The sequence below is a fragment of the Microvirga flavescens genome (genome assembly GCF_003290125.1).
In the GTDB taxonomy this organism is placed as follows: domain Bacteria; phylum Pseudomonadota; class Alphaproteobacteria; order Rhizobiales; family Beijerinckiaceae; genus Microvirga; species Microvirga flavescens.
In genome coordinates this window covers 228,293-284,917 of the sequence record NZ_QMKH01000005.1, presented here as the reverse complement: position 1 = coordinate 284,917, position 56,625 = coordinate 228,293, and the positions used below count along the sequence as shown (strand labels likewise).

The 56,625-nt window shown below is 63.6% G+C and carries 52 protein-coding genes and 1 other RNA gene (2 of these 53 only partly in view); 34 read left to right on the top strand and 19 right to left on the bottom strand.

From position 1 onward, the window contains the following. Nucleotides 1–71, bottom strand: the 5' portion of a protein-coding gene (locus tag DQW91_RS12130; RefSeq protein ID WP_112663884.1) for a sulfite exporter TauE/SafE family protein. It extends 688 nt beyond the left edge of the window; only the first 71 of its 759 coding nucleotides appear in the window; the start codon lies at nucleotides 69–71; the stop codon falls past the left edge of the window. Between the two features lie 204 nt (nucleotides 72–275). Here DQW91_RS12130 and DQW91_RS12125 point away from each other — a divergent pair, with 204 nt between their 5' ends. Together DQW91_RS12125 and DQW91_RS12120 are read left to right on the top strand one after the other, a co-directional pair. Next, the gene (locus DQW91_RS12125) at nucleotides 276–2,189 is read left to right on the top strand and encodes a propionyl-CoA synthetase (protein ID WP_112663883.1); all 1,914 of its coding nucleotides are present in this window, start codon (nucleotides 276–278) and stop codon (nucleotides 2,187–2,189) included. Nucleotides 2,190–2,206: 17 nt separating this feature from the next. Continuing rightward, a complete protein-coding gene (locus DQW91_RS12120; protein WP_112663882.1) occupies nucleotides 2,207–2,419 on the top strand; it encodes a hypothetical protein in 213 nt (70 codons plus the stop codon). A gap of 69 nt (nucleotides 2,420–2,488) precedes the next feature. Here DQW91_RS12120 and DQW91_RS12115 read toward each other — a convergent pair whose 3' ends face one another. Then, entirely contained in the window at nucleotides 2,489–3,211 is a 723-nt protein-coding gene (locus DQW91_RS12115; RefSeq protein ID WP_112663881.1) for a DUF1013 domain-containing protein, read from the bottom strand. Between the two features lie 195 nt (nucleotides 3,212–3,406). After that, a complete protein-coding gene (locus DQW91_RS12110; RefSeq protein WP_112663880.1) occupies nucleotides 3,407–4,405 on the bottom strand; it encodes an NAD(P)H-quinone oxidoreductase in 999 nt (332 codons plus the stop codon). A gap of 104 nt (nucleotides 4,406–4,509) precedes the next feature. On the opposite strand from DQW91_RS12110, the gene DQW91_RS12105 reads away from it, so the two are divergent. After that, nucleotides 4,510–4,716, top strand: coding sequence for a DUF1192 domain-containing protein (locus tag DQW91_RS12105; protein WP_112663879.1), 207 nt, complete (start codon nucleotides 4,510–4,512; stop codon nucleotides 4,714–4,716). A 299-nt stretch (nucleotides 4,717–5,015) separates the two neighbouring features. Further along, on the top strand, nucleotides 5,016–5,546 hold the full coding sequence (rcdA, locus tag DQW91_RS12100; protein ID WP_112663878.1) for a protease adaptor protein RcdA: 531 nt from the start codon (nucleotides 5,016–5,018) through the stop codon (nucleotides 5,544–5,546). Between the two features lie 77 nt (nucleotides 5,547–5,623). Here the strand turns inward: rcdA and rpmE are convergent, their stop codons facing one another. Next, entirely contained in the window at nucleotides 5,624–5,866 is a 243-nt protein-coding gene (gene rpmE, locus DQW91_RS12095) for a 50S ribosomal protein L31 (protein ID WP_112663877.1), read from the bottom strand. A 265-nt stretch (nucleotides 5,867–6,131) separates the two neighbouring features. On the opposite strand from rpmE, the gene DQW91_RS12090 reads away from it, so the two are divergent. Further along, nucleotides 6,132–7,925, top strand: a complete 1,794-nt coding sequence (locus DQW91_RS12090) for an ABC transporter transmembrane domain-containing protein (RefSeq protein ID WP_112663876.1) — start codon at nucleotides 6,132–6,134, stop codon at nucleotides 7,923–7,925. Between the two features lie 189 nt (nucleotides 7,926–8,114). Here DQW91_RS12090 and DQW91_RS12085 read toward each other — a convergent pair whose 3' ends face one another. The 9 genes from DQW91_RS12085 to tkt all read right to left on the bottom strand — a co-directional run bounded on the left by DQW91_RS12085 (nucleotide 8,115) and on the right by tkt (nucleotide 18,302). Then, on the bottom strand, nucleotides 8,115–9,143 hold the full coding sequence (locus tag DQW91_RS12085) for a peptidoglycan -binding protein (RefSeq protein WP_112663875.1): 1,029 nt from the start codon (nucleotides 9,141–9,143) through the stop codon (nucleotides 8,115–8,117). Continuing rightward, nucleotides 9,143–10,105: a flagellar motor protein MotA gene (locus tag DQW91_RS12080; protein WP_112663874.1), complete on the bottom strand. Its 963-nt coding sequence runs from the start codon at nucleotides 10,103–10,105 to the stop codon at nucleotides 9,143–9,145. Before DQW91_RS12080 ends, DQW91_RS12085 begins: the two co-directional genes overlap by 1 nt. 219 nt (nucleotides 10,106–10,324) lie before the next feature. Then, nucleotides 10,325–11,122: an inositol monophosphatase family protein gene (locus DQW91_RS12075; protein WP_112663873.1), complete on the bottom strand. Its 798-nt coding sequence runs from the start codon at nucleotides 11,120–11,122 to the stop codon at nucleotides 10,325–10,327. 126 nt (nucleotides 11,123–11,248) lie between these two features. Further along, the gene (locus tag DQW91_RS12070) at nucleotides 11,249–12,154 is read right to left on the bottom strand and encodes a tetratricopeptide repeat protein (protein WP_245411005.1); all 906 of its coding nucleotides are present in this window, start codon (nucleotides 12,152–12,154) and stop codon (nucleotides 11,249–11,251) included. Continuing rightward, entirely contained in the window at nucleotides 12,151–12,798 is a 648-nt protein-coding gene (locus DQW91_RS12065) for a thiamine phosphate synthase (protein WP_112663872.1), read from the bottom strand. Before DQW91_RS12065 ends, DQW91_RS12070 begins: the two co-directional genes overlap by 4 nt. 111 nt (nucleotides 12,799–12,909) lie before the next feature. After that, on the bottom strand, nucleotides 12,910–13,998 hold the full coding sequence (fba, locus tag DQW91_RS12060; RefSeq protein WP_112663871.1) for a class II fructose-bisphosphate aldolase: 1,089 nt from the start codon (nucleotides 13,996–13,998) through the stop codon (nucleotides 12,910–12,912). Nucleotides 13,999–14,046: 48 nt separating this feature from the next. Next, nucleotides 14,047–15,237 (bottom strand): phosphoglycerate kinase, encoded by a 1,191-nt coding sequence (locus tag DQW91_RS12055; RefSeq protein ID WP_112663870.1) that lies wholly within the window; start codon nucleotides 15,235–15,237, stop codon nucleotides 14,047–14,049. Nucleotides 15,238–15,249: 12 nt separating this feature from the next. Then, nucleotides 15,250–16,257, bottom strand: a complete 1,008-nt coding sequence (gap, locus tag DQW91_RS12050) for a type I glyceraldehyde-3-phosphate dehydrogenase (protein WP_112663869.1) — start codon at nucleotides 16,255–16,257, stop codon at nucleotides 15,250–15,252. A gap of 44 nt (nucleotides 16,258–16,301) precedes the next feature. Then, a complete protein-coding gene (gene tkt, locus DQW91_RS12045; RefSeq protein WP_112663868.1) occupies nucleotides 16,302–18,302 on the bottom strand; it encodes a transketolase in 2,001 nt (666 codons plus the stop codon). Nucleotides 18,303–18,492: 190 nt separating this feature from the next. Here tkt and DQW91_RS12040 point away from each other — a divergent pair, with 190 nt between their 5' ends. From DQW91_RS12040 to ybgC, 11 genes are all read left to right on the top strand, one after another. Then, on the top strand, nucleotides 18,493–18,786 hold the full coding sequence (locus DQW91_RS12040; RefSeq protein WP_112663867.1) for a DUF4164 domain-containing protein: 294 nt from the start codon (nucleotides 18,493–18,495) through the stop codon (nucleotides 18,784–18,786). Beyond that, complete coding sequence (locus tag DQW91_RS12035) at nucleotides 18,786–19,154, top strand: cell division protein ZapA (RefSeq protein WP_112663866.1); 369 nt, start codon at nucleotides 18,786–18,788, stop codon at nucleotides 19,152–19,154. The genes DQW91_RS12040 and DQW91_RS12035 overlap by 1 nt, the downstream gene beginning before the upstream one ends. A 72-nt stretch (nucleotides 19,155–19,226) precedes the next feature. Further along, a non-coding RNA gene (gene ssrS / locus DQW91_RS12030) (6S RNA) lies at nucleotides 19,227–19,381 on the top strand. Nucleotides 19,382–19,391: 10 nt separating this feature from the next. Next, nucleotides 19,392–19,985, top strand: a complete 594-nt coding sequence (locus tag DQW91_RS12025; protein ID WP_112663865.1) for a 5-formyltetrahydrofolate cyclo-ligase — start codon at nucleotides 19,392–19,394, stop codon at nucleotides 19,983–19,985. A gap of 15 nt (nucleotides 19,986–20,000) precedes the next feature. Continuing rightward, nucleotides 20,001–20,822, top strand: a complete 822-nt coding sequence (locus tag DQW91_RS12020; RefSeq protein ID WP_112663864.1) for a TIGR00282 family metallophosphoesterase — start codon at nucleotides 20,001–20,003, stop codon at nucleotides 20,820–20,822. A gap of 76 nt (nucleotides 20,823–20,898) precedes the next feature. Further along, nucleotides 20,899–21,567 carry an exopolysaccharide biosynthesis protein gene (locus DQW91_RS12015; RefSeq protein ID WP_112663863.1) on the top strand — a complete coding sequence of 223 codons (669 nt, stop codon included), beginning with the start codon at nucleotides 20,899–20,901 and terminating at the stop codon, nucleotides 21,565–21,567. A 123-nt stretch (nucleotides 21,568–21,690) separates the two neighbouring features. Further along, nucleotides 21,691–22,437 (top strand): YebC/PmpR family DNA-binding transcriptional regulator, encoded by a 747-nt coding sequence (locus DQW91_RS12010; protein ID WP_112663862.1) that lies wholly within the window; start codon nucleotides 21,691–21,693, stop codon nucleotides 22,435–22,437. Between the two features lie 2 nt (nucleotides 22,438–22,439). Then, nucleotides 22,440–22,943 carry a crossover junction endodeoxyribonuclease RuvC gene (gene ruvC, locus DQW91_RS12005; protein WP_112663861.1) on the top strand — a complete coding sequence of 168 codons (504 nt, stop codon included), beginning with the start codon at nucleotides 22,440–22,442 and terminating at the stop codon, nucleotides 22,941–22,943. 138 nt (nucleotides 22,944–23,081) lie between these two features. Then, a complete protein-coding gene (ruvA, locus tag DQW91_RS12000; RefSeq protein WP_112663860.1) occupies nucleotides 23,082–23,699 on the top strand; it encodes a Holliday junction branch migration protein RuvA in 618 nt (205 codons plus the stop codon). Between the two features lie 463 nt (nucleotides 23,700–24,162). After that, on the top strand, nucleotides 24,163–25,236 hold the full coding sequence (ruvB, locus tag DQW91_RS11990; RefSeq protein ID WP_112663858.1) for a Holliday junction branch migration DNA helicase RuvB: 1,074 nt from the start codon (nucleotides 24,163–24,165) through the stop codon (nucleotides 25,234–25,236). Nucleotides 25,237–25,644: 408 nt separating this feature from the next. Further along, on the top strand, nucleotides 25,645–26,091 hold the full coding sequence (gene ybgC / locus DQW91_RS11980; RefSeq protein ID WP_198411854.1) for a tol-pal system-associated acyl-CoA thioesterase: 447 nt from the start codon (nucleotides 25,645–25,647) through the stop codon (nucleotides 26,089–26,091). Between the two features lie 35 nt (nucleotides 26,092–26,126). On the opposite strand, the gene DQW91_RS11975 is transcribed toward ybgC, so the two are convergent. Continuing rightward, nucleotides 26,127–26,501, bottom strand: a complete 375-nt coding sequence (locus tag DQW91_RS11975; protein WP_112663856.1) for a nuclear transport factor 2 family protein — start codon at nucleotides 26,499–26,501, stop codon at nucleotides 26,127–26,129. A gap of 352 nt (nucleotides 26,502–26,853) precedes the next feature. Between DQW91_RS11975 and tolQ the strand changes: the two genes are divergently transcribed. The 4 genes from tolQ to tolB are packed head-to-tail and all read left to right on the top strand — an operon-like array spanning nucleotide 26,854 to nucleotide 30,499. Next, the gene (gene tolQ / locus DQW91_RS11970) at nucleotides 26,854–27,573 is read left to right on the top strand and encodes a protein TolQ (RefSeq protein WP_112663937.1); all 720 of its coding nucleotides are present in this window, start codon (nucleotides 26,854–26,856) and stop codon (nucleotides 27,571–27,573) included. A gap of 12 nt (nucleotides 27,574–27,585) precedes the next feature. Further along, nucleotides 27,586–28,032 (top strand): ExbD/TolR family protein, encoded by a 447-nt coding sequence (locus DQW91_RS11965; RefSeq protein ID WP_198411853.1) that lies wholly within the window; start codon nucleotides 27,586–27,588, stop codon nucleotides 28,030–28,032. Nucleotides 28,033–28,053: 21 nt separating this feature from the next. After that, the gene (gene tolA, locus DQW91_RS11960; protein ID WP_342633214.1) at nucleotides 28,054–29,130 is read left to right on the top strand and encodes a cell envelope integrity protein TolA; all 1,077 of its coding nucleotides are present in this window, start codon (nucleotides 28,054–28,056) and stop codon (nucleotides 29,128–29,130) included. Between the two features lie 37 nt (nucleotides 29,131–29,167). Beyond that, the gene (tolB, locus tag DQW91_RS11955) at nucleotides 29,168–30,499 is read left to right on the top strand and encodes a Tol-Pal system beta propeller repeat protein TolB (protein ID WP_112663935.1); all 1,332 of its coding nucleotides are present in this window, start codon (nucleotides 29,168–29,170) and stop codon (nucleotides 30,497–30,499) included. Between the two features lie 50 nt (nucleotides 30,500–30,549). On the opposite strand, the gene DQW91_RS11950 is transcribed toward tolB, so the two are convergent. Both DQW91_RS11950 and DQW91_RS11945 read right to left on the bottom strand, forming a co-directional pair. Then, nucleotides 30,550–31,140: an HdeD family acid-resistance protein gene (locus DQW91_RS11950; protein ID WP_112663934.1), complete on the bottom strand. Its 591-nt coding sequence runs from the start codon at nucleotides 31,138–31,140 to the stop codon at nucleotides 30,550–30,552. Nucleotides 31,141–31,221: 81 nt separating this feature from the next. Next, nucleotides 31,222–32,721, bottom strand: coding sequence for a phospholipase D-like domain-containing protein (locus DQW91_RS11945; protein ID WP_112663854.1), 1,500 nt, complete (start codon nucleotides 32,719–32,721; stop codon nucleotides 31,222–31,224). A 295-nt stretch (nucleotides 32,722–33,016) separates the two neighbouring features. On the opposite strand from DQW91_RS11945, the gene pal reads away from it, so the two are divergent. From pal to DQW91_RS16625, 7 genes are all read left to right on the top strand, one after another. Continuing rightward, complete coding sequence (gene pal, locus DQW91_RS11940; protein ID WP_425373395.1) at nucleotides 33,017–33,517, top strand: peptidoglycan-associated lipoprotein Pal; 501 nt, start codon at nucleotides 33,017–33,019, stop codon at nucleotides 33,515–33,517. Between the two features lie 110 nt (nucleotides 33,518–33,627). Beyond that, nucleotides 33,628–34,614: a tol-pal system protein YbgF gene (ybgF, locus tag DQW91_RS11935; protein WP_112663853.1), complete on the top strand. Its 987-nt coding sequence runs from the start codon at nucleotides 33,628–33,630 to the stop codon at nucleotides 34,612–34,614. Between the two features lie 19 nt (nucleotides 34,615–34,633). After that, nucleotides 34,634–35,650 carry a tRNA lysidine(34) synthetase TilS gene (gene tilS, locus DQW91_RS11930; RefSeq protein ID WP_112663852.1) on the top strand — a complete coding sequence of 339 codons (1,017 nt, stop codon included), beginning with the start codon at nucleotides 34,634–34,636 and terminating at the stop codon, nucleotides 35,648–35,650. Between the two features lie 167 nt (nucleotides 35,651–35,817). Next, a complete protein-coding gene (ftsH, locus tag DQW91_RS11925) occupies nucleotides 35,818–37,737 on the top strand; it encodes an ATP-dependent zinc metalloprotease FtsH (protein WP_112663851.1) in 1,920 nt (639 codons plus the stop codon). A 227-nt stretch (nucleotides 37,738–37,964) separates the two neighbouring features. Further along, nucleotides 37,965–39,305 carry a phosphoglucosamine mutase gene (glmM, locus tag DQW91_RS11920; protein ID WP_112663932.1) on the top strand — a complete coding sequence of 447 codons (1,341 nt, stop codon included), beginning with the start codon at nucleotides 37,965–37,967 and terminating at the stop codon, nucleotides 39,303–39,305. Between the two features lie 155 nt (nucleotides 39,306–39,460). After that, on the top strand, nucleotides 39,461–40,237 hold the full coding sequence (locus tag DQW91_RS11915; protein WP_112663850.1) for an outer membrane protein: 777 nt from the start codon (nucleotides 39,461–39,463) through the stop codon (nucleotides 40,235–40,237). A gap of 16 nt (nucleotides 40,238–40,253) precedes the next feature. Then, nucleotides 40,254–40,757: a hypothetical protein gene (locus DQW91_RS16625; RefSeq protein ID WP_157961432.1), complete on the top strand. Its 504-nt coding sequence runs from the start codon at nucleotides 40,254–40,256 to the stop codon at nucleotides 40,755–40,757. A gap of 13 nt (nucleotides 40,758–40,770) precedes the next feature. Here the strand turns inward: DQW91_RS16625 and DQW91_RS11905 are convergent, their stop codons facing one another. Together DQW91_RS11905 and DQW91_RS11900 are read right to left on the bottom strand one after the other, a co-directional pair. Continuing rightward, nucleotides 40,771–43,911, bottom strand: a complete 3,141-nt coding sequence (locus DQW91_RS11905; RefSeq protein ID WP_112663848.1) for an efflux RND transporter permease subunit — start codon at nucleotides 43,909–43,911, stop codon at nucleotides 40,771–40,773. Between the two features lie 109 nt (nucleotides 43,912–44,020). Beyond that, nucleotides 44,021–45,253: an efflux RND transporter periplasmic adaptor subunit gene (locus DQW91_RS11900; RefSeq protein WP_112663847.1), complete on the bottom strand. Its 1,233-nt coding sequence runs from the start codon at nucleotides 45,251–45,253 to the stop codon at nucleotides 44,021–44,023. A 215-nt stretch (nucleotides 45,254–45,468) separates the two neighbouring features. On the opposite strand from DQW91_RS11900, the gene DQW91_RS11895 reads away from it, so the two are divergent. Both DQW91_RS11895 and serA read left to right on the top strand, forming a co-directional pair. Beyond that, nucleotides 45,469–46,641 carry a phosphoserine transaminase gene (locus DQW91_RS11895; protein WP_112663931.1) on the top strand — a complete coding sequence of 391 codons (1,173 nt, stop codon included), beginning with the start codon at nucleotides 45,469–45,471 and terminating at the stop codon, nucleotides 46,639–46,641. Nucleotides 46,642–46,819: 178 nt separating this feature from the next. Then, complete coding sequence (gene serA / locus DQW91_RS11890; RefSeq protein WP_112663846.1) at nucleotides 46,820–48,412, top strand: phosphoglycerate dehydrogenase; 1,593 nt, start codon at nucleotides 46,820–46,822, stop codon at nucleotides 48,410–48,412. A gap of 70 nt (nucleotides 48,413–48,482) precedes the next feature. Here serA and DQW91_RS11885 read toward each other — a convergent pair whose 3' ends face one another. Next, nucleotides 48,483–49,388 (bottom strand): DMT family transporter, encoded by a 906-nt coding sequence (locus DQW91_RS11885; RefSeq protein WP_112663845.1) that lies wholly within the window; start codon nucleotides 49,386–49,388, stop codon nucleotides 48,483–48,485. Nucleotides 49,389–49,543: 155 nt separating this feature from the next. Here DQW91_RS11885 and DQW91_RS11880 point away from each other — a divergent pair, with 155 nt between their 5' ends. From DQW91_RS11880 to DQW91_RS11860, 5 genes are all read left to right on the top strand, one after another. Further along, nucleotides 49,544–50,332 (top strand): type 1 glutamine amidotransferase, encoded by a 789-nt coding sequence (locus tag DQW91_RS11880; RefSeq protein WP_245411004.1) that lies wholly within the window; start codon nucleotides 49,544–49,546, stop codon nucleotides 50,330–50,332. Between the two features lie 201 nt (nucleotides 50,333–50,533). Continuing rightward, complete coding sequence (locus DQW91_RS17230) at nucleotides 50,534–52,426, top strand: calcium-binding protein (protein ID WP_112663843.1); 1,893 nt, start codon at nucleotides 50,534–50,536, stop codon at nucleotides 52,424–52,426. 356 nt (nucleotides 52,427–52,782) lie between these two features. Further along, entirely contained in the window at nucleotides 52,783–54,738 is a 1,956-nt protein-coding gene (locus DQW91_RS11870) for a calcium-binding protein (protein ID WP_112663842.1), read from the top strand. A gap of 211 nt (nucleotides 54,739–54,949) precedes the next feature. Then, a complete protein-coding gene (locus DQW91_RS11865; protein ID WP_112663841.1) occupies nucleotides 54,950–56,242 on the top strand; it encodes an adenylosuccinate synthase in 1,293 nt (430 codons plus the stop codon). 34 nt (nucleotides 56,243–56,276) lie between these two features. After that, nucleotides 56,277–56,625, top strand: the 5' portion of a protein-coding gene (locus tag DQW91_RS11860; protein WP_112663840.1) for a histidine kinase. It continues 809 nt past the right edge of the window; the window shows 349 of its 1,158 coding nt (coding positions 1–349); the start codon lies at nucleotides 56,277–56,279; the stop codon falls past the right edge of the window.

The window sequence follows — 56,625 nt, the reverse complement described above, 5'->3', positions numbered from 1 at the left end:
CCGCCCTTTGCCATGCCCATCAGAACGACGGCCGGCACGGCGGCGGCATAAAAGAGAGGGTCGGTAATCATCAAAGCACTCGCCGAAAGTCGCGCTGACCGCAGCGCGCCCGCCTGCTACCACAACGGAACAGACCTGTCCCATGCGGCTTGAAGGCTAGAGCATGATCAGAACAAGCGGACACCAGTTGTTCGCCCGGATCATGCGGCAAATAAAGGAGGCTGGAGTCTGATCGTGTTTCAACGAGACATGATCGGACTCTAAAGGGTAACGCCATGACAAACACCCGCAGTCGCTACCATGACGTCTATGAAGGCTGGAAGCGCGATCCGGAAGGATTCTGGCGCGAGGCGGCCAAAGAGATCGATTGGTACAAGCCCGCCGACAGGATCTTCGATCCGCAGGCGGGGGCTTATGGCCGCTGGTTCGTGGGTGCCGAGTGCAACACCTGCTACAACGCCGTCGACCGGCATGTCGCAACGCGCGGCGATCAGGCCGCCATCATTTACGACAGTCCGGTCGCGAATGCGCAGCGCCGTATTTCCTACGCGCAGTTGCAGGACGAAGTGGCGACGCTCGCCGCCGTTTTGCAGGACATGGGCGTGAAGAAAGGCGACCGTGTCATCGTCTACATGCCGATGATCCCCGAGGCGGTCTTCGCCATGCTCGCCTGCGCGCGCCTTGGCGCGATCCACTCCGTGGTGTTCGGTGGTTTTGCCGCGAAGGAGCTTGCGACCCGCATCGACGATGCAAAGCCCAAGGCCATCCTCTCCGCATCCTGTGGCATCGAGGGCGCGAAGATCGTGGCCTACAAGCCGCTTCTCGATGAGGCGATCGAGCTTTCCGCCTCGAAGCCAGAAACCTGCCTCGTCTATCAGCGCCCGCAACTCGAGGGCTCGCTGCTTGCCGGACGCGATCGCGATTGGGCGCAGGAAACGACAAAGGCGAAAGTGGCGGGCAGGAAGGCCGAGTGCGTTTCCGTCGCCGCGACCGATCCGCTTTACGTGCTCTACACCTCCGGCACCACCGGCAAGCCGAAGGGCGTGGTGCGCGACAACGGCGGCTACATGGTCGCGCTCAAATGGACCATGAGCAACTTCTACGGCGTGAAGCCCGGCGAAGTGTTCTGGGCGGCGTCCGACGTCGGCTGGGTGGTGGGCCATTCCTACATCGTCTATGCGCCGCTGCTCCACGGCTGCGCGGCGGTTCTCTATGAGGGCAAGCCGGTCGGCACACCGGATGCAGGCGCTTTCTGGCGCGTGATCGCCGAGCACAAGGTCGTGACGTTGTTCACTGCGCCCACCGCCTTCCGCGCGATCAAGAAGGAAGATCCGCAGGCCGAACTTCTCAAGAAATACGACGTGTCGTCCTTACGCGCGTTTTTCCTCGCGGGCGAGCGCGCCGATCCCGACACGGTGCAATGGGCCGAGGACATCCTCAAGCTGCCGGTGATCGACCATTGGTGGCAGACGGAAACCGGCTGGCCTGTCGCGGGCAACCCGATGGGCCTCGGCGCGCTTCCCGTCAAACACGGCTCGCCCACGGTGGCGATGCCGGGCTATGTCCTCGACGTTCTGGACGAGGGCGGAAAATCCGTCGGCGCGGGGACGATGGGCACCATCGTCATCAAGCTGCCGCTGCCTCCCGGCTGCCTGCCGACGTTGTGGCAGGCGGACGAGCGGTTCAAGGAATCCTATCTCGCCACCTATCCCGGTTACTACAACACGTCCGATGCCGGGTTCATCGACAGCGACGGCTATGTGTGGGTGATGGGCCGCACGGACGACATCATCAACGTGGCCGGCCATCGCCTCTCCACCGGCGGCATGGAGGAGGTGCTGGCCTCCCACCCGTGCGTTGCCGAATGCGCTGTGATCGGCGTGAAGGATGAGTTGAAGGGCGAGGTGCCCTGCGGTTTCGTGGTGCTGAAATCCGGCGTCCAGCAGACGCCCGACGTGATCGAAAAACAACTCGTCGGCCTCGTGCGCGAGAAGATCGGCCCCGTGGCGGCCTTCAAGATCGCCATCACCGTCGGGCGCCTGCCGAAGACCCGCTCCGGCAAGATCCTGCGCGGCACCATGAAGAAGATCGCGGACGGCGATAGCTGGACCATGCCCGCCACCATCGACGATCCCGGCATTCTGGAGGAGATTGGTGAGATCCTGAAGAGCCGGGGTCTGGTGAACTGAGAGAGGCGCAGGGAAGAATGACGAAGCCGTCGAAGGAGGATCCTCAAGCGCGGTTCGAGACGCTTCTGGCGCAAGTTCTCACGTCGGATGAGGAGGCCCGGCAGCATGCCGCCTTAAAGAACGCGCGCGGTTCCGCGCGGTGCGAGGCCGTCGATGCAAAGGCCACGTTCGAGAAGAACCGAGAAAGGCCGCTCAAGGCCCGCAAGCGTGAATCCAAGCGGCAGGATTGAGTTCGGTAACGGATAACAAAAAAGGCCCGGAGTGATCCGGGCCTTTTGTCGTTTTGGAAACGGCTCGACTTACTCGTCGTCCTCGTCATCCGAACGCTTGAGCTGCTTGAGCTTGGCGAAGACCGAATGCACGTCGATCTTTTCCTCTTCCGCCGGCTTCGGCTTGCTCATGTCGGCGAAAGGCTCGTGCGTCTCTTCCGGCGCGGTCGAAACTTCGGCGGGGAGAAGCGTTCCGCCGGCCTCGTGCGGCTCGACCTGCGGACGGTCCTTGGCGGCGCGCTGCACTTCGAAATCGAGATCGATCTGCGAGCACAGGCCAAGCGTCACCGGGTCCATCGGCGAGAGCGTCGCGGAATTCCAGTGAGTGCGGTCGCGAACCTGCTGAATGGTGGACTTGGTGGTGCCCACGAGCCGCATGATCTGCGCATCCTTCAATTCGGGATGGTTGCGCACGAGCCAGAGAATGGCGTTCGGGCGGTCATGGCGGCGGGAAACGGGGGTGTAGCGCGGGCCTTTGCGGGTGCGCTTCATCTCCGGCAGCTTCACCTTGGTCTCGGCCATGCGCAGGCGGTAATCGGGATTGGCCTGCGCCTTCTCGATTTCATCGCGGGTGAGCTGGTTCGTGGTGATCGGGTCGAGGCCCTTGATCCCGGTCGCGACTTCGCCATCGGCAATGCCCTTCACCTCGAGCGGGTGGAGCTTGCAGAAATCGGCGATCTGCTCGAACGACAGCGAGGTGTTCTCGACGAGCCAAACGGCCGTCGCCTTCGGCATCAGCGGTCCCTGGGACATAAGCTACCTCCTTCAAGCCGGGCGCTCTTCAAGGGCGCCGCACGGCAAAACTCTCTTGCGCTCCGTCCCGGCCGGGGCCGAAGCATCTCTGCTCACGATGTGAGGGAAACAGGGCTAATATACGTAAAGCGCGGCGCGGTTGCAAATTTTAAGCGCTCCCCGCCCCGAAGATCCCGCTTTTGTCGGGGTTTCCCCTCACACCGTCAGCACGATCTTGCCCACATGCTGGCCGCCATCCATGCGGGCATGGGCTTCGCGCACGTTCTCGAGCGGGAAGGACGAGTCCATCACCGGGCGGCAGCGGCCCTCGCCGAGAAGCGGCCAGACATGCGCCTCCAGCGCCTCGGCGATGGCCGCCTTTTCCGCGACGGGGCGGGAGCGCAGGGTCGAGCCTGTATGGGTCAGACGCTTGAGCATCAGGCGGCGGAAATCGACCTCCACCTTGCTCCCCTGCAGAAAGGCGATCTGCACGATGCGCCCGTCCTGCGCCGCCGCCTCGTAATTGCGGGGGATGTAGTCGCCCCCGACCATGTCGAGAATGACGTCCGCGCCCCGGCCCTCCGTCGCCTCCTTGACGGCTTTGACGAAGTCCGCCTCGCGGTAGTTGATCGCCAGATCCGCCCCGAGCCGGGTGCAGGCATCGCACTTGGCCGCGCTCCCGGCCGTCGCGATGACCTTCGCGCCGAAGGCCTTGGCGAGCTGGATCGCCGTGGTGCCGATGCCCGACGTGCCGCCGTGGACGAGGAAAGTCTCGCCCGGCTGCAGGCGTCCCCGCTCGAAAACATTCGACCAGACGGTGAAATAGGTTTCCGGGATCGCCGCCGCTTCCGTCATGGAAAGCCCGTCCGGAATGGGCAGTGCGTTCGAGGCGTGGGCGAGCGCATATTCCGCATAGCCGCCGCCCGGAACGAGTGCCATCACCGGCGCGCCGGGAAAGAAGCGCGGCAGGTTCGGCCCCGCCGCCACGACAACGCCTGCGACTTCAAGGCCAAGAATATCCGATGCGCCGGGCGGGGGCGGGTAGCCGCCTTGCCGCTGGATCACGTCCGGGCGGTTCACGCCGGCGGCCTCGACGCGGATCAGGATCTCCCTCTCTTTCGGCTCGGGGACCGGGCGCTCGACGATGGTGAGCACCTCGGGGCCGCCGCTGCCTTTCGCGATGACGCCGCGCATGGTGGTGGGGATCATGGTCATGTTCAAAATCCTCCGAAGGTCCGCATCGGGACTGCCCCCTCGATCGCCGTTGGCAAGCGGGACCTCTCGCACTAACCTTTAATGCGGTTGAGGAGGAGGATGCCATGGTTTTCGATCCCTTTGCCGACGAGCCTCGTCGGAAGGTCAACGCTTTCGAGTTGGGTCAGGACCTCTCGATGCTCTCCCTCGAGGAGATCGACGAGCGCGTCGCCGCGCTCGAACAGGAAATCCACCGGCTGAAGGAGGCACGCAACGGCAAGGAGAAATCCCGCGCGGCGGCCAGCGCCTTCTTCAATCTCGGCTCGGGCTGAAACGGCCGAGTTTTCCAGAAATCAAAGGCATTAACCAAATTTTAACGCTTACAATTGATAGTTGTCTCATCCAGCAGCGCTGGATGTCGAGTGGCTTCTACCCACTCTTTGTTTTGACGCATCCCTGTTTTTGACTTCGAGCCACCGTGAGGTGGCTCAATTTTTGTGCGCCTGCGCTCGGCTTAACCTTAAGAAAGGGTTAGCGAAGCGCGCGCCGAAAAGCCGCTCTATAGTCCCTCCCAACATCAGCCCGCCCGGCCCGACCGAAGGCGGGTTTCAGACGATTGTGGAGACAGGCGTTGAGCGACCTCGACGTTATCAAGCTTGAGACCGATCCGGTTCCGTTCGGCCGCACCTTCGTGCAGTCGGATGCGTTCAAGGCCCTTTTTCAGGAGGGCATGGAGCTTGTCGAAGAGACGGCGGCCTATCTCGACGGGCCAGGGCGTGAGGAATCGCGCCATCTGCAGCGCCAGGTGACTGTGGCCTATGCCAGCGAGAGCATGCGCCTGACGACGCGGCTGATGCAGATCGCTTCCTGGCTTCTCGTGCAGCGGGCCGTCGGCGAGGGGGAGATCTCCGCCGATCAGGCCCGGCTCGAGAAGAACCGCGTCCGGCTCAACTCCCAAGCTTCCGTCGCCACGATCGATGACTACGAGGCGCTGCCGCGCCGCCTGCGCGATCTGATCGGCCTGGCGACGCGGCTTCATGCCCGCATCATGCATCTCGAACAGTTGATCTCGGAATCCGAAGCGCAGACCGCGCCCCCGAAGGAGAACCCCGTCGCCGCCCAGCAGCGGATGCTCCTGCAGGCGTTTGGCGCCGAGGCCTGAAGGTCCAAAAGAGCGACAGGACAAAAGAAAAGCCCCGCCGAAGCGGGGCTTTCTTGTTTCTGCCGGTGGCGAAGAACTTACTTCGCGCCGCCGATGCCCAGGTTGCCGAACTTCGAGTTGAAGCGCGACAGACGGCCGCCACGGTCGAGCAGCTGCTGCTGGCCGCCGGTCCAGGCCGGGTGGGTGTTCGGGTCGATGTCGAGGTTGAGCGTGTCGCCCTCTTTGCCGTAGGTCGACCGGGTCGTGAACTCGGTGCCGTTGGTCATGACCACCTTGATGAAGTGGTAGTCGGGATGTTCGAGTTCGCTGTTGCGTGCCATTGCCATATCCTCTCGCGGCCTGCCTTTTAGCGGCGGCCCGCAGCCCATTGATCGAGCGTGAACCTTGAATAACGCGCGCCTATAGCGCACTTGCACCCTTGAAACAAGCCGGGTTGAAGATGCTAGGGTCTGATTGTGTCTCTTTGAAACATAATCAGACTCCAGATCCCTTTATTGCCGCATGATGCGGGCGAGCAACCGGTTTCCACTTGCTCTGATCATGCTCTAAAGCTCCGGCGTCGCATAATCCGAGTCTTGAAGAAGAATGGCCGAGCAAAACACCGGACCCCGCGCCAAGGCGCCCTTGAGCGCGCTGAAGCCCCTGATTCCCTACGCTCTGGCCTATAAAGGCCGGATTGTCGCAGCGCTTGCCGCGCTCACCGTGGCTTCCGGCGCGACTCTCGTCATTCCCAATGCCGCGCGCCGGATCATCGATTTCGGCTTCTCGGAGACGGGAAGGGCCTTCATCGATGCCTATTTCGGCGTGATGTTCGTCGTCATCGGCGTTCTCGCCCTTGCCAGCGCGTTTCGCTATTACTGTGTCATCACGCTCGGCGAGCGGGTGGTGGCGGATCTCAGGGCCGCCGTATTTCGACACCTGACAAGCCTCGATCCGGCCTTTTTCGATCAATCCAAGAGCGGCGAACTCGTCTCGCGCCTCACCGCCGACACCACCCAGGTCAAGGCGGCCTTCGGGGTCAGCATCTCGATTGCGCTCCGCAACATCTTCCTGTTCATCGGCGCTGCCGTGATGATGGTGAAGACGAGCCCCAAGCTGTCCGGCCTCGTTCTCTTCGCCATTCCGGTGATCGTGCTCCCTCTCATCATGTCGGGCCGCGCGGTTCGCAAGCGCTCGCGGGCGGCACAGGACAGGCTGGCGGATGCTTCCGCCTATGCCGCCGAGGCGGTCGGCGCGGTGCGCACCATGCAGGCCTTCGGCATGGAAGGGGCGACAGCCTCCCATTTCGCAGGCGCGGCGGAGGAGGCCTTCGAGGCGGCGCGCCTTTCCACCACCATGCGCGCCTACCTGACCGGGGGCGGAATCTTCCTGGTTTCGGCCAGCGTCATCGGCGTGCTCTGGTATGGGGCGCAGGACGTGCTCGCCGGCACCATGACCGCCGGCACCCTTTCGCAGTTCCTGCTCTACGCGGTTTTCGTCGCCAGCTCCCTCGGCCAGCTCTCGGAGGTCTATGGCGAACTGGCGCAGGCCGCCGGGGCGGCCGAGAGGCTTGGCGAAATCCTTGCCGCGAAACCCGCCATTGCCGCGCCTGAAAACCCGAAGCCCCTGCCGAAGCCCCCGCTCGGTACGATCACCTTCGAGAATGTGAGCTTTTCCTATCCGACACGCCCCGAGCTGCGGGCGCTCTCGGATCTCAGCCTCAACGTCGCCCCCGGCGAACGGGTGGCGCTCGTTGGCTCTTCCGGGGCCGGCAAGAGCACGGTTTTCCAGCTTCTCCTGCGCTTCTACGATCCGGAGGCGGGCCGCATTCTGGTGGATGGGGTGCCGGTGTCGGAGATCGATCCCGCCGCGTTGCGCCAGCGCCTTGCCCTGGTGCCGCAGGAGCCGACGATCTTCGCGACGACCGTTCTTGAGAACATCCGCTATGGCCGCCCCGAGGCGAGCGAGGAGGAGGTGCGCCATGCCGCGACGCTTGCCTCCGCCGACGGGTTCATCAGCGCCATGCCGGAAGGCTATCGCACGGTCATCGGCGAGCGCGGCGTCACGCTCTCCGGCGGGCAGCGCCAGCGGATCGCCATCGCCCGCGCCATCCTGAAAGATGCGCCGATCCTTCTTCTCGATGAGGCGACCTCGGCCCTCGATGCGGAAAGCGAGCGCAAGGTGCAGGAGGCCTTCGACCGTCTCATGGAAGGCCGCACCACCCTCGTCATCGCCCACCGTTTGGCAACGATCCGCTCCGCGGACCGGATTCTGGTGATGGATCAGGGGCGGATCGTGGAGGAGGGGACCCACGACACCCTCTTCGCCAACGGCGGCCTCTATGCGCGCCTCGCGCGGCTCCAGTTCACCGATGCGGAAGGGCGCGTGGCGGCGGAGTAAGCGGCCACAGCCGGTCCAGCATCGCCGATGCGGAAGGGGGCGCGGTAAAATACCTGCCCCACAGCCTCATCCTGAGGAGGCGCATAAGCGCCGTCTCGAAGGGCGAGGCGTCTCCATTGCGCGCTGGACCCTCCTTCGAGACGCGGCTTCGCCGCTCCTCAGGATGAGGTTGGAGGCAGGGGATCGGGCTCAGCGCTCGGTCAGCTTCAATTCGATGCGGCGGTTCTTGGCGTAGGCCTCTTCCGTCGTGCCGAGATCGATGGGCTGGAACTCGCCGAAGCCGGCGGCAACGAGATGCTGGGGCGAGACGCCGCGCGCGACGAAGGCTTGCACCACGGCGATGGCACGCGCTGCGGACAGCGCCCAGTTCGAGGGGAATTGCGGGGTCGCGATGGGGCGTGCATCGGTGTGGCCATCGACACGGATGACCCACGGAATATCCGGCGGAATCTGCTTTTCCAATTCCACGAGGGCCGAGGCGATACGGTCGATCTCACCTTCGGCTTCCGGCCGCAGCGTGGCCTGACCCGCCGGGAAGAGAACCTCCGACTGGAAGACGAAGCGGTCGCCGACGATGCGAACGTCCTGCCGGGTGCCGAGGATCTGGCGCAGGCGGCCGAAGAAATCGGAACGGAAGCGCGCAAGTTCCTGCACCCGCTGCGCCAGCGCGACATTCAGGCGGCTGCCGAGATCGGCGATGCGGGCCTGGCTGTCCTTGTCGCGGGCTTCGGAGGCCTCAAGCGCCTCTTCCAACGCGGCGAGCTGGCGGCGCATGGCGGCGATCTGCTGGTTCAAGAGTTCGACCTGGCTCAGCGCCCGGCCCTTTTCCTGACGCTCGGATTCAAGGGCACTGTTCAACTGGTCGGCGCGCCCCTGCGAGGCCGTGCCGCTGTCGATCACGCCTTGCAGGCGCGCGCGCTCGGATTCCATCTGGCGCAAGGTCGTCTGCAGGCTGTTGACGTTTTCCTCTGCGCTGCGGCGGTTCGAGCGCTCCAGCGCCAGAAGGTCGGTGAGGTCGGAGATCTGGCGGTTCAGCCGATCGAGCACCGTATCCCGGTTCGACAATTCGCGGCTGAGGAAGAACTGCCCGAGCATGAAGATCGAGATCAGGAACACGATGGACAGGAGCAGCGTGGACAAAGCATCCACGAAGCCCGGCCAGTAATTGATCTCGCTATGGCGGCCCCGACGCCGGCCGCCGCCGCTCACCCCTGCCATCAGGGCAGCCTTTCACGGGTCAGGCGATCCAGGATCTGCTTCAGGTCCTTCTCGCGGGCCGCCTGGGCCTCGACCCAGTCGCGGATCATCTGCTGCTCGGCGCGCATGTGCTGGACAAGGCCCTGAACACCCTCGGCGAGATTGGCCATCGCCTGGGTCGAAGCCCTGCCGCCCGCGCCGTCATTGACGGCGGCGGTCAGGCGGTTGAGCGCGATCGCGAGTTCGTGGCTCGATTGCGGGCGGGCCGTCTGGTCGAGACCCGTATCCATCGTGGAGGCGGCGAGCCAATCCTCGAGCTCGGTATAGAAGCGGCTTTGCGCCTGCCCCGCCTGAAGATCGAGGAAGCCGAGAACGAGCGAACCGGCAAGGCCGAACAGCGAGGCGGAGAAGGACAGGCCCATGCCCTGCAGCGGGCCGGCGAGGGAAGTCTTCAATTCGTCGAAAAGAACTGTCGCGTCCTGCCCGGTTTTCAGCGAGCCGATGATCTGGCCGACCGAACCCACGGTCTCGATCAGGCCCCAGAACGTGCCGAGAAGGCCGAGGAAGATCAGGAGGCCGGCGAGATAGCGCACGATCTCGCGGCTCTCATCGAGGCGCGCGCCGACGGAGTCGAGCAGCGAGCGGGTCGCGGTGACGGAAAGGATCGAGCGGCTGGTGCGGTTGCTGATGAGCGCCGCCATCGGCGCGAGCAGCGTCGGCGATTCAGGCAGGGCGAGCCCTTCCTCGGCGCGGCTCAACGTGTTGACCCACCGCACCTCCGGAAAAAGCCGCCAGACCTGCCGGATGGCGAGCAGGATGCCGATGATCATGACGCTCACGATCACCGCGTTGAGACCCGGGTTCGCGAGAAAGGCCGCCCAGATCTGCTTGTAGAGAATGAAGGCGATGAACCCGGCGAGGATCAGGAAGACCGCCATGCGGATCAGGTAGATGCGTGGCGGTGTAAGGGGTTGGGATTCCATCTCCGGCGCACTCGTCCTCTGGAGCGGCTGTGCGGCGAAAAGCCGTCGCACTCGCTCGCTCTCTTTGTTTTAGGCGCGCTTTGCCGAAAACCGAATGACGGTTTTCAAAAAAGCACCCAAACGGGCTGGGATACAGTGTGACCGCGCCGTTGCGACGGATCAAGCCGTGGCCGCGCGTTTCCACGCGCTAGCGAACAGGATTATCGCGGGGCCGCTGGTTTAGGCGGCCCGCGCCTTTTTCAGAAGCCTGAGCAGTTCGCGGTGCAGGGTTTCGTTGCCGCAGGCAATGGTGCCCGTGGCGATGGGGTCGCTGCCGCCATCCACGTCGGAGATGAAGCCACCGGCCTCCCGCAGGATCACAATGCCCGCCGCGATGTCCCAGGAATTCAGGCCGCGCTCCCAATAGATGTCGAGGCGTCCGCAGGCCACATAGGCGAGATCGAGCGCCGCCGCGCCCCAGCGGCGCGAGCCGCCCACATGGGCCATGACGCTCGCCGCCTCGCGCAGGAACAGCGCGTGGTCGCCCTTGCCGATATGGGGCAGGCCGCAGCCGACCACGGCATCGTCCATGGCGTTACGGGCGGCAACGCGGATGCGGCGGTTGTTGAGGAACGCGCCCTTGCCCTTTTCCGCGATGAACAGCTCATCCTTGGCCGGATCGTAGATCACGCCGGCGACGATCTGCCCGTCGCGCTCGAGGCCGACGGAGATGGCAAAATGCGGCAGGCCGTGGAGGAAGTTCGTGGTGCCGTCGAGGGGATCGATATGCCAGCGATGGCTGGGGTCGGAGCCTTCGACGACGCCGCTCTCCTCCATCACGAAGCCGTAGCCGGGGCGGGCCTTCTCAAGCGCCTCGCGCAGCACGTTCTCCGCCTTCTTGTCCGCCGCCGAAACGAAATCGCCGGGCCCCTTGCGGGACACCTGCAGGTTCTCGACCTCGCCGAAATCGCGCTTGAGGGAGCGGGATGCCTTCATCACGGCATCGGTCATCACGGTCATCAAGGGCGAGCGGATCATCGGGCGGTCCTGAAAAATTTGGCGAAGAGAAAGAGCTTTTGCGTGATGACCACGCGGGGCGGGGAACGTCAAGCGTCACGTCATGCGCGCCGCGCCGTTCCTCCCCGCATGGGGTGGGCTTTGCCCCTAGAACAGGCTCGACCGTTCGGCCGCGAGCTTCGCGGCTTTCGCGCGGTCTTCGGGGGAAAGATCCTTGAGGGCGCCGTCGAGCCAGGAATCGGTGAGGCCCTGAGAGGCCGCGAGCAGGTGCCAGGCGGCGGCGTCGATCCTGTTGGCCTGGACGCCGCGTCCGGCGACCAGCATGCGGGCCAGGCGGTTCTGCGCGATGGCGTTGCCGCGGGCGGCGGCGCGGCGGAAATGCGTGGCGGCCTCCGTCTCGTTGGCCTTCACGCCGTCGCCGTTGAAGAGCAGGATCGCATACTCGACTTCGCCCGCGAGGCTGCCGTTCCTGGCGGCACGCTCGAACAGGCGCGCGGCCTCTGCGCTGCTTTTCTCGACGCCCTTGCCGGTGAGGTAGAGAACGCCGAGGGCGTGTTGCGCGTCTCCGATTTCCGCCCCCGAGGCGGTTTTCAGGAAGCCGACGGCGCGCTTCAGGTCGGCATTGTCGCCGGTCGACATGTAGAGAAGGCCGAGATTGTAGGAGGCGCGCGGCTCGCCCTTGGCGGCGGCCTCTTCCAGCCACGCCTTGCCCTGCACCGGGTTCTTCTCCATGCCTCGGCCTTCGAGGGCCATGAGCCCGAGGGTCGAAAGGGCGTTCGGGTCGCCTTGCTTGGCCGCGAGCTTGTACCACTCGGCGGCCTTGACCGGGTTCATCGGCACGCCGAGGCCCTGATTGAAGAGTTCTCCGATCAGCGTCATGGCGGGCGCGTCGTTGCGGTTCTTGTCAAGCCGCGCCGTCGCTTCCCGCATGGCTCTGAGATAAAGCCCGGCCTGATAGGCGGCATAGGCATCGTCCGGCGTTGGCGCGGCCGTGGCTGCCAGCGTCGAGGCGAGGAGGAGAGCCGGGACGAGGCCGAAGCGTCCGATCCTCACGGGGTCGCCTCCGCTGCGAGAATGTCGAGCGCCTGCTTGACAGCCTTCGCCGGACCTTCCGGGTGGTTCCAGACGGCATCGCCAAGCGCGACGAATTCGGCGTTGGTGGCGGCAAGCGCCGCGATGTCCTTAAGGCTCGGCGCATAAGCCACGCAGGGCGTCTCGAAGATCTCGGCCCACCATGCGGCGCGCTCGGCCACGCTCTCGAGGGTCGGCACGGAGCCATCCGCGCGGGGCTCGCCGAACATCAGGTAATCGGCCCCGGCCTCGCCGAAAGACATGGCGTCGTCCTTCGAGCGGATGTTGCCGACGCCGAGGGAGCGCTCGCTCTTGAGGCGCCCGCGCAAGTCCTTGACGAGGGCGAGATTGCCCGGAGCGTGGACCCCGTCGGCCCCGCCGCGCGCAGCGATGGTCGCAAGGTCCACCTCTCCTTGCACGGCAACCATGACCGCCGCGCCCGCTTCCTGAGCGGCGGGGGCCAGCGCCTTCACGCGGTTGATGAGCGTGCGCTCGTCGGCGGGGGCAAGGTGCAGGAGCACGGCCGAGACTTCCCCAGCAGCGCAGGCCTCCTTGAGGCGCGGCGCAAAGGATTCGTCGTCGAGGACAGGGGTGATGAGGTAAAGGCGGGCGGCGGTTTCAGCCATGATCTCTTTTGGGCGCGTGAAAAAGGTCTGTCCGGGTAGCCATAACGAAAACGGGGCCGTCTTGCGAGGCCCCGTTTCTCGGTGACGATTAAGGCGAAAGCCTGATCTTGCTTACTCGGCCGCCTTGCGGGCCGCGCCGAACTTCGGATCGAGCTCGCCGGAAGCGTAGCGCTTGGCCATTTCCGCCGTGGTGAACACGCGCTTGATCTTGGAGGCCTGGCCGGCGGTGTTGAACTCCTCGAGGCGCAGCTTGCAGAGCTTCGTCATCGCGTCCATCGCGGGCTTCAGGTACTTGCGCGGGTCGAACTCGCCGGGGTTCTCGGAGAGAACCTTGCGGATCTGGCCCGTCATCGCCATGCGGTTATCGGTGTCGATGTTGATCTTGCGCACGCCGTTCTTGATGCCGCGCTGGATCTCCTCCACCGGCACGCCCCAGGTTTGGGGCATCTTGCCGCCGTACTGGTTGATGATGTCCTGCAAATCCTGCGGCACCGAGGACGAGCCGTGCATCACGAGGTGAGTGTTCGGCAGAAGGCGGTGGATCTCTTCGATGACATTCATCGCGAGGATCGCGCCATCGGGCTTGCGGGTGAACTTGTAGGCCCCGTGCGAGGTGCCCATGGCGATGGCGAGCGCATCGACCTTGGTCTCGGCGACGAACTTCACGGCTTCTTCGGGATTGGTGAGAAGCTGGTCGTGGCTGAGCTTGCCCTCGGCGCCGTGGCCGTCCTCGGCCTCGCCCATGCCGCTTTCCAGCGAGCCGAGAACGCCGAGTTCGCCTTCCACCGAGATGCCGCCGAGATGGGCCATCTCGACCACCTTCCGGGTGACGCCGACATTGTAGTCCCAATCGCCGGGGGTCTTGCCGTCGGCCTTGAGCGAGCCGTCCATCATCACCGAGGTGAAGCCGGCCTGGATCGCCGTCATGCAGGTCGCGGGCTCGTTGCCGTGGTCGAGATGCACGCAGACCGGGATATGCGGATAGATCTCGGTGACCGCGTCCATCATGTGCTTGAGCATGATGTCGTTGGCGTAGGAACGCGCGCCACGGCTCGCCTGGATGATCACCGGCGCATCGACCTCGTTGGCCGCGACCATGATCGCGAGCGCCTGCTCCATGTTGTTGATGTTGAAGGCCGGGACGCCGTAGCCCTGCTCGGCGGCGTGATCGAGAAGCTGTCGAAGAGTGATGCGAGCCATGATGTTCCTCCTGATCGTTCTTTAAATCCGCCGAAGCTGAACCGGACCTTAAACTCTCAAAGCCTCAACGCCCGGGAGCGCCTTGCCCTCGAGCCATTCGAGGAATGCGCCGCCCGCGGTCGAGACGTATGAGAAATCGTCGGCCACGCCCGCATGGTTGAGGGCGGCCACCGTGTCGCCGCCGCCCGCCACCGAGACGAGCTTGCCGGCCTTGGTGCGCGCCGCCGCATGGCGGGCCGCCGCGACCGTGCCTTGATCGAAGGGCGCGATCTCGAAGGCTCCGAGCGGGCCGTTCCACACCAGCGTCTTGGCGTCGCTGATCGCGGAATTGATGCGCTCGACCGATTGCGAGCCGACATCGAGGATCATCTGGTCGTCGGGGATCGCGTCGATGCCGTAGGTGTGGTTCTCGGCATGGGCCTTGAATTCTTTCGCGCACACGCCGTCCACCGGAAGGATGATTGCGCAGTTCGCTTCGCGCGCCTTTTCGATGATGCGAAGTGCCGTCGCCGCGAGGTCTTTCTCCGCCAGCGACTTGCCGACATTCAGGCCGCTTGCGTGGATAAAGGTGTTCGCCATGCCGCCGCCGATGACGAGGGCATCGACCTTGGCGACGAGGTTTTCGAGAAGATCGATCTTGCTCGAAACCTTCGCGCCGCCGACGATGGCGACGACCGGGCGGGCCGGAGCCTCGAGGCCCTTGGTCAGCGCGTCGAGCTCGGCCTGCATGGTGCGGCCCGCGAAAGACGGCAGCACGCGGGCAAGGCCCTCGGTCGAGGCGTGGGCGCGGTGCGCCGCCGAGAAAGCGTCGTTGACATAAATGTCGCCGAGCTTTGCGAGCTCCGCGACGAAATCCTTGTCGTTCTTCTCCTCGCCCGCATGGAAGCGGGTGTTTTCGAGGAGGAGCACGTCGCCGTCCTTCAGGGCGGCGACGGCTTTGGCGGCGACCTCGCCGATGCAGTCATCGGCGAAGGCGACGGCCTTTTTCAGATGCTTTGCGACCGCCTCGGCCACAGGCTTGAGGCTCTCCTTCGGATCGCGGCCCTTCGGGCGTCCGAAATGGGCGAGAAGGATGACCTTCCCGCCTTTCTCGGCGATTTCCCGGATGGTGGGGAGCACGCGCTCGATGCGCGTGGCGTCCGTCACCTTGCCGTTGTCCATCGGGACATTGAGGTCCACACGGACGAGAACGCGCTTGCCCTTGAGGTTGGCTTGATCGAGCGTGCGGAAGGCGGTCATCGAAAGCGTCCCTTAGATCAACTTCGCCAGCGCAACGGCGGTGTCCGCCATGCGGTTCGAGAAGCCCCACTCGTTATCGTACCAGGACATGACGCGCACGAACGTGCCGTCCATGACCTTGGTCTGGTCGAGATGGAACGTGGACGAGGCCGGGTCGTGGTTGAAGTCGATGGACACGTTCGGCTGGTCGGTGACGGCGAGAACGCCCTTCAGCTCCTGAGACGCGGCGCGCTTGATCGCCTCGTTGATCTCCTGAACCGTCGTCGCCTTCTTGGCGATGAACTTGAAGTCGATCACCGACACGTTCGGGGTGGGAACGCGGATCGAGACACCGTCAAGCTTGCCATTGAGCTCCGGCAGCACGAGGCCGACGGCCTTCGCGGCGCCGGTCGAGGTCGGGATCATGGACAGGGCCGCCGCGCGGGCGCGGTAGAGGTCCTTGTGCATCTGGTCGAGGGAGGGCTGATCGTTGGTGTAGGAGTGCACCGTCGTCATGAAGCCCTTCTCGATGCCGACCGCGTCGTTCAGCACCTTCGCCACGGGCGCGAGGCAGTTCGTGGTGCACGAGGCGTTGGAGATGACGATGTGGTCCTTCGTCAGCTTGTCATGGTTCACGCCGTAGACGACCGTGAGGTCGGCGCCATCGGCGGGGGCCGAGACGATCACGCGCTTCGCGCCGGCGGTGAGGTGCGCGGCAGCCTTGTCGCGCGAAGTGAAGATGCCCGTGCACTCGAGGGCGATATCGACGCCGAGTTCCTTGTGCGGCAGCATCGCCGGATCCTTGACCGCGGTAACCTTGATCTTCTGGCCGTTGATGACGATGGAATCGCCATCGACCTTCACTTCCGCCGGGAAGCGGCCATGAACCGAGTCGAAGCGCAGGAGGTGCGCATTCGTCTCGACCGGGCCGAGATCGTTGATGGCGACGACCTGAATGTCCTTCCGGCCGCTCTCCACGATGGCGCGCAGGATGTTGCGCCCGATCCGTCCAAACCCGTTGATCGCGACCTTCACAGTCATTGTCGTTGCTCCCTTGAGATATGCTTGCCTGATGCTGCAGGCGATTAAAGATTGTGGGTTCTCAGGATCTTCTCGGCGACGGCCTCGGGCGTGATGCCGAAGTGCTTGTAGAGATCCTTATAGGGCGCGCTCGCGCCGAAGCTGCTCATGCCGACGAAAATGCCGTCCGCGCCGATGATGCCGTCCCAGCCAAAGCGCACGGCGGCTTCCACCGCCACCTTGATCTTGGCGTCCCCGATGACCTTCGTCTTCACCTTCTCGGGCTGGGCGAGGAAGAGTTCGAGGGACGGCACCGAGACGACGCGGGCCGGGAAACCCTGCTCGGCCAGGATCTTCTGCGCGGCGAGGGCGATTTCGACCTCGCTGCCGGAGGCGAAGATGGTGGCCTGGGCCTTGCCCTCGGACGGCGAGAGTTCATAAGCGCCGGCTGCCGAAAGGTTGCCGGTCGACTCTTTACGGACCTGCGGCAGGTTCTGGCGGGTCAGCGCGAGAAGCGTCGGGCCGTCCGTGCGTTCGAGAGCCAGCTGCCAGCACTCGGCGGTCTCGACGGCGTCCGCCGGGCGGAACACGCGCATGTTCGGCATCGAACGCAGCGAAGCCAGCTGCTCCACCGGCTGGTGGGTCGGACCGTCCTCGCCAAGGCCGATCGAGTCATGCGTCATGACATAAACCGCCGGAATGCCGGCGAGCGCTGCGATGCGCATGGCGGGGCGGGCATAGTCGGCAAAGACCAGGAAGGTCGCGCCCGCCGGGACCAGGCCGCCGTGCAGCGCGATGCCGTTCATGGCCGCCGCCATGCCGTGCTCGCGGATGCCGTAATGGATGTAACGACCCGCGTAGGAACCCGGGGAGATGGCGGTGAGGTTCTTGGTCTTGGTGTTGTTGGAGGGCGTCAGATCCGCGGAGCCGAGAACGAGCTCCGGCACGGCCTCGGTGACGACCTCCAGCGCGATCTCGCTCGCTTTACGGGTCGCGACGTTCTGCGGCTCGGCGAAGAGGCGGGCCTTCAACTTCGTCACGGCCTCGTCGAGACCCTTCGGGCGCACGCCCTTGACGCGGCGCTCGAACTCGGCCCGTTTCTCGGGTGCAAGCGCCTTCAGGCGCTCCTTCCAGGCACGGTTGTGACGGCGGCTCTTCTTGCCCGCCTTCGCCCAGGCGGCCTTGATCGCTTCCGGAATCTCGAAGGGAGCGGAGGTCCAGCCGAGAGCGGCCTTCGCGCCCGCCAGTTCCTCGGCGCCGAGCGGCTCGCCGTGGGCTTTCGAGGTGCCGGCACGCTTGGGTGCACCGAAGCCGATGACGGTCTTGCACGCGATCAGGGTCGGCTTGTCCGACTTCTGGGCGCGGGCAATGGCGCGCCCAATGGCTTTGGGATCGTGACCATCCACACGCACCGCGTTCCAGCCGGCGGCCTGGAAGCGCTTCACCTGATCGACCGAGTCGGCAATCGAGAGCGGGCCGTCGATGGAGATGCCGTTATCGTCGAAGAGCACGATGAGGCGGTTGAGCTTGAGGTGGCCGGCGAGGGCGATGGATTCCTGGCTGATGCCTTCCATCAGGTCGCCGTCGGAGGCGAGCACATAGGTGCGGTGATCGACGAGATCGTCACCGTATTGCGCGTTCATCATCCGCTCGGCGAGCGCCATGCCGACGGCGGTGGCGAGGCCTTGGCCGAGGGGGCCGGTGGTCGTCTCGACGCCGGGGGTCATGAAGTTTTCCGGGTGGCCCGGGGTCTTCGAATCGAGCTGGCGGAAGCGCTTCAGCTCCTCGATGGTCATGCCCTTCACGCCCGTCAGATGGAGCAGGGCATAGAGCAGCATCGAGCCGTGGCCGGCGGAAAGCACGAACCGATCGCGATCCGGCCAGGCCGTGTCGGTGGCGTCGTACTTCAGGAACTTCGTAAACAGCACCGTGGCGATGTCCGCGGCGCCCATCGGCAGGCCGGGATGGCCCGACTTGGCTTGCTCCACGGCGTCCATCGCAAGGACGCGCACAGCGTTCGCCAGATCGGAGTGGGTGACGCGAGCGGCGGGGACGGTGTCAGGCACGGCTCTTGATCCACAAGTCTTGAGGGCGGCCCTTTGGGAGCCGCGCGTGTCGGGAAAAGGCGTGCGCTCCTTAACACGCGGCAAGGGCGAGTCAAAGGCTTGAGGTAGTCCCGCCACAGAGCTTCGATGCGAGACCGTTGCCGGTCGCCGCCGAGCGCCCTAGTCTCGTTGACCGATTCCCGGAGGCACGATGACCCCCACCCTTGACGATGCATTGAAGCGGCTCGAGAGCGCCATTGGCCTCCTCGAGGCCTCCGTCGTGCGTCGTCTCGATGCCGAAAAGCGACGGGGGGACCTGGAGACCGAGCTCCAGATCATGCAGGACGACCGGGCCCGCCTCGCGGTGGAACTCGACGGCGCGCTGACCAGCCTGAATCGCTACGAGGCCGCGACCGACGATATCAGCCAGCGCGTTCGCCAGGCGCTGGGCGCCATTCAGGGCGTCCTCGCCCGCGCCGGCGAATTCGAGATGGAGGAAGGCTGATGGCACAGGTCAACGTGACGATTGCCGGGCGCTCCTACCGGATCGCCTGTGCCGACGGGGAAGAGCGGCACCTCGAAGGGCTTGCCGCTTCACTCGACGCCAAGATCGAGGAAATGCGGGCCGCTTTCGGCGAGATCGGCGACATGCGCCTCCACGTCATGGCTGCCATTACCATCGCGGATGAGATGGCCGAGACCAGAAAGAAGCTGGCGGCGGTCGAAGCCGAACTCTCGCAGCTCAAGTCCCTTGCCAATGCGGGCGACGAGCGCTCCCAGTTCATCGAGGCCCGCCTCGCGGAAGGCATCGGCAAGGCGGCGGAGCGTATCGAGCGGCTGGCGAAGAGCCTCAACGCGCCGGGGCAGGGGTAGCGCCGTCGGTTCGGGGCCTCGCCCTTCAACTTTCCCCTTTCCCCCGGTCGGTATCGTCACTACATAGGCAAAGCGGGGCTGCGGGGCGCGTTAGGAGTACAATTCCCCGGGGCCTTAACGATCCTTAGGGAGCTGTCCCTGCCTGGTCCGTGGACCGGGACACACGGCGCCCACCTACTTATGTAGGTTCCCGGGATCGCATCTCCGACGGCTTTTGTGGCTCCGCGCTTATTCCCGATGACTTCTCCCTCTCTTGCCGAGACGAAAGAACAGCTTCGCCGCGAGGCTCTCGCCCGCCGCGACGGGCTGGACGACGCCTTTCGGCAGGAGGCTTCCCACCGCATCGCCGAGCGGGCTCTCGCCCTTCCCGAATTGCAGGGCCTCAATCCTGTCGGGGCCTACTGGCCGATCCGCAGCGAGGTCGACCCTCGCCCTCTCATCGAAGGGCTCATCGCGCGCGGGCAGGAGGTCGCCCTGCCGCAGATGGTCCATCCGCATCTGAGCTTCCGCCTGTGGCGTCCCGGCGACGTCCTGATGAGCGGCAGCTTCGGCGTTCACGAGCCCGGCCCCGACGCGCCGGAGGTTTTTCCGACAGTGCTCCTTATGCCGCTCGCCGCCTTCGACCACACAGGCGGGCGCATCGGTTACGGCAAAGGCTATTACGACCGCGCCATCGCCATGCTGGAAGGCCATCACCCGCTCCTCACCATCGGTTTGGCCTTCGGGGCGCAGGGAATTGCGCAAGTTCCCGCCGAGGACCATGACCGCTCGCTCGACATCATTGTCACCGAAAACGAGACGATCCGCCCAGGATCGCCGAAAATCGCCTGATTCAAGGATTTTCCCATGCGCCTTCTTTTCCTCGGCGACATCGTCGGACGCCCTGGCCGCAATGCGGTGATCGAACGCCTGCCCGCCTTGCGCGAGCGCTGGCAGCTCGATTGCGTCGTCATCAACGGCGAGAACGCGGCGGGCGGTTTCGGCATCACGGAGGCGATCTGCGACGAGGTTTTGAACGCCGGGGCCGACGCAGTGACGCTCGGCAACCACAGCTGGGATCAGCGCGAAACCCTTGTCTTCATCGAACGTCAGCAGCGCCTGCTCCGGCCCGTGAACTTTCCGGCGGGCACACCCGGGCGCGGCGCGAACCTTATCGAGACCGCTACCGGCAAGCGCGTCCTCGTCATCAACGTGATGGGTCGCCTTTACATGGATGCCCTCGACGATCCCTTCGCCGCCGTGGACCGGGAGGTCGAGGCCTGCCCGCTGGCACAGGTCGCGGATGCGATCATCGTCGACGTTCACGCTGAGGCCACCAGCGAGAAAGAGGCGATGGGCCACTATCTCGACGGGCGCGTGAGCCTCGTCGTCGGTACCCATACCCATGTGCCGACCGCCGATCATCGGGTCCTTGCCGGCGGCACGGCCTATATGTCCGATGCGGGCATGTGCGGGGATTACGACACCGTGCTCGGCATGCAGAAGGAAGAGTCGATCCGCCGTTTCCTGCAAAAGACGCCGGGGCCGCGCATGGAACCCGGGCTCGGGGAGGGGACTTTGTCCGGCATCGCGGTAGAAACGGACGATCGCACCGGGCTTGCCGTGCGCGTGGCGGCGGTGCGGCTCGGCCCGCATCTCGAGGAGAGCCTGCCCCGCTTCTGGGAGTAAGCGCCTGTCTTCCGCCTGTTTCCCCTTGGCGGCGGTACTCCCCGTCGCCATTTGAGAGCGCGAACGGAGAGGCGTCGTGAATTTTCAAGAAGCACCGGAGGGCGAGCCGCACGGCGATGGCCGCCGCGCCGCCCTGGAGCACAAGAGCGCGTCGAAGGTCCTGCGGGCGGTGATCGACAATGCCGAGGGGGACTCGATCACCATCGGGCAGATCATCGACGCCTTCGGCGAGCGGGCCTTCGGCTTTGTCCTCATCCTCTTCAGCCTGCCGAACTGCGTGCCGGCCCCGCCCGGCATCGCGGGCATCGTGGGCACTCCGGTCCTGATCTTCGGCATCCAGATGATGCTCGGCCATCAACGGCCCTGGCTGCCGGGGTTCATCATGAACCGCTCGGTTTCCGTGCCGAAGTTCAAAAAAATCATCGATGCGGCGGAGCCCAAGCTGCAAAAGCTCGAAAGCTTCTGCAGTCCGCGCCTCCTCCCGCTCTTCAACGTGGTCGGCGACAGGGTGGCGGGGCTGTTCGCCTTCCTCGTCGCGGTCTCGGTGCTCATTCCCTTTCCAGGCACCAATTTCCCGCCGTCCATCGCCCTCGTCATCGCCTCCATCGCCATCATGGAGGAGGACGGGTACCTGCTGATTTTGGGCTATCTCATCGGCCTTGCCGGCCTTGCCTACACGGCCACGGTGCTGGGGGCCTCGTATCACCTGATCCGGGCGGGCCTTTCGAGCTGGTTCGGGATTTAGAACGGGGCGAAGTCGCGCGGGGGGCTTTTCCTTTGGCGCAACACCGTTTTATAAGCCGCATATCGTCAACATCCGCGGCCTGACGGGCCCTTGAACGCCCTCGGTCGCGAACGCGGAGGCCCCATGGCCGGACATTCCCAGTTTAAGAACATTATGCACCGCAAGGGTAAAGTGGATGCGGTGCGCTCCAAGGTTTTCTCCAAGCTTGCGCGCGAAATCACCGTGGCCGCCAAGATGGGCATGCCCGATCCCAACATGAACCCGCGCCTGCGCGCCGCCATCCTCGCGGCCCGCGCGGAGAACATGCCCAAGGACAATATCCAGCGCGCCATCAACAAGGCGGCGGGCAACGACGGCGAGAACTACGAGGAAATCCGCTACGAGGGCTACGGCCCTGGCGGCGCGGCCATCATCGTCGAAGCGATGACCGACAACCGTAACCGCACGGCCTCCGACATCCGCTCCTACTTCACCAAGAGCGGCGGCAACCTCGCGGAAACCGGCGCCGTGTCCTTCATGTTCGACCGGGTCGGCCTGGTCGAGTTCGGTCCTGAGGCCGGCAATGCCGATGCGGTGCTTGACGGCGCCATCGATGCCGGCGCGGAAGATGTCGTTTCCTCCGAACTCGGCCATGAGATCTATTGCGAGCAGACCTCGCTGAACGAGGTGACGAAGGCTCTCGAAGAGAAGTTCGGCGAGCCCAAGGCCTCCAAGCTCGTCTGGAAGCCGCAGACCCCGGTCGCCGTCGATGACGAGACGGGCGAGAAACTGCTCAAGCTCATGGAATCCCTCGAGGAGCACGACGACGTGCAGAACGTCTACGGCAATTTCGAGCTGTCAGACGCGCTCATGCAGAAGATGGCGGGCTGAACGTGAGCGAGCGCGTCCGCATCCTCGGCCTTGATCCCGGCCTGCGCAATACAGGCTGGGGCATCATTACCTTGGAGGGGACGAAGCTCTCTTATGTGGCTTGTGGGGTCGTGACGTCGGACGGCGATCTCGACCTCGCGCTGCGCTTGAAACAGCTCCATGACTGCCTCACCGAGGTGGTCCGCGCCTGGACGCCCGATGAGGTTGCGGTGGAAGAGACCTTCGTCAACAAGGACGCGCAGGCGACCCTCAAGCTCGGTCAGGCCCGCGCCATGTCGCTGCTGGTGCCCGCCTTGCATAACTTGCCGGTGGCGGAATACGGCGCGAACCAGGTGAAAAAGACCGTGGTCGGCGCAGGCCACGCCGAGAAGGCGCAGGTCCAGGCCATGGTGAAGATCCTGCTGCCCAAGGCCGACTTCAAGAAAGCCGACGCCGCCGACGCGCTCGCCATCGCCATCGCCCACGCCCACCACCGAAAAGCGCGCGCTTTGGCGGCGAGCCTTTAATTTGTTACACAGCCACAAACGTCATCCCGGACGGCAAAGCCGATCCGGGATCGCCTGACGAGAGGGGCGCCTCACTCGTCTGACGATCCCGGGTTCTGCTCCGCAGCCCCGGGATGACCACCAGGAGTAAAGACGAACGTGATCGGCAAACTCAAAGGCGTCATCGATTCCTACGGTGAGGATTTCGTGATCCTCGACGTGCATGGCGTCGGCTATGTGGTCCATTGCTCCTCGCGCACGCTCCAGCACCTTCCGTCCACCGGCGAGGCGGCGGTGCTTTCCATCGAAACGCATGTCCGCGAAGACATGATCCGCCTGTTCGGCTTCCGCTCGGACGCGGAGCGCGAATGGTTCCGCCTGCTCCAGAGCGTGCAGGGCGTCGGTGCGAAGGTCGCGCTCGGCATTCTCTCGGTACTCGACCCCGCGAACATCGGAACCGCCATCGCCACGGGCGACAAGGCGGCGGTGGCGCGCGGCCCCGGCGTCGGGCCAAAGCTCGCCCAGCGCATCGTCTCCGAATTGAAGGACAAGGTTCCCGCCTTCGCAGGTGTCGATCCGGCGCTTATTCGCCTCACGGATTCGATTGACGACCGAAGCGCTCCCGCGCCCGTGGCGGATGCCATCTCGGCGCTGGTCAATCTCGGCTATCCCCAGGTCCAGGCCTCGGCAGCGGTGGCCGCCGCCATGAAGCAGGCCGGCGACGAGGCAGAGGCGAAGACCTTGATCAGGCTGGGCTTGAGGGAACTGGCGCGTTAAGCCGATGCATTGGCTTATCTTCGCAAGTCTCGGCCCGCTGATCGGATTAGCGAGCTTCCTTACAGCTGTCGCTTTAGTCGGTGGAGATCCCCTTCTTGAGCCAATAATGGTTGGGGTTCTGGTAGGCTTACCCTTTGCGCACCTCTTCGGAATAGCCCCTGCACTTGTTGCAGCACTTGCCGTTCGCCAGCTTCAAATCAGAGAGCTTAAGCATCAATGGGTTTGGGTTAGCCTGACCGGAATGGCAATTGGCTTCATCTACGTTGCAGTTCTCGACATATCGGGCGCACTTTCTGTTAGAGGGACAACCGTTTTTGTCTATCTGATCACATGCCTCATCCCGACCCTCGTCTGCTGGTATCTGAGCCGATGCTGGACCAACCGTATGGGGCAAACCCCGTGACCCATCGACGTTCCTGTTCTGATCTCATTAAGAATGGCGTATTAGTGTACCGCCGCCTCTATGAAGTCTTTGGAAGGTAAGCCCCTCTTGACCGATTCCCGCCGCCTGATCAGCCCTGAAAAGCGCGAGGACGATGTCGATGCGTCGATCCGGCCGTTGTCGCTTGACGATTTCACGGGCCAGAAGGCCGCGCGCGCCAATCTCCAGGTGTTCATCAACGCCGCGAAGGCGCGAGGCGATGCGCTTGATCACGTGCTGTTCGTCGGCCCGCCCGGTCTCGGCAAGACGACGCTGGCGCAGATCGTGGCGCGTGAACTCGGCGTGAACTTTCGCTCGACGTCCGGTCCGGTGATCGCGAAGGCGGGTGATCTTGCCGCGCAGCTCACGAACCTCGAAGAGCGCGACGTGCTCTTCATCGACGAGATCCACCGCCTCAATCCGGCGGTGGAGGAAATCCTCTATCCCGCGATGGAGGATTACCAGCTCGATCTCATCATCGGCGAAGGCCCCGCCGCACGCTCGGTGAAGATCGAACTGCCGAAATTCACGCTTGTTGGCGCGACGACACGCGCGGGCCTTCTCACCACGCCGTTGCGCGACCGTTTCGGCATTCCGATCCGCCTCGAATTCTACACGGTGGAAGAACTCGAACTCATCGTGCGGCGTGGCGCGCGCGTGATGGGGCTCAACATGAGCGAGGAAGGTGCGAACGAAATCGCCCGCCGCGCGCGCGGAACGCCGCGCATCGCGGGCCGCCTGCTGCGCCGCGTGCGCGACTTCGCCATCGTCGAGGGGGCCGATGTCGTGTCGCGCGAACTCGCCGACCGTTCGCTGCGCCTGCTCGATGTGGACCCCATCGGCCTCGACCTCATGGACCGCAAATATCTCACCATGATCGCCACGTCCTTCGGCGGCGGACCCGTGGGCATCGAGACCATCGCGGCAGCGCTCTCCGAGCCACGCGACGCCATCGAGGACATCATCGAGCCTTATCTCATCCAGAAAGGCTTCGTGCAGCGTACTCCGCGCGGCCGTATCCTCACGCCGCATGCCTTCAAGCATCTCGGCATGGCGGAGCCTACGCGCGAGGCCACCGCGCAGTTCGGGCTGTTCAACGGGGATGAGGATGCGTGAGCATTATAGGCAGATGAAGTCGTTCAACTTTCTGCTTGTGCTCATAGCCGTGCTTACGCCCTCCGTCTCTTTGGCATGCATAATCTCCTACAATCCGGAGCACTCGACGGACAAGATCGTGACCTTCGATGTCCGCCTTAAGTCAGGCGAAAAATGCGCTGTTCCTGGAGATGGACAAGATGCGGTCCATTTCCGGTCAGGTGAAAAGACGAGCCTCAACAGAGGTCGTTATGACCGATTGAAACACGAGTTGTCGAACGGGAGGAATCCGAGGAAGGCGCGCTGGCAATATGTGTATGCGGCTCCCAAGGGATGGTCGGGTTCCGATACCGTCGGGATCTCCTATTCCAGCCCGTCTGTAGAAAACATATTCAAGATCAGCGTTTCTCCATGAGAGAGAAGTCACCGATGAATGAGACATCCTGGCCCCATCTCTCAGGTCACATGCACGACGGCGCACATCACCTGCCGATCCGCGTCTATTACGAGGACACGGATTTTTCCGCGCGCGTTTATCATGCGAGTTACCTGCGCTTCATGGAGCGCGGGCGCACGGAGCTGTTGCGGGCGGTTGAAGTCGCGCAGTCGGATCTGCATGCCGAGATGGGCGGGCTGGCCTTCGTCGTGCGCAAGATGACTATCGATTTTCGCGGCGCGGCGCTGATGGATGACGTGCTCACCATTGTCACGTTCCCGAAAGAGATGCGCGGGGCCTCGATGACGCTGGCGCAGGAAGTGCGCCGGGGCGAGGAGGTGCTCGTCGCGGCGGACGTGATGGTCGCCGCCGTGCGTGGCGGGCGCGCGGTGCGCATTCCCGATGAGCTGCGCGCCGCGTTGACGCCCTTGGAGGAATAGGCAAAGGGGGAGCCGTCGGGCTCCCCGATGCAGGATCAGGCCGCTATCGCCCTGTCGAGCACGGGCGTGCCGATCTTGAACCAGGCCCTGGTGATCTTGTCGCCCTCGACCTCGTAGATCGCCAGGACGTCAACGCGTCCGGGGCCTTCCGGGAAGGTGCGGGTCACCACTTCCTGATCGACGACGATGTTGCCCACGGCGAGGCGCTTGACGAGCTGGCCGAACAGGTTCGGCTCCTGGAACCGCGCCATGTGGCGTTCGCGGATCTGGGCTGCGCCATTTGCAAGAAGATCCGAAGGGAAGCCGAAATACTGCGCATCCTCGGCCCAGTGGGACATGAAGGCCTCAATGTCGCGCGTGTTATAGGCGTCGAGTTGCTTCTGCACGATTTCGCAGGGGTCGATATCCATTGTTCTGCCCTTCCAATTTTCAAACGTTATTGAAACAAAGTTTCTTTGATTTGCCGGCCCGAAGCGCCCCAAACGGACAACTCCGACTGATTCCGGAGGCGCCTTCCTATCTCGAAGGCCCGCCTTAAACCAAGCTTTAACCTTACTCTGTGCTTAACAGGTAACAGACCGGGCGGATCTGCGCGCCGGGCCCGAACGCCCTTATTTTCGACAGATTCGAGGGCGAACGAGCACGGATAAGCACAAGGTTTTCCCGAGGGCCTGATCCGGATAAGCGGTGCCCGTTTTCCGAAAAGATCGCGCCCGAGACAAGCGGGGCCGTTTGACGCGGCCTGAAAACGAGGACGAGATTATGAACCCGGCTGACGTCGCCCAGGCCGCCCCCGTCGTGCACGACATGTCCCTGTTCGGGCTGTTCTGGCAGGCGCACTTCATCGTCAAGCTCGTGATGATCGGGCTTCTTGCGGCATCCGTCTGGTGCTGGGCCATCATCATCGACAAGACGCTGCTTTTCGGGCGCACCAAGCGGGCGATGGACCGCTTCGAGGAGGTGTTCTGGTCCGGCCAATCGCTGGAGGAGCTTTATCGCTCGCTGCAGGGCCGCAACCCGAGCGGCCTTGCCGCCGTGTTCCTTGCCGCGATGCGTGAATGGAAGCGCTCCTTCGAAGGCTCCGGCCGCTCGTTCCAGAGCCTGTCGCAACGCATCGACAAGGTGCTCGACGTGACGATCCAGCGCGAGGTGGAGCGTCTTGAATCGCGCCTCACCGTTCTCGCCTCGATCGGTTCCGCCGGCCCTTACATCGGCCTTTTCGGCACGGTGGTCGGCATCATGAATTCCTTCACCTCCATTGCCGCCTCGAAGAACACCAGCCTCGCGGTGGTCGCGCCCGGCATCGCGGAGGCGCTGTTCGCTACCGCCATCGGCCTCTTCGCGGCCATTCCTGCGGTGCTCGCCTACAACAAGCTGCACAACCAGGTGGGTAAGCTGCAGTCGCGGCTTGAAGGTTTTGCCGACGAGTTCTCCGCGATCCTCTCGCGCCAGATCGACGAGCGCATCGCGCTCGCGGCTTGAAGGTAGACGGCGATGGCATCCACGGCAGGCATGGCTTCGGGAGGCGGGCGTCGGCGGCGGCGCGCGCGTCGCGGCGGCGCGATCAACGAAATCAACATGACGCCGTTCATCGACGTCACATTGGTGTTGCTCATCATCTTCATGGTGGCCGCGCCCATGATGTCGGCGGGCGTTCCGCTCGATTTGCCGCAGACGAAGGCCGCGCCGCTGAACTCCGACGCCAAGCCCGTGACGCTCTCCATCAAGGCAACCGGACAGGTCTTCCTCGATGAGGCAGAGCTGCAGGATCAGGCGATCGTCGGCAAGCTCGCGGAAGTGTCGAAGAAGGGCTTCGAGGAGCGCGTGTTCATCCGCGCGGACAAGAAGGTCGACTACGGCCGCGTGGCGCAGGTGATGTCGATCGTCTCGACGGCCGGTTACACGCGCGTCGCGCTCGTGACGGAACCGGATCAGCGGTAAGAAGGGGCAGGGCACAAAGCCGTGGCGTTGAAGCTCAAATTCAACCCCTCCGAACCCGGTTTCTGGGTTTCCGGCGTTGCGCATGTGACGCTGCTGGCGGCTGCCATGTTCACGCTGACCGCGAATACTTTTCCCGAGGCGCAGGAAGGCATCCCCGTCGAGGTGTTCACCGACAACACGGTCTCGCAGATCACCAAGGGCGAGACGACGGCAAAGCAGGTGCAGCCGACGCCCAAGCCCCGCGCCGACCGTGTCGCCGACAAGGCCGAGCAGAAGGACCCCGGCGAGGACAAGCGCGATGCGCCGTCTCCGCCGAAGCGCCCCGAGGACGTGAAGGTCGCGGACAAGGAAGAAGCCTCCGCGAGCGCACCGCCTCCGCCGCCCCCGCCCGCAAAGCCGCAAGTCGACCCGAAGGTCGAGGAGTTGCGCCTGCAAGCGGAGAAGGCCGAGGCCGAAGCCATCGCACAGCAAAAGGCGGCGGAAGCGAAGGCCAAGGCTGAAGCCGAGGCGAAGGCGAAGGCCAAAGCGGAAGCTGACGCCAAGGCGAAGGCCGAAGCGGAGGCAAAAGCCAAGGCCGACGCGGAAGCCAAGAAACTCGCCGACGCGAAAGCCAAGGCGGATGCCGAGGCGAAGGCGCGTAAAGAAGCAGAGGCCGCCAAGAAGCTCGACTTCGGCGACATCAAGCAGCTTCTGCAGAACAAGGAAAAGCACCAGTCGACCGGCGCGACCGGATCAGAGGTGAACAAGGTCGCCTCGCTCGGCACGCAGACAGGATCGGCGGCGAAGTTGAGTCCGAGCATGATCGATGCTCTTCGCGGTGTCCTGAAAGAGCAGATCAACAAATGCTATTCGCAATCGGTTGCTGCGACTGCCGGGGCATTCACATTTCCTGTGATCGATGTGTGGTTCCGTGAGGACGGGTCGCTCTCGGCGGAGCCGAAGGTTTACAGTTCCGGATCTAGTCCGATGGAGAAGGCGGCTGCGGATGGTGCCATGCGCGCCATACGCCGCTGTGCGCCCTACAACATTCCCCCAAAATTCGCTCCGTTCTATTCCGAATGGAAGTATTGGCGCTGGGATTTCAGCCCCGATGTCTGATGATGCATCCCGCTTTAATCATCTTATGGATGTGACCATGTTAAAACGCTTCGCCACCTGTGCGTTGACGCTTGCTGCCAGTCTGTTAGCTGGTCTAGTCGTCTTTGCGTCCCCGTCCTATGCCCAGATCACGCTGAGGATCGGCCCCGGCGGACAGTTCCAGCCCATGCCCATCGCCATTGCGGACTTCGCGGGCGAGGGCGATCTCGGGCAACGTGTGTCCGGCATCATCTCCAACAACCTGCAGCGCTCCGGCTACTTCGCGCCGCTCGACAAGTCGCGCTTTCCGGAGCGCCCGTCGTTCGATGCGATGCCGCGTTTCGATGCGTGGAAGATGGCGGGGGCGCAGGCGCTCGTGACGGGGCGCGTGACGCGCGATCCGTCGGGCCGTCTGAAGGCCGAATTCCGCTTGTGGGATGTCGATTCCGGCCAGCAGCTCACCGGCCAGCAATATGTCACCGATCCGAATTTCTGGCGCCGCGTCGGCCACATCATTTCCGATGCGGTCTATACCAAGATCACGGGCTTCGGTGGCTTCTTCGACACGCGCATCGTGTTCGTGGATGAATCCGGCCCGAAGGAAAACCGCCGCAAGCGCCTTGCCATCATGGATCAGGACGGTGCGAACGTTCGCTTCCTCACGCAAGGCGATACGCTCGTCGTGACGCCGCGCTATTCGCCCGCGACGCAGGACATCACCTACATGTCGCAGGCCGAAGGCCAGCAGCCGCGCGTGCAGGTCATCAATCTCGAAACCGGCTCGCGCCAAGTCGTCGGCAATTTCCCGGACATGACATCGAGTCCGCGCTTCTCCCCCGATGGCCAGCGCATCGTCATGAGCCTGCAGCAGGGCGGAAACGCCAACATCTTTATGATGAACCTCGGCTCGCAGGCCACCACGCGCCTGACCTCGACCTCCGCCATCGACACCTCGCCGTCCTTCTCGCCGGATGGACGCGAGATCGTGTTCGAGAGCGACCGCGGCGGGCAGCAGCAGATCTACGCCATGAATGCGGATGGCTCGAACCAGCGCCGCATCTCGTTCGGCGACGGCTCCTACTCGCAGCCCGCCTGGTCGCCGCGCGGCGACTACATTGCCTTCACCAAGCGCCGCGCGGGCGGCTTCTCCATCGGCATCATGAAGCCGGATGGCTCGGGAGAGCGCATCCTCACGGAAGGCTTCCACAACGAGAGCCCGACCTGGGCGCCAAACGGCCAGTACATCGTGTTCTTCCGCGATCCGGGCGGGCAGGCGGGCGGCAAGCTCTATATGGTCGACATCACCGGCCGCGTGGAGCTGCCGATGCCGACGCCGTCCTTCGCGTCGGACCCGACATGGTCTCCGCTGCTCAGCGAAACGCGGCAATGAAAAACGGGGCGCTCAAGCGCCCCGTTTCATTTTGAGCGTCATGTTTTCCGTCACGCCGTCTTCCGGCTCCTGAGCTTGAAGGCGAGGGCGATGAGCGAGATGCCGAACACCATCGCATAAGCGCCGAGCCACCAGGTCAGCACCACCGCGCCGATGAGCGGCGAGATCAGAAGCGCGATGCCGAACAGAACCGACACGATGCCGCTGAAGATCAGCCAGCCCTTGCCGTACTCGGCATGAAGCTTGAAGGCGGCAATGACCATGAGCACGCCGGTGACGAGCGACCACACGCCCATCAGCGTGATGAAGAACAGAACCGTCAGCCCCGGCCATGAGAAGGCGATGATGCCGACGAGAATGTCGACGATGCCGCCGAGCACCAGAAGGCCCCAGCGCTGCCCCTGCCGTGCGGCGCGCACGCCGGAGACGATGCCGAACACGCCGTCCACCAGCATGTAGGCCGAGAAGAACAGGACAAGGGAAAGAATAGTCGCGCCGGGCAGGAAAAAGGCGATCAGCGCAAACAATATGGCAAAGACGCCTCTCAGTGCGATGGCCCACCAGTTCTCGGCCAGGATCGCACTCATCGCCCTGGCCTGGTCGAAAGGTTGGAAGGAACTCGAAGCTCCGCTGCTTGTCATGGTCATCTCCCGTTGAAGGGCGAGCGTAATCCCGCCGCCCGCCGGCAAATATTCAACGCTCAAGCTTGGCCCGGAGTTTCATCACATCCGTGAGGAATTTTGACTCCGTCCAGCGTTCCGCCGCTCCCACCTGTGCCGCATGATGCGGATACGCTGCCTGAGACGTAAGGAGCGGATCAGCAGCGCCGCCCCGAACCAGCCGAGCAGGAGCGTGACAGGCAGAATGATGAGCGGAGGAAACACGATGACCAGTGCGGCGAGAGCGAGGAGCATCGCGCCGATGGTGGCGACGCTGCCGGCCTCTGTCGCCGTGAGCGAGCGCAAGCCTCCTGAATCGCGCCCGATGCTGGAACCAAGGGCGACGGCCCCGGCGGCGAGACGGCCGACAGCGCCGCGCCGCGCGCGACCGGAGCGACGCGACAGCGCGTTGCGTTCCTGACGGCGGCGGGTGACCGATCCGGGGACGACTTCGGTGGCCTGCTTGAGATCCTCCAGGTACATCGCCTCCATCGCCTCGGCGATGGTCTTGTCCTCCACCACCACGTCGAGCTCCCAGTTGGTCGCCCAGCTTGCGATGTTGAGGTTGGTCGAGCCGACTCTGGCCCAGTGTCCGTCCACGACCGCGCTCTTTGCATGCAGCATCGCGCCGTTCCATTCGAACACCCGCACGCCCGCCTCGATGAGCGAGCGATAGCCTGCGCGCACGAAAGGCTGCAGCAGGGGCGAGTCCGTCGAGCCCGGCACGAGGAGGCGCACATCAACGCCATCCTGCGCTGCTTCGCCGAGCGCCTGCACGTAAGCCGTTGTCGGCACGAGATAGGCGTCGGCGATCCAGATGTTGCGCTTCGCGGTCGCCGCGATGAACTGATCGACGCGATAGGCGCGGAACATGCCCGGCTGCCCGCAGATCACGCGCGCATTCGTCGTGCCGGCTGCGGGGATGTCGCTTGCCGCCGCGCATTCCTCGCGTTTGAGCGGCGGCCCTGCGAAGGCCCAGCTATCGGCGAAGGCTGCATCGAGATCCGCCACGACAGGGCCTTCGAGGGAAAGGCCGGTGTCACGCCACGGGTCGGCGTGCGAATTGCCCTGCCAGCTATCCGAAACGCAAAGGCCGGAGACGAAGCCGATGCGCCCATCGACGGTAATCAGCTTGCGGTGGTTGCGGCGCAGGAAAAACGGGTTCGTCAATCGCAGCGGGTTGAAGACGCGCACTTCGATGCCCGCCTCGCGCAGGTCATGCCAGAAGCGGCGCGAGGCGCGGGTGTAGGAGCCGAGCCAATCGTAAAGAACACGCACGCGAACGCCTGCGCGCGCACGCTCTTTCAGAATGGCGGCGAAGTCCCGGCCGGTCTTGTCGTCGGCGATGATGTAGTTCTCGAAATGGATGACCCGCTCGGCCTTGCGCAAGGCGTCGAGCCAGGCCGGGTAGTTCTCTTCCGCGTTGCGCAGGAGCGAGACCTTGTTTCCGGCGCGCAGGTCGCTGTCGGCAATGCGCGCGAAAGCTCTCTCCAGCCGGGGATCCTCCGGGGCGGTAGGCTCTTGGGGCGCGAAGGGCGCGAACCAGGTGTGTGTCTCGGTCATGCTGCAATAACGCACGAGGGCCGATTTCGCGCCATCCCTCTAGGTTCGGCACTCGTGCAGTGCCGTGACGTTCCTTCCCGTTCACCGCCGCTCAAGCGGTTGGGGAAAAAAGCATATTCCGCCACCTCTTTGCCTTATTCACTGCCGATTAACCTTACGCTCAAGTTTTGCGATCGGGGTGCGATTCACCCTTTTTCGCAACCCCTCATCAAGGTTGACGGAACCCTCCCTTAACCATCGACCCGCTATAGAAAACACAACGTTCGGCAGACGTATGTGTAAGGAGTATTGTGCCATGATGACGTTGCGCGCCGTCAAATTCGCCGCTGCGATCGTCCTCGCCCTCGGGGCGGCGGCGTGTTCGTCCAACAAAGATGGAATGGCCGATGGGGCCGGGGGCTACGGAGCCGGTGGTGCGGGCACGCCCGGCAGCGCGCAGGACTTCATCGTCAATGTTGGCGATCGCGTGTTCTTCGAGACCGATGCGACCGACCTGACCCCCACCGCCGTCGCCACCCTCGACAAGCAGGCCCAGTGGCTCAGCCGCTATGCCAACTACAGCTTCGTCGTCGAAGGCCATGCGGACGAACGCGGCACTCGCGAGTATAACTTCTCGCTCAGCGCCCGCCGCGCCCAGGCCGTGCATGACTATCTCGTCTCGCGCGGCATCCAGGCCTCGCGCGTCCGCACCGTGTCCTACGGCAAGGAGCGTCCAGTCGCGGTCTGCAACGACATCTCGTGCTGGTCTCAGAACCGCCGCGCGGTGACGGTGCTGGATACCCGCGCCGGCTCGTAAGCCTGTCAAATCGGAATCTGTTCGTGAACCGAGCGCCGCCACATTCTCGCCGTGGCGGCGCTTTTGTGTTATCGGCACGGTCGTTTAATGACCCCTTCGGTACTCATCCCATGCTGCGCCGCCTGATTGTCTTCTTCGCCCTTGCGACATTGTCCGCCCCTGCCTTCGCGCAGGACGCGGCGGATGCCATCGTCCGCCTCAACCGGCTCGAAAACCAGTTCCGTCAAATGTCGGGGCAGGTCGAGCAGCTCCAATACGAAAACCGCCAGCTCAAGGAGCAACTGCGCAAGTTCCAGGAGGATGTGGAATTCCGCTTCCAGGAAAACCGCGGCGGCTCGAAGCCCGCTCCTTCCACCACGACGCCGACGCGGCCCGGCCAGCCTCCGGCCCAACCGCAGCGCCGGGGCGATGCCTATGAGCCTGGCGCGGTGGCGGAGGCTCCCGGCGCGCCGCTTCCGTTGGGGACGACGCCCCCCTCCACGCCTCTGGCCTCCACGGAGGCTCCGGGCCCGATGGCGCTTCCCGGCGGCCAGCTCGCCGGGATCGGCGATCTGATCGAGCAGGATGAGGCCGCGCCGCCCGGCAGCCGCCCGCTCGATCTCAGTCAGGCGGGCCATGCCGCCGCGCCTCTTCCTGCGACATCTCCCGCAACTGCCCCTGCCGCTACGCCCCCGTCGCGCCAAGGACCGAGCGTGGCCGCTGCGAGCAGCGGCGACCCGCGGTCCGAATACGAGACGGCATACAGCTACCTGACGCAGCGCCAGTACGAGCAGGCGGAGATGGGATTTCGCCGCTTCCTGCAATCCAACCCCCGCGACAAGCTGGTGCCGGATGCCACCTTCTGGCTCGGTGAGAGCTATTTCCAGCGCGGACGCCACCGGGAGGCGGCCGAGCAATTCCTGAACGTTTCCGCCGACCATCCCAATGCCGCGAAAGCGCCTGAGGCTCTTTTGAAGCTCGGCGTCACCCTGAACGCGATCGGCGCGAAGGATCGCGCCTGCGCGGTATTCACGGAGCTCGACCGCAAATATCCGCAAGCGCCGGCGTCGGTGCGTGAAGGTTCGGCACGCGAGCAGAAACGCGTGAAGTGCTCCTGATCTCGGGCCGGGGCCGACCATGAGTGCGACGCCTCACCCCCTGTCGGACGAAAGCCTGAACGCACTTTTTTCGCCATTCCTCAACGCGACGGGCGTTGTCGTCGCCGTGTCGGGCGGGCCGGATTCTATCGCGCTGATGCATCTTCTCGCTCACTGGAATTCTCCTTCACGTCCGCCGGTTTTCGTCGCGACTGTCGATCATGGCCTGCGGCCTGAATCGGCGAAGGAAGCCGCCTTCGTCGTCCGCGAGGCCGAGTTGCTGGGCTTTCCCGGCGCTGTTCTCGAATGGCGGGGAAAGAAACCTGAAACCGGCGTGCAGGAAGCGGCGCGGGAGGCTCGATACGAGCTTCTGGCAAACCATGCCCGCCGCGTTGGTGCATCGCACATCGCCACCGCCCACACGTTGGACGATCAGGCGGAGACGGTGCTGATGCGCATGGCCAGGGGCTCCGGCCTTGCGGGGCTTGCCGGAATGCGGGCAGCGCGAGACCTTGACGGCCTGCATCTGGTGCGCCCGCTTCTCGACATCGGCAAGGCCGACCTCGTCGTGCGGTGCCAGAAGGAAGGGTGGGCCTTCATCATCGACCCCTCCAACGCCAATGAACGCTTTGCGCGGGTGCGCTGGCGCAAGGTGCTGCCGGACCTCGCGAAGGAGGGGCTGACCGCCGAGCGGCTCGCCCGCCTCGCCGCGCGGGCGGGAAGGGCGGAGGAGGCCCTCGACACCAAGGCGCGGGAGGCCTTCTTGCGCGGATGGTCGCAGGAGGAGCGCGCTTTTGCCGCCGCCGTTCTCGGCGAAGAGCCCTTCGAAATCGCCCTGCGGGTGCTGATGCTCCTGTTGTCGAAGGCCGGGCTGGAACCGGATTTTCACCGCCTGGAGCGGCTTGAAGCCTGCCTTGAGCGCTTGCGCGGGGCCATTGCGGAGGGAAGGGCGCTTCGCCTGACGGTCGCCGGCGCGGTCCTTGCCCTCGACAGGCGCGGGCGGCTTACGATTGCCCCGGAGCCGCCGCGCCGGCGCGGGCGGCCCGACAAGGGCTAAGCCGCCAAAATAAACCTTCTTCGCCAAATCTTTGGCCAAACGCACCCGTTCGTGCCGCACCCCTGCCGCATTCCCTTGGCAAGGAAGAAACGCGTGCCTACATTGAACACAGCAGCGTGGGGAACTATTCCTCCCGCATTATCTCGCCCTGGGGCAGACCTGATCCGATGAATCCGAATTTCCGCAATTTCGCCTTGTGGGTTGTCATCTTCCTTCTCGTGCTGGCGCTCGTGACGCTCTTCCAGAGCCCGGGCCACCGGGGTGGAGGCGGCGACATTGCCTATAGCCAGCTGCTTGCCGACGCAGATGCCGGACGCATCACGAACGTCATCATCTCCGGACCGGAGATCAGCGGCACGTATACCGATGGGCGGACCTTCACGACCTATGCGCCGAGCGACCCGATGCTGGTCTCCAAGCTGCAGCAGAAGGGCGTGCAGATCACGGCCCGTCCGCAGTCGGATTCGACGCCGTGGTTCATCGCGGTTCTCATGAACATTCTGCCCATCGCGCTCTTCATCGGCGCCTGGGTCTTCCTGTCGCGCCAGATGCAGAACGGCGCGGGCAGAGCCATGGGTTTCGGCAAGTCCAAGGCCAAGCTTCTCACCGAGGCGCATGGCCGCGTGACCTTCGACGATGTCGCGGGCGTGGACGAGGCCAAGGAGGATCTGCAGGAGATCGTCGAGTTCCTGCGCGATCCGCAGAAGTTCCAGCGCCTCGGCGGACGCATTCCCCGCGGCGTTCTGCTCGTCGGCCCTCCCGGCACGGGTAAGACGCTGACCGCGCGCGCCGTTGCGGGCGAGGCGAACGTTCCGTTCTTCACCATCTCGGGCTCGGATTTCGTCGAGATGTTCGTGGGCGTCGGCGCGAGCCGCGTGCGCGACATGTTCGAGCAGGCGAAGAAGAATGCGCCGTGCATCATCTTCATCGACGAGATCGACGCGGTCGGCCGCCATCGCGGCGCCGGCCTTGGCGGCGGCAACGACGAGCGCGAGCAGACCCTTAACCAGTTGCTGGTGGAGATGGACGGCTTCGAGGCCAATGAAGGCATCATCATCATTGCCGCCACGAACCGCCCCGACGTGCTCGATCCGGCGCTTCTGCGCCCGGGCCGCTTCGATCGTCAGATCGTCGTGCCGAACCCGGACGTGGTCGGCCGCGAGAGGATTCTGAAGGTGCATGTGCGCAAGGTTCCGCTCGCTCCGGATGTGGACCTGAAGGTGATCGCGCGCGGCACCCCCGGCTTCTCGGGCGCGGACCTCATGAACCTCGTCAACGAGGCGGCCCTGCTCGCGGCCCGCCGCGGCAAGCGTATCGTGACGATGAACGAGTTCGAGGACGCGAAGGACAAGGTGATGATGGGCGCGGAGCGCCGCACCCTCGTCATGACCGACGACGAAAAGCGCCTGACCGCCTATCACGAGGCCGGTCACGCGGTCGTCGCCCTCAACGTTCCGGCGACGGACCCTGTGCACAAGGCCACCATCATTCCGCGTGGCCGCGCGCTCGGCATGGTCATGCAGCTGCCGGAGCGCGACAAGCTCTCGATGTCCTACGAGCAGATGACCTCGCGCCTCGCCATCATGATGGGCGGGCGCATCGCGGAAGAGATGATCTTCGGCAAGGAGAAGGTGACCTCTGGCGCGCAATCCGACATCGAGCAGGCGACGCGCCTTGCCCGGATGATGGTGACCAAGTGGGGCTTCTCGCCCGAACTCGGCACCGTGGCCTATGGCGAGAACCAGGACGAGGTTTTCCTCGGCATGCAGATGGGCCGCCAGCAGAACGTCTCGGAAGCGACCGCGCAGAAGATCGACTCGGAAGTCCGCCGCCTCGTGGAAGGCGGCCTCGAAGACGCTCGCCGCATCCTCACCGAGCGCCGGGGTGACCTCGAGGCGCTGGCCAAGGGCCTGCTCGAATACGAGACCCTGACCGGCGACGAGATCAAGAACCTCATCGACGGCCAGCCGCCAATCCGCGACACGGGCGAGCCCGTGAACCCGACCCGCGGCTCCCCGGTTCCTTCCGCCGGGCGCAGCCGCCCGCGCGAGACGGATGGCGGAATGGAACCACAGCCGCAAGCGTAATATCGTATCAATAACCCCATGAAACCGAACGCCCGCCCCACCAGGCGGGCGTTTTGTTTACCTCCCGTCAAAGAATGCCTTGGCACAACGGCCTCGCTTCTTCGTTGTAATATTTGCTCATCACTTGTGATGGGGGAATGCCGGCCGGATCCTTGACCGGAGTCATGGAGATTGCTTTGAAACACTTGAACGGCGCGAAGGCGCAACCGAGCCCGGAGAAGAGCAACGTGCGTAAATACTTTGGAACTGACGGCATTCGCGGCCGCGCCAATGGGGTCATCACGCCGGAACTGGCGCTGAAGGTCGGGCAGGCGGCGGGGCTTTTGTTCCAGCGCGGCGAATACCGCCACCGGGTGGTGATCGGCAAGGACACGCGGCTCTCCGGCTACATGATCGAATACGCGCTGGTGGCCGGCTTCACCTCAGTCGGCATGGACGTGCTGCTGCTCGGCCCGATGCCGACGCCGGCGGTCGCCATGCTCACCCGCTCCATGCGCGCCGATCTCGGCGTCATGATCTCTGCCTCCCACAACGCTTATGAGGACAACGGCATCAAGCTGTTCGGCCCCGATGGCTTCAAGCTCTCGGACGAAGTCGAGCACGAGATCGAGACCCTTCTCGACGAGGATCTCACTTCTCGTCTCGCCTCTCCCGCCGCCATCGGTCGCGCACGGCGCATCGAGGGCGCCGTCGCCCGCTATATCGAATTCGCAAAGCGCACCCTGCCGCGTCATGTCGATCTCGAAGGCATGCGCATCGTCGTTGATTGCGCCAACGGCGCGGCCTACAAGGCCGCTCCCGAGACGCTGTGGGAGCTGGGGGCGGAAGTCATTTCCATCGGCGTCGAGCCGGACGGCTTCAACATCAACCGCAAGGTCGGCTCCACTGCGCCAGATGCGCTGGTGCAGAAGGTGCGCGAGACCCGCGCGGATGTGGGCATCGCGCTCGATGGCGATGCCGATCGCCTCATCATCGTCGATGAGAAGGGCCAGGTGGTGGATGGCGATCAGCTCATGGCCGTCGTCGCACGCGCCTGGCATGAGGACGGCCTGCTGAGCCAGTCGGGCATCGTCGCGACCGTCATGTCCAATCTCGGCCTTGAGCGCTTCCTGGGTGGCATGGGACTCGATCTCGTGCGCACCTCTGTTGGTGACCGTTACGTTCTCGAACACATGCGCAACCACGGTTTCAACCTCGGCGGCGAGCAATCCGGCCATATCATCATGTCCGACTACGCTACGACCGGGGACGGGCTGATTGCGGCCCTGCAGCTTCTCTCCGTGGTCAAGCGCCTCGACAAACCGGTGTCGGAAGTCTGCCATTGCTTCGAGCCGCTGCCGCAGATCCTCAAGAACGTGCGCTACAAGTCCGGCCAGCCGTTGACCAACGATTCCGTCGTCAGCGCCATCGACGCCGCGCGCGAGCGCCTCGGTAAGCAAGGTCGCCTCGTCATTCGCCCATCCGGCACCGAGCCGGTCATCCGCGTCATGGCGGAGGGGGACGATCACGATCTCGTTCTGCGAGTCGTCGATGACGTGGTCGAGGCCCTGACCCGCGCGGCGGCGTAAGGCAGGCCCGACCGGAACAATGATGGCGCGGCCTCAAGGGCCGCGCTTTTGTTTTGCGGCGAGGGCGATGCGCACCCATCAGCGTCGCCAACCCTCCGTTAAGGTTAAGCAGCCTTTAAGCACTTCGCTCCATAGTAACAGGCCACGCGGCTCTCATGGGCGCGCGGCCTGTCGATGTGGAGTTGTTTTTCGTGCGCTCGATGAAGCTCATTCTTGCCGGTCTGACGATCAATCTCGTCGGCGCTTATGCCTTGGCCGCCGACCTGCCGCCCGCCCCGGTTCTCGATGAGGCCGAGGATGAGATCGGCTCGGGCTGGTACCTGCGCGGAGATATCGGCGCGCTCGCCCAATCGATACCCCACAAGCAGCGCACCTATGGCTTCGGCGGCGTGCCGTCTGTGAGTCACGCCCGCTTCGACCGGAACATCTCCGCCGGTCTTGGCGTCGGCTATCAGTTCAGCCCGTGGTTCCGCGCTGAGGTCGCTGTCGATCAGAGGTTCGAGGCCTCCTACAAAGGAACGCGCTTCGGTGCGGGTTCAACCGCTGTCGACCGCGCGGATTTTTACGCGACGACCGTCATGGCGAACGCCTATGTCGATCTGCCTGTTGCAGCGGGCATCACGCCTTACATCGGCGCGGGCATCGGCTTCAGCCGCAACCGCATCGAGGCCTCCGAGCGGGCGCTTTACGGGGCAGACGGAGCCTTCACCGGTATATCCCTGCTTAACGCGCGCACCGACACCTCTTTCATCTGGGCACTGATGGCGGGCGTCGCCTTCGACATCACGCACAGCATCAAGATCGATCTCGGCTATCGCTACACGCGCCTCGGGGATGCCCGCTCGCGCTATGGCGACAACGCCCCTGCAATCCGCGCCAGCGACATCGATGGGCATGAGCTGCGCATTGGTGCGCGTTACGTCTTCAATTGATCGAACGAAAACTCGGATGGATGCGCCACACGATCTAACCGAAGTTTGCGAGCGCTTGAATGCACTGGAGCCAGGTTTCCTACCAAGCCCAGTCTTTCATGCCATCGCGCGCCTCATGGTGACTGTCACGTTCGTCGTCGTCCCGCTACTAAGGAGGGGTGGTCAGACATTGGTACTGCTCTCGCGAAGAGAGCCGGATGGAACGGTTTATCCATCTATGCTCAATGTTGCAGGAACCGTCATCCTCGCAAGCGACGAAAATCTGAAGGCAACCTATGATCGCCTCGTCAGCAAGGAGCTGAACGGCATCCCGATACTGAGCGAGCCTGTCTTTGTTGGAAACGTCTACGATCAGATTGCTCGCGGGCGAGAGCTTTCTTTGGTCCATTGGGTCGAACTTGGTCCTAATGTTCCAATGGATTCACTAAGAAATGTCGCCGACCTACCTGATGATCTCGTGGTTAGTGACCGACCAAGGATATTGATGGCCGCCTCACATTTCGAGGCGGGTTATCGATAGAAGATCTCGCACGTTACTCCGCCGGTTGGCGGGGCGGCGCGCGTTCGCCATGCGGCGTCGAGCCTGTTTCAGCGCGCAGCTTGTCGAGCAATTCGCTGACATAGGTCGATGGCTTGGTGAAGCCGCCGAGCAGCAGATAGATTGCCGGGATCACGACAACGGTCAGGAGCGTCGAGACGGTGACGCCGCCGACAATCACGGAACCGATGGCGCTGCGCGCTTCAGCGCCCGCGCCGGTGGACCAGGCGAGCGGAATCGCGCCGCCGATCATGGCGATGGAGGTCATCAGGATCGGGCGAAGACGCAGCACGGACGCTTCGATCACCGCATCGCGCACCGAGAGTCCCTGCTCACGCAGCTGGTTCGAGAATTCGACGATCAGAATGCCGTTCTTCGTCATGAGGCCAATGAGCAGGATCATGCCGATCTGGCTGTAGATGTTGAGCGTCTGCCCCGTCAGGACGAGGGCTAGCAATCCGCCGGTGACGGCGAGCGGCACCGTGAGCATGATGATGAACGGGTTGATCCAGCTTTCGAACTGCGCCGCGAGCACGAGGAACACCACGAGCAGCGCCATCGCGAAGGTGATGTAGATCGCGCCGGTCGAATCCAGGAAGTCCTTCGATTGGCCGGTGTAACCGATGCGCACCTCTGGCGGCAGGTTGTCGCGCACGATCTGCTGCAGGATCTCGAGGCCTTCGCCAATGGAGGTTCCGGGAGCAAGCGAAGACTGGATCGTGATCGAACGCAGGCGATCGAACCTGTTGAGAGCCTGCGGCGCGGCCGATTCCGAGAGGGAGACGAACGAGGAGAGCGGAACAAGATCACCGTTGGCCGCACGGATGAAGGTGTTGGTCAGGTCGTTGGGGCTCGCCCTGTCCTCGGCCCTTGCGCGCATGATGACGGGGTACTCGTCACCCCGGCTGACGAAGGTGGATACCTCGCTCTCGCCGAACATCAATTCGAGGGTGCGCCCGATGTCCTCGACCGAGACGCCGAGATCGGCGGCGCGGTGGCGGTCGATCTGCACTCTGATATCGGGTTGCGACTCGCGATAGTTGGAATCGATGTTCACGAAGCGGCCGGTCTCCTGGGCCTTCTGCATGACGATGTCACGCCAGCCGCGGATGGTCTCGTAGTCGGGACCGCCGAGAACGAACTGGATCGGCTGCCCGAACCCGCCCGCGCCGCCGAAGGAGGGCGGGTTGACGATGGACACGCGCGCGCCTGGAAAGTTCGACACCTTCGGCGTCATCTGGCGGACCAGATCCTGCTGGCTGACGGTGCGGTCCTCCCACGGCACGAGACGGACGATCACGATGCCTTCGTTCACCGGCGAAGGCCGTGCGAACCCCGGAGCCACCTGGCTCAGCATGGAGGACACGATGCCCTCCTGCTGCAACGGCATGAGCGCGCGCTCGACTTCCTTCACCCGGTCGCGGGTGTAGTCGAGGCTCGCGCCTTCCGGCGCCTGCAGCCTGACGATGATGGCGCCCCGATCCTCGGTGGGCGAGAATTCCTTCGGCACCATCTGGAACAGACCGTACGCGGCGAGCGAAACTCCGAAGCCGATGGCCAGGATGAGGACGGGCGCGCGCAGGGCTCGCGACAGAAGCCAGCGATAGCCATCGTTCATCTTGGTGAAGAGAGGCTCTGTCATCGTCTGGATGCGGCCATGCGCCGGCACCATGAGCTTGGAGCAGAGCATCGGGGTCAGCGTGCGCGCCACGACGCCGGAGAAGAAGATCGACGCGGCGAGCGTGATGGCGAATTCGCGGAACAGCTTGCCCGTGTTGCCGGTCATGAAAGCGAGGGGCACGAACACCGCCATGAGCGTCGCGGTTGTGGCGATGACCGCGAAGCCGATTTCGCGCGCGCCGTCGAACGAGGCGAGAAGCGGCGGTTGCCCTTCCTCGATGCGGCGATGCACGTTCTCGATCTCGACGATGGCGTCATCGACCACGATGCCGATGGCGAGCACGATGGCGAGCAGCGTCAGCACATTGATGGAAGCGTTGAAGAAGCTCATCACCATGAAGGCGGCGATGATCGAAACCGGGATCGCCACCATCGCGACGATGGTCGAGCGCCAGTCGCGCAGGAAGAGCAGGATCACGAGAATGACGAGGATGATGCCTTCGACCAGCGTGTGCAGCACGCCGTCGATGGAAGCGCGGATGAACTGGCTCTCGTCATAGAGAACCTGCGCTGTCGTTCCGGGGGGCAGGGCGCTCTTCAGATTGTCCAGTTCCGCGCGCACGTTGTCCGCCACCGAGAGCGTATTGGCGGTGGCCTGTCGCACGACGCCGAGGCCGATTGCGGTTTCGCCCGATTGGTAGAACTCGAAGCGGGTGTCCTCTGCTCCCACTTCCACACGCGCGACCTCGCCCAGGCGCACGAGATAGCCGTTCTTGTTGCTGACGATCACCTGCTGGAATTGCTCAGGAGTGGCGAGGCGGGAATCCGTCTTGACCGTGAATTCGCGCTGCGCGGATTCGACTCGCCCGCCGGGAAGCTCGACGTTCTGCCGCTTGATCGCGGTTTCCACGTCCTGCACCGTGAGGCCGCGCGCGGCGAGAGCGGGACGGTCGATCCACACGCGCATGGCAAAGCGCCGCTCGCCGCTGAGATTGACATTGGCGACGCCGGGAATGGTGGAAAGGCGGTCCACGTAGACGCGCTTGAGGAAGTCGCTGAGTTCGAGCGCGTCGAGCGTGGAGGAGGTGACGCCGACCCACATGATCGCCTGCGCGTTCGCGTCGACCTTGCGCACCACGGGCGTGTCGGCACCATCGGGCAGGCGACCGGCGACGCGGGAGACAGCATCGCGCACGTCCGATGTTGCCGCCTCCGGATCACGCTCCACGTTGAATTCGATGGAGACGGAGGAGCGGTCGTTCTGGCTTTGCGACGTGATCTGGCGAATGCCCTCGATGCCCGCGACCGCGCCCTCGATGACCTCCGTCACGCGGCTCTCGATCACTTCGTTCGATGCGCCGCGATAAACCGTCGAGACCGAGACGACGGGACGATCTACCTGCGGATATTCGCGGACGGGAAGATTGTTGAGCGACGCAAGGCCGCCGACGATCAGCAGCAGGCTGACGACGACAGCGAAAACGGGGCGGCGGATGAAGAGGTCTGAGACCTGCATGGCGCTGTTCGCTCCAGTTCGGCGAATTCGATTAATGCGACGTTCGTGTCATCCTCGGCGAGCCGAAGGTGAGCAGGAGAGGCATGATGCGCGCCATGCCTCTCGTCCCTTATTTCTGTTCAGCCGCGTTCGCGGTGCCGATGGCCTGCGGCGAGCTCACGGAGCTGCGCGAGGGCTGCGAAGCGGATTTCGGCGCGCTGGTGGGCGCTGCTGGAGTGCCCGAGCCGAGCGGGCGTGCAATCACTTCTCCGCCCGGGCGCACGCGCTGCACGCCGAGCACGACGATGGTTTCGCCGGTCTTGAGCCCGTCCAGCACCTCCACCTTGCCGTTCTGGCGCTGGCCGATGCGTATGACGCGGCGTTCGACCTTGTTGTCCTTCACCGGATAGACGATGTGGCGAAGGCCTTCGCTGACCACGGCCTCTTCGGGCACGAGAACAGCATCGTCCTTCGCCTGGACCTCAAGGGCGACGGTGAGGAACATGCCGGGCTTGAGCGCCTCGTCGGGATTGTCGAATTCAGCGGTCAGGCGCACCGAGCGGGTTACGGCATCGACGCGCGGATCGATGGTGGACACCGTGCCCTTGAACACCCGGCCCTGATAGGCGGCGGAAGCGGCGTTGACCGTCTGGCCCGGCTTGAGACGGCCGAGGATGTTTTCCGGCACGGAGAAATCGAGGCGGACCTTCGAGAGATCGTCGAGGGTCGTGATTCGCGTGCCCGGCGAGATATAGGCGCCGAGTGAAACCGAGCGGGTGCCGACCCGGCCCGCGAAGGGCGCGCGGATCGTCAGGTCCTCCAGCCGTGCCTCGGCGGCCTTGCGCTGCGCCTGGGCGGCGGCGATGGCGCCTTCGAGGGACTTCACCTGAGCCGTCAGATCTTCGACCTGCGCTTCCGTGCCAGCGCCGCTGCGGCGCAGGGTCTGGGCGCGCTCAAGCTTGATGGCGACCTCGTTACGGAGCGCGACGGCGCGGTTGGCCTCGGCGGTGGTCTGTTCGATATCGGCGCGGCGCTCGGCGGCGTCGAGCTGCACCAGCATGTCGCCTGCCTTTACCTTCTGGCCTTCCTCGAAGCCGATCTTGTCGATGACGCCTGCGGTTTTCGCAGTCACGGTGATCGATTCATAGGCACGCAGCGTGCCGACGGCTTCCCGGATTTCGACGATTCGCCCTGTCTTGACCGTATCGACTTCCACGCTTGCGGGCCCCGCTGCGCCCCGACCGCGTGGAGATGCCGCGGTCTGGTTCTCGGCTTTGCCGAAAAAGCCTTGATAGGCATACCAACCGCCAAGCCCCGCGATACCCAGCGCGGCAATGACGGCAAGTTGACCGGACAAACGCATGCTCGTTCCTCAAGATCCGAAATTTCGGAAAGTTGCTAGCACAACTCGTGCCAACCTTTATGGCCTATAATCAAGAACACACGAGCTTTTGTATTACGATTTCGTAATCTTGCTCGCGGACGCAATTTTCCTTGACCCGCGATTGCCGCTCCGTCATACCCATCAGCGGGACACCTCTCCCCACCGAGAGGCGCCCATCTGTAAGGATGGATCACATGACGAATATGCCTGTCGCGCGCCCTCGCGCGCCCTTTTTCTCGTCCGGCCCCTGCGCGAAGCGCCCCGGATGGACCCTGCAAAATCTCAAGACCGAAAGCCTTGGCCGTTCGCATCGCGCCAAGCTCGGTAAGGAGCGCCTGAAGCTCGCCATCGACCTCACCCGCGAGGTGCTGGAGGTGCCGGCCGATTACCGTATCGGCATCGTGCCCGCCTCCGATACTGGCGCGGTTGAAATGGTGCTGTGGTCGCTGCTCGGCGTACGCCCGGTGGAAATGCTGGCCTGGGAGAGCTTCGGTGAAGGATGGGTCACCGATGTCGTCAAGCAGCTCAAGCTCGACGATGCCCGCGTCATCACGGCTCCTTATGGCGAACTCCCGGATCTTGCGAAGGTGGACACCAAGACCCGCGACGTCGTCTTCACCTGGAACGGCACGACCTCCGGCGTGCGCGTTCCCAATGCGGACTGGATCGCGGCCGACCGTGAAGGCCTGACGATTTGCGATGCCACCTCGGCGGCCTTCGCGCAGAACCTCGATTTCGCCAAGCTCGATGTCGTCACCTTCTCCTGGCAGAAAGTGCTCGGCGGTGAGGCGGCTCACGGCATGCTCATTCTCTCGCCCCGCGCGGTGGAGCGTCTCGAGACTTACAAGCCCGCCTGGCCGCTGCCGAAGATCTTCCGCATGACCAAGGGCGGCAAGCTCATCGAAGGCATCTTCGAAGGCGAGACCATCAACACGCCGTCCATGCTGGCGGTTGAGGATTATATCGACGCGCTCGAATGGGCGAAGTCCATCGGCGGTCTTAAAGGCCTGCGCGCAAAGGCCGACGCCAACGCGAAGGTCGTTCTCGACTGGGTCGCGAAGACCCCGTGGATCGCCAATCTCGCGAAGGATGCGGCGAACGCTTCCAACACCAGCGTCTGTCTCGTGGTGTCCGATTCCGAGGTTGTCGCCAAGGGCCCGGAAGCCGTGGCGCAGGTCGCCAAGGGCATCACCGCCGCGCTCGACAAGGAAGGCGTCGCCCTCGACATCGGCGCGTATCGCGATGCGCCTCCCGGCCTTCGCATCTGGTGCGGTGCGACCGTCGAGACCTCCGACCTTCAAGCCCTGACGCCCTGGCTCGATTGGGCCTTCGCGCAGGAAAAGGCGAAGCTCGCGAAAGCGGCGTGATTAAAGCCCTCTCCCCATCGCGGGAGAGGCTGATCGGCGAAGGCCGACCGCGAGAGGGGCGCTCTCGAATACGACGCCGCCCCTTTCATCGCACTCCAACGATTTTCAGCCCCACTCCCGACCTCGCTGCGCGAGGCTTCTCTCCAGCAGAGGGAAGAGGGAGATCACAAGGTGCCCCATGACCAAACCTCGCGTTCTCATTTCGGATGCTCTTTCGCCCGCCGCCGTGCAGATCTTCAAGGATCGCGGCGTCGAGGTCGATTTCCAGCCGGATCTCGGCAAGGACAAGGACAAGCTCGCTGCCATCATCGGCAACTATGATGGCCTTGCCATCCGCTCCGCCACGAAGGTGACGGCGAAGATTCTCGAGCAGGCCAAAAACCTCAAGGTGATCGGCCGCGCCGGCATCGGCGTCGACAATGTCGAGATCCCCGCCGCCACGGCGAAGGGCGTGATTGTGATGAACACGCCGTTCGGCAATTCGATCACCACCGCCGAACATGCGATTGCGATGATGTTCGCCCTCGCGCGCCAGATCCCGCAGGCCGATGCTTCGACGCAAGCCGGCAAGTGGGAGAAGAACCGCTTCATGGGTGTCGAACTGACGGCTAAGGTTCTCGGCGTCATCGGTTGTGGCAATATCGGCTCCATCGTCGCCGATCGCGGCATCGGCCTTCGCATGAAGGTCATCGCTTACGATCCCTTCCTGTCGCCCGAGCGCGCGATTGAACTCGGCGTGGAAAAGGTCGAGCTCGAGGATCTTCTGCGCCGCGCCGATATCATCACGCTGCACGTGCCGCTGACGGAGAAGACGAAGAACATTCTCTCGGCGGAAAACATCGCCAAGACGAGGAAGGGCGTGCGCATCATCAACTGCGCGCGCGGTGGCCTTGTCGATGAAGCCGCCTTGCGCGCGGCGCTCGATTCCGGCCATGTCGCCGGTGCGGCCTTCGATGTGTTCACGGTGGAGCCCGCGACGGAGAACCCGCTCTTCGGCCATCCGAACGTGGTCTGCACGCCGCATCTCGGCGCGGCCACGACGGAAGCGCAGGAGAACGTGGCTTTGCAGGTCGCCGAGCAGATGTCGGATTACCTTTTGCAGGGCGCGATCCAGAACGCGGTGAACTTCCCTTCGATCTCGGCGGAAGAAGCGCCGCGCCTGAAGCCGTTCGTCACGCTCGCCGAAAAGCTCGGCTCGTTCCTCGGCCAGCTCACGGAAGCGCCGATCAAGGGCATCCGCATCGAATACGAAGGCGATGTGGCCGAGATGAACACCCGTGCGCTCACCTCCGCCGCCGTCACCGGCGCGCTACGCCCCTTCCTGCAGGACATCAACATGGTGTCGGCTCCCGTCATCGCCCGCGAGCGCGGCATCACGGTGGAAGAGGTCAAGCGCGAGAGCGGCGCGCGTGATTATGAAAGCTTCATCCGCGTCATCGTCGAGGCGGAAGATTACGCGCGCCATGCGGGCGGCACCGTGTTCCAGGACGGCAAGCCGCGCGTCACGGAAATTCGCGACATCGCGGTCGATGCCGAATTCGCGCCGCACATGATCTACGTGCGTAACGCCGACAAGCCGGGCTTCATCGGCAATTTCGGCACGCTCCTCGGTACGTCCGGCGTCAACGTCGCGACCTTCGCGCTCGGCCGCGACAAGCCGGGTGGGGACGCGATCTGCTTCGTTTCCGTTGATCAGCCGGTGACGGATGAGCTCCTGCGCAAGATCGAAGAGATCCCGCAGGTCAAGCGCGCCCGCGCTGTGCGGTTCTGAAACGCCGCTCTTTGAGAGAAAATGCGAAAGCCCTGTCACTCCCGTGGCAGGGCTTTTTCCATGCGCCTTGTTACGCGCGCCGTTCCGCCAGCCAGATACCGCCGAGCACCATGACGAGGCCGATGGCGTGATAGATCGCAAAGGGTTCGCCGAGCAGGACGACCGCGAGAAGCGCGCCGAAGACCGGCACGAGATTGACGAACAATCCCGCCCGCGCCGGGCCGATGAGTTCGACGCCGCGAATGAAGAAGATCTGCGAAAGGAGTGAGGGGAACAGCGCCACATAGAGCAGCACGGCCCATCCGGTCAGCGTCGGCCATTGTGCCTTTCCGCTGGCTATTTCCGCCGCCACGAGCGGCAGCGACGTGAGAAACGCGACAATGGCAAGGCCGGCGAAGAACACGAGCCCCGGCACGGCGGGGCGCTGGCGCAGGCCGAGGGTGTAGCCGGCATAGAACACGCAGGCGATCAGCATCAGCCCGTCGCCGAAATTGATGCCGAGCGCGCGCAGCACGGCAAGATCGCCGCGAACGGACACAACAATGACGCCGACGATCGTGACGGCCATGCCGAGAATCTGGAGCGGGCCGACACGGCTGCGGAAGAAGAGCACCGCGCCGATCAGCACGAGAACCGGAATTGCGCCCTGAAAGATCGTGAGATTGACCGCGCTCGTGTAATGCGCTGCGCCGTAGAACAGGGCGTTGAAAGCGGTGAAGCCGCATGTGCCCATCGCGACGATCAGCCAACCCTTCGCTTTCAGCTTCGGCCAGGCCTCAGTCACCTGGCGGCCCACCAGCGGCAGCATGATCGCGACGACGATTATCCAGCGCAGCGCGACGAGGACCATCGGCGAAATTTCGCCGACCGCGAGACGCCCGGCGACGCCGTTGCCACCCCAGAACAGGGTGGTGGTGGCAAGCAACAGATACGCTTGGCCGTTGAACCATTGCCAGAGCGCGCGCAGCATAGACATGGGCCTTAGAACCTCAGCGCTCTTGCACCCGCGCGCCGTTCGGGTAAACCGATGCCCAAAATGGAGGCATCGAAGGGTTCATGGCCTTACGGTTTCTTGTTATCGAGGGCAATACGCGTGGTGCAAGGCAGGCCCACAAGGATGCGTATGGACTCATGCCTTCGGAATCCTATGCTGCCGTGTTGCAGGATGTCGAAGCCGACATCGTCTGCGATCTCGCCTTTCCGGCTGACGAGGGCGCGAACCTTCCCGATGCGTCGGGGCTCGAATCCTATGACGGCATCGTGCTGACGGGTTCGCACCTCAACATCTACGACGCCACCCCCGATATTCTGCGCCAGATCGACCTGATGCGCGCGGTCTATGCCTCGCGCACGCCCTCCTTCGGTTCCTGCTGGGGCCTGCAGGTCGCCGCGGTTGCCGCCGGGGGCGACGTGCAGAAAAATCCGGTGGGACGCGAAATCGGCTTTGCCCGCCGCCTGACGCCGACCGAGGCGGGGCGCAGCCATCCGCTGCTTGCTGGTCGTCCGGCTTCTTATGATGCTCCCGCGATCCACCTCGACATGGTGACGACCCCGCCCGGCGAGACCACCGTTCTTTCGACCAACGCGGTCTCGCAGGTGCAGGCGGCGGAAATCACCATGAACGGCGGCACCTTCTGGGGCGTGCAGTATCACCCGGAATTCAGCATCGGCGAACTCGCGGTCATTCTCGGCCGCCGCACCCGGATCCTGATCGATGAAGGCTTCTGCCGGGATGAGGCGGAAGCGCATTCTTACGTCGCCGAGCTCAAGGCCCTGCATGCCGAGCCGTCGCGGCTCGATCTCTCCTGGCGGCACGGGCTCGACGAGGAGGTGCTTCTGCCGGAGCGCCGCACCCGGGAGATCCGCAACTTCATCGAAAACCGGGTGAAGCCAGAAAAAAGCGTCAAGGGCCGGGCTTAAGCGGGGCTCTTCGCACCCGGCTCACCCTCGGGCGCCGCACGGCGCCGAGGACAATCCCGCTTGCCCTTTGACGCATCGAATCCGTGGGCGAGGCGAAGCGGGCAAACCTCGTCTTGATCCCCGTATCATCGGCCGCTCCAGGCCGGTTTAAAATCGGCTCGCCGCACGTTACTAAGTATATATTCAGGCGGGGAGCGGGTGATGAGCGCAAATGTCTACAGGGTTGGTGTGGAGACGATGGTTTCCCCGCTCGGCGGCACAGGGGGTGAATACAGACCGGCCATCACCGCCTTGGCGGATGGCGGCTGGCTGCTCGTCTGGCGTCGAGAGATTGCAGGCGGTGAAGATGTTCTCAGCCAGAGATACGGTCAGGATGGCCAGCCGGTCGGCGGCCCCATAACCGTGCTTGAAGACGGCGAATACGGCATCAGCCCGTCTCTTGTGGCATTGCCGGATGGCGGATGGGTCGCTTTTTGGGCTGACGGCACCGGGATCTTTCAAAAGCGCTTCGATGACGGCGGAAAACCCGTCACCGGCGCGATCCGCGTCAACACGGGAACCGGGTCTGTCAATGAACCTGAGGTCTGCATGCTTCCGAATGGCGGCTGGGTCGTCACATGGGATTCCCGCAGTTCGGGCGGAGATTTGGACATTTATCAACGAGTTTTCGACAGCAAAGGCACGCCTCTGGACGGAGACCGACTCATCACGCAGAAGACGCTTGGAATGCAAGGCAATCAACAGGTCGCGGCTCTCGCCGACGGCGGCTGGGTTGTCACCTGGCAGGATGTTTCTGCCATTTACCAAAGACGTTTCGATGCGGATGGCAAACCCGTCTCCGATGATGTCGTCATCTCCGCCTCTGGGCAATTACCAAGCATAACCGGCTTGAGCGATGGCGGTTGGATCGTCACCTGGAACGACAATGGCGGCATTCGCCAGATGCGCTTCGACAAGGACGGTGAGGCTGCCGATGTCGAGACAGTCGTCTCTGGAGGCGGCGCTTCCTTCGTACAAAACGTTACGGACTTGGCGGATGGCGGGTGGGTTGTCACCTGGTCCGCGAGCGATGCGCACGGTTACGGCATCTATCAGAAGGCGTTCGACAAGTTCGGACGGGCGGCATCCGACGCGGAAATGCTGGTCAATACCGATACATCCGGCAATGAGATTTGGCCCGTCGTTACGGCCCTGAGCGATGGGAGCTGGGTCGTCGCGTGGCAGTCCGATCAGTCCGGCGTCAGGGAGATCTATCAGCAGCGCTTCAAGATGAACGAAGCACCGAGCGATCTCGCCTTGAGCGCGGCGGCAGTCGTGGAAGCTGCTGCTAACGGCACTCTCGCCGGTACGATGTCCGCCAAGAACACGGATGCGATCGCGGGCGATACGCTCACGTATGTTCTGATCGACGATGCCGGAGGCCGTTTCTCCCTCCAGGGAGACAAGGTCGTCGTCGCCGATGGGCTGAGGCTCGATTACGAACAGGCTATGTCTCACACCATCAAGGTGCGCGTGACGGACCGGGACGGCTTGAGCGAGGAGAAGACCTTCACGATCGACGTGACGGACCTGTCTCCGGAGAAGATCACTGGCAGCAACGGTAACGATGTGCTGTGGGGAGGCGCTGGAGCGGATACCTTCTACGGCCTTGGCGGCAATGACAGGTTCGTCGGAGGCGAGGGCCGCGACAGGCTCGACGGCGGGCTTGGCAACGATACGCTGAGCGGAGGCTACGGCAACGACGTGCTCATCGGCGGCAAGGGCAAGGATGTATTCGTCTTCGCATCGAAACTCGGCACGCACAAAACGGACCGCAAGGTGAATTTCGACACGATCAGTGACTTCAAGCCGCGGGAAGACAAGATCCACCTGGAGAACGCGATCTTCACCAAGCTGAAGAAGACGGGCAAGCTGGACAAGGCGTACTTCACCATCGGCGACAAGGCCACGGATCGGAACGACTATATCGTTTACGACAAAGAGAAGGGCATCTTGTCGTATGATCCGGATGGCTCGGGATCCAAGAAGGCCATCGAGTTCGCCAAAGTGAAGGCAAACCTCAACCTGACAACTGCAGACTTCATCGTGATCTGAGGGGGCTCCGGGAAAGCTGTTGCCGCTATGGCTTGCTCATGAAAGCAGGGTTCCGCGGCCGACTTCCTGAATCACATTCTCGCCCGGGTCACAGGATCGCGGGATCGAGGCGCATTCCGGCTTGACCTCGCGCCATAGCATCGAGCTGGACCTCTCCTCGCGCCTCTGGATTGTTCACCCTCGCCGACCACAAGGCCCGTGAAGATATTTCCGCTCGCTCTTCAGGGATATCCAGCCGGCGATGGCAAAGCCTGCTTCAGAAGGGCCAAGGAAACTTGTCATGCCGTCCCCGGCCGGTTATGGATTTTACGTTATATTGTTAAGATTCAGCAATAAACCTTACGCAAGGGAAGACTATGACCACACCGGCACCTTGGGGCAATCCGTTCGAGATTAGTACGGCGACAGGCAATCAAGATGAAATGAAAACCGTAGCCCTGGCCGATGGCTCTTTCATTGCCGTTTGGACTGCTAGAAGTGGGACAGGCGCGGATACGTCGGGATACTCCATTCGCGGCCAGCTATTCAATGCTAACGGCAGCAAAAGAGGCGGCGAGTTTGTTGTCAACACTACTATTGAGGATGGCCAAGTTGAACCGGACATCGCGGTACTCAGCGATGGACGCTTCGTGGTGGCTTGGACAGATTATAGTAAAATGGACGGTGAATCTGGTCCAGGAATTCGTGCTCGTATTTTCAACGCTGATGGAACTGCCTTCAATCGGACCGGAGCAGCAAATGGCGATGCAGATTTTCTGGTCAACAGTACCAAGCAGGATGGCGTACAACGGAATCCGTCGATTGCCGCTCTAGCCAATGGTGGTTTCGTCATCGGCTTCCAGAGCGATGGTATTAGAGCCCAAGTTTTCGATGCTCAAGGCATCCATTCTGGAGCAGAAGTTCTAGTCAATTTAGAAACGACGGGTACCCAAACTAACCCAGCAGTGATTGCATCAGAGAATGGGTACACGGTATTTTATCAGTCCCATAATAGTGGGTTCGATAGAGTTCTAGGTAGAACCATTTACACCGATGGGCGTGATGCATCAGCAGAGTTTCTTGTTTCCAGCCCAGGGATCCGATCTCTCGCGCCGATAACGACGAAGCTCTCCGATGGCCGCTTCATCGTTATCTGGTATTCTCTTTTACCTGACGAGGGATCGCCTGATCTCATTAGTTCTAACCGTGCGCAGATCTACAATGCCGATGGAACCAAATCTGGCGGGGAGTTCAGCGTAAAGGGCTCCGATGCCTCCTATCAAGGCATTTACAGCGTAGCGCCACTGCCAACTGGCGGATTTGCTGTCGCATTTTGGTCGACGATGACCGACCCCTCAAGTGGCAGCATATACGATGTCGGGGTGTCTTTCTTTGATGCCAATGGCAACAAAACCAGTACCGATACGAAGGTCAGTCAAATTCCTTTTGAAATCTCTGAGCTCATTAACATTTCGACCTTGGCCGATGGCCGTGTTGTTGTGACGTCGGCTTCGGTCGATAGTGAGAATGATATCAATTTATATGGTCAGATCGTAGATGGCCGTACGGCTGCGATCTCGCTTCCCGGCACCAGCAGGAACGACGAGTACTATGGCACCGCTTTCAATGACACCATGAACGGTGCTGACGGTAACGACAAGCTCGTGGGCGAGGCTGGCGATGACGTTCTTAATGGCGGTGCCGGCATCGACGCGATGATCGGAGGGCTCGGCAACGATACTTACCACGTCGACGCCCCAGCCGATCAGATCACCGAACTCGCCGGTGGCGGCACCGACACGGTCGTTTCCTCCATTAGCTATGCACTCAGTGCCGAGTTGGAAAACCTCATCGGCTCCGGCTCCGGCGCGCTTCGCCTCACCGGCAATGCGGCGGCCAATGCGATCACCGGTGCGGACGGCAAGGACCGGCTCGATGGCGGGCTCGGCAAGGACACGCTTTCTGGCGGCTACGGCAACGACGTGCTCATCGGCGGCAAGGGCAAGGACGTATTCGTCTTCGCATCGAAACTCGGTACGCACAAAACGGACCGTAAGGTGAATTTTGACACGATCAGTGACTTCAAGCCGCGGGAAGACAAGATCCACCTGGAGAACGCGATCTTCACCAAGCTGAAGAAGACAGGCAAGCTGGACAAGGCGTACTTCACCATCGGCGACAAGGCCAAGGATCGGAACGACTATATCGTCTACGACAAGGAGAAGGGCATCTTGTCGTATGATCCGGATGGCTCGGGATCCAAGAAGGCCATCGAGTTCGCCAAAGTGAAGGCAAACCTCAACCTGACAGCTGCAGACTTCATCGTGATCTGAGGGAGCTCCCCGGAAAACTGTTGCCTGGCTTTCTTTTGCATATCGGCATGAAAGAAGCGTGGTTCGGCCGCCCGGGTCACAGGATCGCGGGATCGAGGCGCATTCCGGCTTGACCTCGCGCCCGTGATCGACCAAGAGACTTTGCAAGGTTTTTAACCCCAATCCCAACCCTGGCCTTGCGCCGGGGTTTTTTATTGTGAGGCTTTGAACGATGGCGAATGTGGTTGTCGTAGGCGCCCAGTGGGGCGACGAGGGCAAGGGCAAGATCGTCGATTGGTTGTCCGAACAGGCGGATACGGTCGTGCGGTTCCAGGGCGGGCACAATGCGGGCCATACCCTCGTCATCAACGGCGCGGTCTACAAGCTCTCGCTCCTGCCTTCCGGCGTCGTGCGCCCCGGCAAGCTCTCCGTCATCGGCAACGGCGTCGTTCTCGACCCTCATGCGCTCGCGACCGAGGTCGATCGCCTGAAGGAGCAGGGCGTTTCCATCACCCGCGACAACCTGCGCGTGGCCGAGAACGCCGCGCTCATCCTCTCGATCCATCGCGAACTCGACGCCTTGCGCGAGAGCGGTGCGGCCGGCACCAAGATCGGCACCACCAAGCGCGGCATCGGCCCCGCTTACGAGGACAAGGCTGGCCGCCGCGCCATCCGCCTCATGGATCTCGCCGATCTCTCGTCGCTGCCCGACAAGATCGAGCGTCTGCTCACGCACCACAACGCCCTTCGTCGCGGCTTTGGCCTCGAGGAATTCAAGGCGAAGGAGATCTACGACGAGCTCGCCTCCGTCGCGCCGAAGGTGCTGCCTTACATGGATGCCGTGTGGCGCCTGCTCGATGAAGAGCGCCGCGCCGGCAAGCGCATTCTCTTCGAGGGCGCGCAGGGCGCGTTGCTCGATGTGGATCACGGCACCTATCCCTTCGTCACGTCCTCCAACACCGTGGCCGGACAGGCGGCGACGGGTTCGGGCCTTGGCCCGGGCGCGGTGGGCTATGTGCTCGGCATCGCCAAGGCCTACACCACCCGCGTCGGCGAGGGCCCCTTCCCGACGGAGCTGTTTGACGAAACCGGCGAGCTGATCGGCCAGAAGGGCAAGGAGTTCGGCGTCGTCACGGGCCGCAAGCGTCGCTGCGGCTGGTTCGACGCCACGCTCGTGCGGCAAACTGTCCGGACCTCGGGCATCGACGGCATCGCCCTGACCAAGCTCGACATTCTCGACGGCTTCAAGACGATCAAGATCGGCGTCGGCTACCGGCTCGACGGTGAAACCCTCGATTATTTCCCGGCGAGCCAGGGCGCGCAGGCCAAAGTCGAGCCGATCTATGAGGAAATGGAAGGCTGGAGCGGTTCGACCGCGGGGGCGCGCTCCTGGGCCGAGCTTCCGGCGCAGGCAATCAAGTATGTCCGGCGGATCGAGGAATTGATCGGCGCGCCCGTCTCAGTCTTGTCCACATCGCCTGAAAGAGAGGACACAATCCTCGTCAGGAACCCGTTTGAGGGTTGACGGCGGGGGCCTCTCCGGGTCATCCCAAGAAACAATGGCTGATTATTACCCACTGATTGCCCGGGCCGTCGAAGGCCTGGCCGACCGTTCGCCCGAAATGCGCCGCGCCGTTTACGAGCGCGCGCGGACGGCTCTGCTTGGCCAATTGCGCTCTCTCGATCCGCCTCTCTCCGAGGCGGATATCGAGGCCGAGAGCGTGTCTCTGGATGATGCGATTGCCCGGATCGAGGCGTCCTACGCCCCGCCGCCGCCGCCGGCTCCCGAGCCGGATTTTGCGGGGCTCGGGGATTTTGAGAGCAAGGCTCTTTCCTCGCAGAGCGCCTTCGAGCCCGTGCCGCTCGATGAGGAGCTTGCGCCCCCGCCGGAAGAGCCCATTGCCGTGG

Bases quoted from the DNA above. Each gene is read 5' to 3' on its own strand.
- DQW91_RS12125 (WP_112663883.1), top strand. From the start codon at position 276: ATGACAAACACCCGCAGTCGCTACCATGACGTCTATGAAGGCTGGAAG.
- DQW91_RS12120 (WP_112663882.1), top strand. From the start codon at position 2,207: ATGACGAAGCCGTCGAAGGAGGATCCTCAAGCGCGGTTCGAGACGCTT.
- DQW91_RS12115 (WP_112663881.1), bottom strand. From the start codon at position 3,211: ATGTCCCAGGGACCGCTGATGCCGAAGGCGACGGCCGTTTGGCTCGTC.
- DQW91_RS12110 (WP_112663880.1), bottom strand. From the start codon at position 4,405: ATGACCATGATCCCCACCACCATGCGCGGCGTCATCGCGAAAGGCAGC.
- DQW91_RS12105 (WP_112663879.1), top strand. From the start codon at position 4,510: ATGGTTTTCGATCCCTTTGCCGACGAGCCTCGTCGGAAGGTCAACGCT.
- rpmE (WP_112663877.1), bottom strand. From the start codon at position 5,866: ATGGCACGCAACAGCGAACTCGAACATCCCGACTACCACTTCATCAAG.
- DQW91_RS12090 (WP_112663876.1), top strand. From the start codon at position 6,132: ATGGCCGAGCAAAACACCGGACCCCGCGCCAAGGCGCCCTTGAGCGCG.
- DQW91_RS12085 (WP_112663875.1), bottom strand. From the start codon at position 9,143: ATGGCAGGGGTGAGCGGCGGCGGCCGGCGTCGGGGCCGCCATAGCGAG.
- DQW91_RS12080 (WP_112663874.1), bottom strand. From the start codon at position 10,105: ATGGAATCCCAACCCCTTACACCGCCACGCATCTACCTGATCCGCATG.
- DQW91_RS12075 (WP_112663873.1), bottom strand. From the start codon at position 11,122: ATGATCCGCTCGCCCTTGATGACCGTGATGACCGATGCCGTGATGAAG.
- DQW91_RS12065 (WP_112663872.1), bottom strand. From the start codon at position 12,798: ATGGCTGAAACCGCCGCCCGCCTTTACCTCATCACCCCTGTCCTCGAC.
- fba (WP_112663871.1), bottom strand. From the start codon at position 13,998: ATGGCTCGCATCACTCTTCGACAGCTTCTCGATCACGCCGCCGAGCAG.
- DQW91_RS12055 (WP_112663870.1), bottom strand. From the start codon at position 15,237: ATGACCGCCTTCCGCACGCTCGATCAAGCCAACCTCAAGGGCAAGCGC.
- gap (WP_112663869.1), bottom strand. From the start codon at position 16,257: ATGACTGTGAAGGTCGCGATCAACGGGTTTGGACGGATCGGGCGCAAC.
- DQW91_RS12040 (WP_112663867.1), top strand. From the start codon at position 18,493: ATGACCCCCACCCTTGACGATGCATTGAAGCGGCTCGAGAGCGCCATT.
- DQW91_RS12035 (WP_112663866.1), top strand. From the start codon at position 18,786: ATGGCACAGGTCAACGTGACGATTGCCGGGCGCTCCTACCGGATCGCC.
- DQW91_RS12025 (WP_112663865.1), top strand. From the start codon at position 19,392: ATGACTTCTCCCTCTCTTGCCGAGACGAAAGAACAGCTTCGCCGCGAG.
- DQW91_RS12020 (WP_112663864.1), top strand. From the start codon at position 20,001: ATGCGCCTTCTTTTCCTCGGCGACATCGTCGGACGCCCTGGCCGCAAT.
- DQW91_RS12010 (WP_112663862.1), top strand. From the start codon at position 21,691: ATGGCCGGACATTCCCAGTTTAAGAACATTATGCACCGCAAGGGTAAA.
- ruvB (WP_112663858.1), top strand. From the start codon at position 24,163: ATGAAGTCTTTGGAAGGTAAGCCCCTCTTGACCGATTCCCGCCGCCTG.
- ybgC (WP_198411854.1), top strand. From the start codon at position 25,645: ATGAATGAGACATCCTGGCCCCATCTCTCAGGTCACATGCACGACGGC.
- DQW91_RS11975 (WP_112663856.1), bottom strand. From the start codon at position 26,501: ATGGATATCGACCCCTGCGAAATCGTGCAGAAGCAACTCGACGCCTAT.
- tolQ (WP_112663937.1), top strand. From the start codon at position 26,854: ATGAACCCGGCTGACGTCGCCCAGGCCGCCCCCGTCGTGCACGACATG.
- DQW91_RS11965 (WP_198411853.1), top strand. From the start codon at position 27,586: ATGGCATCCACGGCAGGCATGGCTTCGGGAGGCGGGCGTCGGCGGCGG.
- tolB (WP_112663935.1), top strand. From the start codon at position 29,168: ATGTTAAAACGCTTCGCCACCTGTGCGTTGACGCTTGCTGCCAGTCTG.
- DQW91_RS11950 (WP_112663934.1), bottom strand. From the start codon at position 31,140: ATGACAAGCAGCGGAGCTTCGAGTTCCTTCCAACCTTTCGACCAGGCC.
- DQW91_RS11945 (WP_112663854.1), bottom strand. From the start codon at position 32,721: ATGACCGAGACACACACCTGGTTCGCGCCCTTCGCGCCCCAAGAGCCT.
- pal (WP_425373395.1), top strand. From the start codon at position 33,017: ATGATGACGTTGCGCGCCGTCAAATTCGCCGCTGCGATCGTCCTCGCC.
- ybgF (WP_112663853.1), top strand. From the start codon at position 33,628: ATGCTGCGCCGCCTGATTGTCTTCTTCGCCCTTGCGACATTGTCCGCC.
- tilS (WP_112663852.1), top strand. From the start codon at position 34,634: ATGAGTGCGACGCCTCACCCCCTGTCGGACGAAAGCCTGAACGCACTT.
- ftsH (WP_112663851.1), top strand. From the start codon at position 35,818: ATGAATCCGAATTTCCGCAATTTCGCCTTGTGGGTTGTCATCTTCCTT.
- DQW91_RS11915 (WP_112663850.1), top strand. From the start codon at position 39,461: ATGGGCGCGCGGCCTGTCGATGTGGAGTTGTTTTTCGTGCGCTCGATG.
- DQW91_RS16625 (WP_157961432.1), top strand. From the start codon at position 40,254: ATGGATGCGCCACACGATCTAACCGAAGTTTGCGAGCGCTTGAATGCA.
- DQW91_RS11905 (WP_112663848.1), bottom strand. From the start codon at position 43,911: ATGCAGGTCTCAGACCTCTTCATCCGCCGCCCCGTTTTCGCTGTCGTC.
- DQW91_RS11900 (WP_112663847.1), bottom strand. From the start codon at position 45,253: ATGCGTTTGTCCGGTCAACTTGCCGTCATTGCCGCGCTGGGTATCGCG.
- DQW91_RS11895 (WP_112663931.1), top strand. From the start codon at position 45,469: ATGACGAATATGCCTGTCGCGCGCCCTCGCGCGCCCTTTTTCTCGTCC.
- serA (WP_112663846.1), top strand. From the start codon at position 46,820: ATGACCAAACCTCGCGTTCTCATTTCGGATGCTCTTTCGCCCGCCGCC.
- DQW91_RS11885 (WP_112663845.1), bottom strand. From the start codon at position 49,388: ATGTCTATGCTGCGCGCGCTCTGGCAATGGTTCAACGGCCAAGCGTAT.
- DQW91_RS11880 (WP_245411004.1), top strand. From the start codon at position 49,544: ATGCCTTCGGAATCCTATGCTGCCGTGTTGCAGGATGTCGAAGCCGAC.
- DQW91_RS17230 (WP_112663843.1), top strand. From the start codon at position 50,534: ATGAGCGCAAATGTCTACAGGGTTGGTGTGGAGACGATGGTTTCCCCG.
- DQW91_RS11870 (WP_112663842.1), top strand. From the start codon at position 52,783: ATGACCACACCGGCACCTTGGGGCAATCCGTTCGAGATTAGTACGGCG.
- DQW91_RS11865 (WP_112663841.1), top strand. From the start codon at position 54,950: ATGGCGAATGTGGTTGTCGTAGGCGCCCAGTGGGGCGACGAGGGCAAG.